The 55823-nt window shown below is 70.2% G+C and carries 55 protein-coding genes and 3 pseudogenes (1 of these 58 running past the window's edge); 38 read left to right on the top strand and 20 right to left on the bottom strand.

Annotated elements, in window-relative coordinates; translation table 11 throughout:
* The 8 genes from ACIBJH_RS38750 to ACIBJH_RS38715 form a co-directional block, all read left to right on the top strand.
* A protein-coding gene (locus ACIBJH_RS38750; protein WP_399121623.1) for an amino acid adenylation domain-containing protein crosses the window boundary here: on the top strand, positions 1-2005 show its end. It extends 2243 nt beyond the left edge of the window; 2005 of the gene's 4248 nt are visible here — the last part of the coding sequence; its start codon lies beyond the left edge, outside the window; its stop codon occupies positions 2003-2005.
* Between the two features lie 93 nt (positions 2006-2098).
* Entirely contained in the window at positions 2099-3142 is a 1044-nt protein-coding gene (locus ACIBJH_RS38745) for an ABC transporter substrate-binding protein (RefSeq protein ID WP_399121622.1), read from the top strand.
* A 56-nt stretch (positions 3143-3198) separates the two neighbouring features.
* Positions 3199-4164 carry a FecCD family ABC transporter permease gene (locus tag ACIBJH_RS38740; RefSeq protein WP_399121740.1) on the top strand — a complete coding sequence of 322 codons (966 nt, stop codon included), beginning with the start codon at positions 3199-3201 and terminating at the stop codon, positions 4162-4164.
* 10 nt (positions 4165-4174) lie between these two features.
* The gene (locus ACIBJH_RS38735) at positions 4175-4990 is read left to right on the top strand and encodes an ABC transporter ATP-binding protein (protein WP_399121621.1); all 816 of its coding nucleotides are present in this window, start codon (positions 4175-4177) and stop codon (positions 4988-4990) included.
* A gap of 150 nt (positions 4991-5140) precedes the next feature.
* Positions 5141-5758 carry a hypothetical protein gene (locus tag ACIBJH_RS38730; RefSeq protein ID WP_399121620.1) on the top strand — a complete coding sequence of 206 codons (618 nt, stop codon included), beginning with the start codon at positions 5141-5143 and terminating at the stop codon, positions 5756-5758.
* Positions 5759-5911: 153 nt separating this feature from the next.
* Entirely contained in the window at positions 5912-6529 is a 618-nt protein-coding gene (locus ACIBJH_RS38725) for a sigma-70 family RNA polymerase sigma factor (RefSeq protein ID WP_399121619.1), read from the top strand.
* 266 nt (positions 6530-6795) lie between these two features.
* Entirely contained in the window at positions 6796-9693 is a 2898-nt protein-coding gene (locus tag ACIBJH_RS38720; protein ID WP_399121618.1) for an NACHT domain-containing protein, read from the top strand.
* Positions 9674-10573 (top strand): aminoglycoside phosphotransferase family protein, encoded by a 900-nt coding sequence (locus tag ACIBJH_RS38715; protein ID WP_399121617.1) that lies wholly within the window; start codon positions 9674-9676, stop codon positions 10571-10573. The genes ACIBJH_RS38720 and ACIBJH_RS38715 overlap by 20 nt, the downstream gene beginning before the upstream one ends.
* Before the next feature lie 81 nt (positions 10574-10654).
* Here the strand turns inward: ACIBJH_RS38715 and ACIBJH_RS38710 are convergent, their stop codons facing one another.
* Positions 10655-11485 (bottom strand): HpcH/HpaI aldolase/citrate lyase family protein, encoded by an 831-nt coding sequence (locus tag ACIBJH_RS38710; RefSeq protein ID WP_399121616.1) that lies wholly within the window; start codon positions 11483-11485, stop codon positions 10655-10657.
* Positions 11482-12501 (bottom strand): alpha/beta hydrolase, encoded by a 1020-nt coding sequence (locus ACIBJH_RS38705; RefSeq protein ID WP_399121615.1) that lies wholly within the window; start codon positions 12499-12501, stop codon positions 11482-11484. Before ACIBJH_RS38705 ends, ACIBJH_RS38710 begins: the two co-directional genes overlap by 4 nt.
* Positions 12502-12680: 179 nt before the next feature.
* On the opposite strand from ACIBJH_RS38705, the gene ACIBJH_RS38700 reads away from it, so the two are divergent.
* Genes ACIBJH_RS38700 through ACIBJH_RS38665 form a run of 8 tightly spaced genes read left to right on the top strand, consistent with a single transcriptional unit; the run spans position 12681 to position 20743 of the window.
* A complete protein-coding gene (locus ACIBJH_RS38700; RefSeq protein ID WP_399121614.1) occupies positions 12681-13238 on the top strand; it encodes a MaoC family dehydratase in 558 nt (185 codons plus the stop codon).
* Positions 13235-14461, top strand: coding sequence for a CaiB/BaiF CoA transferase family protein (locus tag ACIBJH_RS38695; protein WP_399121613.1), 1227 nt, complete (start codon positions 13235-13237; stop codon positions 14459-14461). The genes ACIBJH_RS38700 and ACIBJH_RS38695 overlap by 4 nt, the downstream gene beginning before the upstream one ends.
* 7 nt (positions 14462-14468) lie before the next feature.
* Positions 14469-15632 (top strand): acyl-CoA dehydrogenase family protein, encoded by a 1164-nt coding sequence (locus tag ACIBJH_RS38690; protein ID WP_399121612.1) that lies wholly within the window; start codon positions 14469-14471, stop codon positions 15630-15632.
* A gap of 48 nt (positions 15633-15680) precedes the next feature.
* Positions 15681-16889 (top strand): CaiB/BaiF CoA transferase family protein, encoded by a 1209-nt coding sequence (locus ACIBJH_RS38685; RefSeq protein ID WP_399121611.1) that lies wholly within the window; start codon positions 15681-15683, stop codon positions 16887-16889.
* The gene (locus ACIBJH_RS38680; protein ID WP_399121610.1) at positions 16886-17689 is read left to right on the top strand and encodes a citryl-CoA lyase; all 804 of its coding nucleotides are present in this window, start codon (positions 16886-16888) and stop codon (positions 17687-17689) included. Before ACIBJH_RS38685 ends, ACIBJH_RS38680 begins: the two co-directional genes overlap by 4 nt.
* Before the next feature lie 24 nt (positions 17690-17713).
* Positions 17714-18601 carry an extradiol ring-cleavage dioxygenase gene (locus ACIBJH_RS38675; RefSeq protein WP_399121609.1) on the top strand — a complete coding sequence of 296 codons (888 nt, stop codon included), beginning with the start codon at positions 17714-17716 and terminating at the stop codon, positions 18599-18601.
* Positions 18598-18960: a hypothetical protein gene (locus ACIBJH_RS38670; RefSeq protein ID WP_399121608.1), complete on the top strand. Its 363-nt coding sequence runs from the start codon at positions 18598-18600 to the stop codon at positions 18958-18960. The genes ACIBJH_RS38675 and ACIBJH_RS38670 overlap by 4 nt, the downstream gene beginning before the upstream one ends.
* 31 nt (positions 18961-18991) lie before the next feature.
* Positions 18992-20743: an FAD-dependent oxidoreductase gene (locus tag ACIBJH_RS38665; protein WP_399121607.1), complete on the top strand. Its 1752-nt coding sequence runs from the start codon at positions 18992-18994 to the stop codon at positions 20741-20743.
* Positions 20744-20759: 16 nt separating this feature from the next.
* Here the strand turns inward: ACIBJH_RS38665 and ACIBJH_RS38660 are convergent, their stop codons facing one another.
* Positions 20760-21572: an IclR family transcriptional regulator C-terminal domain-containing protein gene (locus tag ACIBJH_RS38660; protein WP_399121606.1), complete on the bottom strand. Its 813-nt coding sequence runs from the start codon at positions 21570-21572 to the stop codon at positions 20760-20762.
* 164 nt (positions 21573-21736) lie between these two features.
* Here ACIBJH_RS38660 and ACIBJH_RS38655 point away from each other — a divergent pair, with 164 nt between their 5' ends.
* Both ACIBJH_RS38655 and ACIBJH_RS38650 read left to right on the top strand, forming a co-directional pair.
* A complete protein-coding gene (locus ACIBJH_RS38655; protein WP_399121605.1) occupies positions 21737-22921 on the top strand; it encodes an FAD-dependent oxidoreductase in 1185 nt (394 codons plus the stop codon).
* 14 nt (positions 22922-22935) lie between these two features.
* Positions 22936-24132: an FAD-dependent oxidoreductase gene (locus ACIBJH_RS38650; RefSeq protein ID WP_399121604.1), complete on the top strand. Its 1197-nt coding sequence runs from the start codon at positions 22936-22938 to the stop codon at positions 24130-24132.
* Here the strand turns inward: ACIBJH_RS38650 and ACIBJH_RS38645 are convergent, their stop codons facing one another.
* Positions 24133-25269, bottom strand: a complete 1137-nt coding sequence (locus ACIBJH_RS38645) for an FAD-binding oxidoreductase (RefSeq protein ID WP_399121603.1) — start codon at positions 25267-25269, stop codon at positions 24133-24135.
* 278 nt (positions 25270-25547) lie between these two features.
* Between ACIBJH_RS38645 and ACIBJH_RS38640 the strand changes: the two genes are divergently transcribed.
* Positions 25548-27857, top strand: a complete 2310-nt coding sequence (locus tag ACIBJH_RS38640; protein ID WP_399121602.1) for an ATP-binding protein — start codon at positions 25548-25550, stop codon at positions 27855-27857.
* Positions 27858-27875: 18 nt separating this feature from the next.
* On the opposite strand, the gene ACIBJH_RS38635 is transcribed toward ACIBJH_RS38640, so the two are convergent.
* Together ACIBJH_RS38635 and ACIBJH_RS38630 are read right to left on the bottom strand one after the other, a co-directional pair.
* Entirely contained in the window at positions 27876-28679 is an 804-nt protein-coding gene (locus tag ACIBJH_RS38635; RefSeq protein WP_399121601.1) for an SAM-dependent methyltransferase, read from the bottom strand.
* A gap of 88 nt (positions 28680-28767) precedes the next feature.
* Positions 28768-29547: an SDR family NAD(P)-dependent oxidoreductase gene (locus tag ACIBJH_RS38630; protein ID WP_399121600.1), complete on the bottom strand. Its 780-nt coding sequence runs from the start codon at positions 29545-29547 to the stop codon at positions 28768-28770.
* A gap of 89 nt (positions 29548-29636) precedes the next feature.
* Between ACIBJH_RS38630 and ACIBJH_RS38625 the strand changes: the two genes are divergently transcribed.
* The 5 genes from ACIBJH_RS38625 to ACIBJH_RS38605 all read left to right on the top strand — a co-directional run bounded on the left by ACIBJH_RS38625 (position 29637) and on the right by ACIBJH_RS38605 (position 33518).
* Positions 29637-29873: a hypothetical protein gene (locus tag ACIBJH_RS38625; RefSeq protein WP_026179556.1), complete on the top strand. Its 237-nt coding sequence runs from the start codon at positions 29637-29639 to the stop codon at positions 29871-29873.
* Complete coding sequence (locus tag ACIBJH_RS38620) at positions 29873-30250, top strand: toxin Doc (protein ID WP_399121599.1); 378 nt, start codon at positions 29873-29875, stop codon at positions 30248-30250. The genes ACIBJH_RS38625 and ACIBJH_RS38620 overlap by 1 nt, the downstream gene beginning before the upstream one ends.
* A 58-nt stretch (positions 30251-30308) precedes the next feature.
* Complete coding sequence (locus tag ACIBJH_RS38615) at positions 30309-31265, top strand: GlxA family transcriptional regulator (RefSeq protein WP_399121598.1); 957 nt, start codon at positions 30309-30311, stop codon at positions 31263-31265.
* A gap of 120 nt (positions 31266-31385) precedes the next feature.
* Positions 31386-32384: a type I glyceraldehyde-3-phosphate dehydrogenase gene (gene gap / locus ACIBJH_RS38610; RefSeq protein ID WP_399121597.1), complete on the top strand. Its 999-nt coding sequence runs from the start codon at positions 31386-31388 to the stop codon at positions 32382-32384.
* 66 nt (positions 32385-32450) lie between these two features.
* A complete protein-coding gene (locus tag ACIBJH_RS38605; RefSeq protein WP_399121596.1) occupies positions 32451-33518 on the top strand; it encodes a P1 family peptidase in 1068 nt (355 codons plus the stop codon).
* Here ACIBJH_RS38605 and ACIBJH_RS38600 read toward each other — a convergent pair.
* Positions 33502-34005: a GNAT family N-acetyltransferase gene (locus ACIBJH_RS38600; RefSeq protein WP_399121595.1), complete on the bottom strand. Its 504-nt coding sequence runs from the start codon at positions 34003-34005 to the stop codon at positions 33502-33504. The genes ACIBJH_RS38605 and ACIBJH_RS38600 overlap by 17 nt on opposite strands.
* A 173-nt stretch (positions 34006-34178) precedes the next feature.
* Positions 34179-34946, bottom strand: coding sequence for a pirin family protein (locus ACIBJH_RS38595; protein ID WP_399121594.1), 768 nt, complete (start codon positions 34944-34946; stop codon positions 34179-34181).
* A 111-nt stretch (positions 34947-35057) separates the two neighbouring features.
* Here ACIBJH_RS38595 and ACIBJH_RS38590 point away from each other — a divergent pair, with 111 nt between their 5' ends.
* Entirely contained in the window at positions 35058-35555 is a 498-nt protein-coding gene (locus tag ACIBJH_RS38590; RefSeq protein WP_399121593.1) for a MarR family winged helix-turn-helix transcriptional regulator, read from the top strand.
* A 27-nt stretch (positions 35556-35582) separates the two neighbouring features.
* Here the strand turns inward: ACIBJH_RS38590 and ACIBJH_RS38585 are convergent, their stop codons facing one another.
* The 5 genes from ACIBJH_RS38585 to ACIBJH_RS38565 all read right to left on the bottom strand — a co-directional run bounded on the left by ACIBJH_RS38585 (position 35583) and on the right by ACIBJH_RS38565 (position 40003).
* Entirely contained in the window at positions 35583-35774 is a 192-nt protein-coding gene (locus tag ACIBJH_RS38585) for a hypothetical protein (RefSeq protein ID WP_399121592.1), read from the bottom strand.
* Positions 35761-36417 carry a response regulator gene (locus ACIBJH_RS38580; protein ID WP_399121591.1) on the bottom strand — a complete coding sequence of 219 codons (657 nt, stop codon included), beginning with the start codon at positions 36415-36417 and terminating at the stop codon, positions 35761-35763. The genes ACIBJH_RS38585 and ACIBJH_RS38580 overlap by 14 nt, the downstream gene beginning before the upstream one ends.
* Positions 36418-36448: 31 nt before the next feature.
* Positions 36449-38203, bottom strand: a complete 1755-nt coding sequence (locus ACIBJH_RS38575; protein ID WP_399121590.1) for a sensor histidine kinase — start codon at positions 38201-38203, stop codon at positions 36449-36451.
* Positions 38204-38331: 128 nt separating this feature from the next.
* Positions 38332-38877, bottom strand: coding sequence for a hypothetical protein (locus ACIBJH_RS38570; protein WP_399121589.1), 546 nt, complete (start codon positions 38875-38877; stop codon positions 38332-38334).
* 469 nt (positions 38878-39346) lie between these two features.
* Positions 39347-40003 carry a class I SAM-dependent methyltransferase gene (locus ACIBJH_RS38565; RefSeq protein ID WP_399121588.1) on the bottom strand — a complete coding sequence of 219 codons (657 nt, stop codon included), beginning with the start codon at positions 40001-40003 and terminating at the stop codon, positions 39347-39349.
* Positions 40004-40415: 412 nt separating this feature from the next.
* On the opposite strand from ACIBJH_RS38565, the gene ACIBJH_RS38560 reads away from it, so the two are divergent.
* The 5 genes from ACIBJH_RS38560 (at position 40416) to ACIBJH_RS38540 (ending at position 45802) form a co-directional block, all read left to right on the top strand.
* Positions 40416-43052 carry an alpha-L-rhamnosidase C-terminal domain-containing protein gene (locus tag ACIBJH_RS38560; RefSeq protein WP_399121587.1) on the top strand — a complete coding sequence of 879 codons (2637 nt, stop codon included), beginning with the start codon at positions 40416-40418 and terminating at the stop codon, positions 43050-43052.
* 149 nt (positions 43053-43201) lie between these two features.
* A complete protein-coding gene (locus ACIBJH_RS38555; RefSeq protein WP_399121586.1) occupies positions 43202-43444 on the top strand; it encodes a hypothetical protein in 243 nt (80 codons plus the stop codon).
* Entirely contained in the window at positions 43441-43752 is a 312-nt protein-coding gene (locus tag ACIBJH_RS38550) for a hypothetical protein (protein WP_399121585.1), read from the top strand. Before ACIBJH_RS38555 ends, ACIBJH_RS38550 begins: the two co-directional genes overlap by 4 nt.
* Before the next feature lie 249 nt (positions 43753-44001).
* Positions 44002-44706 carry a class I SAM-dependent methyltransferase gene (locus ACIBJH_RS38545; RefSeq protein ID WP_399121584.1) on the top strand — a complete coding sequence of 235 codons (705 nt, stop codon included), beginning with the start codon at positions 44002-44004 and terminating at the stop codon, positions 44704-44706.
* 202 nt (positions 44707-44908) lie between these two features.
* Complete coding sequence (locus ACIBJH_RS38540; protein ID WP_399121583.1) at positions 44909-45802, top strand: DUF1963 domain-containing protein; 894 nt, start codon at positions 44909-44911, stop codon at positions 45800-45802.
* A gap of 16 nt (positions 45803-45818) precedes the next feature.
* Here ACIBJH_RS38540 and ACIBJH_RS38535 read toward each other — a convergent pair whose 3' ends face one another.
* Positions 45819-46427: a transposase gene (locus ACIBJH_RS38535; protein ID WP_399121582.1), complete on the bottom strand. Its 609-nt coding sequence runs from the start codon at positions 46425-46427 to the stop codon at positions 45819-45821.
* Positions 46337-46804: a winged helix-turn-helix domain-containing protein gene (locus ACIBJH_RS38530; RefSeq protein ID WP_399121581.1), complete on the bottom strand. Its 468-nt coding sequence runs from the start codon at positions 46802-46804 to the stop codon at positions 46337-46339. Before ACIBJH_RS38530 ends, ACIBJH_RS38535 begins: the two co-directional genes overlap by 91 nt.
* Before the next feature lie 2 nt (positions 46805-46806).
* On the opposite strand from ACIBJH_RS38530, the pseudogene ACIBJH_RS38525 reads away from it, so the two are divergent.
* Positions 46807-47160: pseudogene (locus ACIBJH_RS38525) on the top strand (transposase family protein); the annotation flags it as partial.
* Between the two features lie 21 nt (positions 47161-47181).
* Here the strand turns inward: ACIBJH_RS38525 and ACIBJH_RS38520 are convergent.
* Both ACIBJH_RS38520 and ACIBJH_RS38515 read right to left on the bottom strand, forming a co-directional pair.
* Complete coding sequence (locus tag ACIBJH_RS38520) at positions 47182-48033, bottom strand: methyltransferase domain-containing protein (RefSeq protein ID WP_399121580.1); 852 nt, start codon at positions 48031-48033, stop codon at positions 47182-47184.
* Between the two features lie 474 nt (positions 48034-48507).
* Positions 48508-48876 (bottom strand): hypothetical protein, encoded by a 369-nt coding sequence (locus ACIBJH_RS38515; protein ID WP_399121739.1) that lies wholly within the window; start codon positions 48874-48876, stop codon positions 48508-48510.
* A 235-nt stretch (positions 48877-49111) separates the two neighbouring features.
* Here ACIBJH_RS38515 and ACIBJH_RS38510 point away from each other — a divergent pair.
* A pseudogene (locus ACIBJH_RS38510) lies at positions 49112-49192 on the top strand (transposase); the annotation flags it as partial.
* A gap of 55 nt (positions 49193-49247) precedes the next feature.
* Entirely contained in the window at positions 49248-49451 is a 204-nt protein-coding gene (locus tag ACIBJH_RS38505) for a hypothetical protein (protein WP_399121579.1), read from the top strand.
* Positions 49452-49462: 11 nt separating this feature from the next.
* Here ACIBJH_RS38505 and ACIBJH_RS38500 read toward each other — a convergent pair whose 3' ends face one another.
* From ACIBJH_RS38500 to ACIBJH_RS38490, 3 genes are all read right to left on the bottom strand, one after another.
* The gene (locus ACIBJH_RS38500; RefSeq protein ID WP_399121578.1) at positions 49463-50281 is read right to left on the bottom strand and encodes a hypothetical protein; all 819 of its coding nucleotides are present in this window, start codon (positions 50279-50281) and stop codon (positions 49463-49465) included.
* A gap of 337 nt (positions 50282-50618) precedes the next feature.
* A complete protein-coding gene (locus ACIBJH_RS38495) occupies positions 50619-51200 on the bottom strand; it encodes a hypothetical protein (protein ID WP_399121577.1) in 582 nt (193 codons plus the stop codon).
* 126 nt (positions 51201-51326) lie between these two features.
* Positions 51327-51722: an STAS domain-containing protein gene (locus ACIBJH_RS38490; RefSeq protein ID WP_399121576.1), complete on the bottom strand. Its 396-nt coding sequence runs from the start codon at positions 51720-51722 to the stop codon at positions 51327-51329.
* Between the two features lie 211 nt (positions 51723-51933).
* Between ACIBJH_RS38490 and ACIBJH_RS38485 the strand changes: the two genes are divergently transcribed.
* From ACIBJH_RS38485 to ACIBJH_RS38465, 5 genes and pseudogenes are all read left to right on the top strand, one after another.
* The gene (locus tag ACIBJH_RS38485; protein WP_399121575.1) at positions 51934-53034 is read left to right on the top strand and encodes a zinc-dependent alcohol dehydrogenase family protein; all 1101 of its coding nucleotides are present in this window, start codon (positions 51934-51936) and stop codon (positions 53032-53034) included.
* The gene (locus ACIBJH_RS38480) at positions 53027-53776 is read left to right on the top strand and encodes a helix-turn-helix domain-containing protein (RefSeq protein ID WP_399121574.1); all 750 of its coding nucleotides are present in this window, start codon (positions 53027-53029) and stop codon (positions 53774-53776) included. The genes ACIBJH_RS38485 and ACIBJH_RS38480 overlap by 8 nt, the downstream gene beginning before the upstream one ends.
* Positions 53777-53825: 49 nt before the next feature.
* Positions 53826-54272, top strand: coding sequence for a pyridoxamine 5'-phosphate oxidase family protein (locus tag ACIBJH_RS38475; RefSeq protein ID WP_399121573.1), 447 nt, complete (start codon positions 53826-53828; stop codon positions 54270-54272).
* A gap of 349 nt (positions 54273-54621) precedes the next feature.
* Positions 54622-55455, top strand: a complete 834-nt coding sequence (locus ACIBJH_RS38470) for a universal stress protein (RefSeq protein ID WP_399121572.1) — start codon at positions 54622-54624, stop codon at positions 55453-55455.
* Positions 55456-55593: 138 nt separating this feature from the next.
* Positions 55594-55823, top strand: a pseudogene (locus ACIBJH_RS38465) (hypothetical protein); the annotation flags it as partial.

Genomic DNA, 55823 nt, shown 5'->3' with positions numbered 1-55823 from the left:
CGCCACGATCGCCGACCTGCACGACCCCGCCCTCGACCACGGTGACGTTCCGATCGGCCTGCCGCTGCCCGGCACCCGGGCCGCCGTCGTCGACGGCGAGCTGTACCTGCTCGGCGACGCCCTGGCCCGTGGCTACCGGGGCCATGTACCGGACAGCTCCCGCTTCGCACCCCTGGCCGCGCTTCCCGGCGCCCCTCGCGCCTACCGCACCGGCGACCTGGTCGACGTCGGCGAGGACGGTCAACTCCGGTTCCTGGGACGGGCGGACGACGAGTTCAAGATCAGCGGCCACCGTGTCCAACCCGCCGAGGTCGAGAGCGCCCTGCTCACCCACGCGGGTATCAGGGAGGCAGCCGTCGTGGGACAGACCCTCCCGGACGGCACCCGGCGCCTGGCCGCCCACGTGGTCGCCGAGACACCGGCGCCGTCCGCGGCCGAGGTCAGGGACCACCTGCGGACCAGGCTGCCCGCCGCGGTGATCCCCTCCGCGGTGGAACTCCTCGACCGGCTGCCCCGTACGGGCTCCGGCAAGATCGACCGAGCCGCTCTGGCCCGGACATCCGCGCCCCGACTCCCCACCACCGGCAGCCCACTTGAGCGAACCGTCACCGCCGTCTGGCGACAACTCCTCGGCACGGACACCCTCGCCGCGGACGACGACGTCTTCGACCTGGGCGCCCAGTCCCTCCAGGCCATCCAGGCGGCCAACCGCCTCGGTGTCGAACTCGGCCGCGACATAAGGGTCGCGTGGCTCTTCCAGTACCCGACCGCCGCCGCACTGGCCGACTTCCTCGGCGAGAACACCCAACCACCCGCACCGGCGGGACTCCCGCCGGCCCTCCTCGCCGACACCGCCCTGGACCCGGGCATCCGCCCCGGCATCAGCCGCGCCCCGTACGAGGCCCCCCGCCGCATCCTCCTCACCGGCGCGACCGGCTTCGTAGGCACGCACCTGCTCGCCCAACTCCTCACCGACACGTCGGCCGAGATCGTCTGCACGGTGCGAGCCCACGACCAGGCCGAGGCAACTGCCCGTATCCGCAAGGCTTTTGACCGCCACGGCACGGTCCTCGACGAGCGGGCGCGTCACCGCGTCACCGCCCTCCCCGCCGACCTCGCCCGCCCCGACCTCGGCCTGACCCGCGGCGCGCTCGCCGACCTCGCCACGACCTGTGACGCGATCTTCCACAATGCGGCGACCGTCAGCATCATGCGCGACTACGCCACCCTGCGCGCCGCCAACACGGAGTCCACCCACCACCTGCTGCGTCTGGCCGCCGTCCGCACGACCCCCCTCCACTACGTCTCCACGCTCTCCGTCGCCCCGCCCGCGAGCCACAGCCCCGAGGTGCCGGAGGCATTCCTGCCGCCGCACGAGGGACTGCGCTACGGCTACCAGCGGTCGAAGTGGGCATCGGAACGGCTCCTCGAACGGGCGGCCGAACGCGGCCTCCCCGTGACTGTGCACCGCCTGGGCCGGGTCGTCGGTCCGTCCGGCACGGGATACGTCAACGAGCGGGACTTCCTGTGGAGCGTGCTGCGGGCCGGTATCCCCGCCGGGATCGTCCCCGACCTGTTCGAGGACGAGGTCTGGACGCCCGTGGACTACGTGGCCCGGTCCCTGGTCCACCTCTGCCTCACCCCCGGCCGTGCGGCCGGTCCGGTCTTCCACCACGCGACCCTGCCCCGGGTTCGGCTCGACGAGGTCTACGACTGGGTGGGGGAGTACGGCTATCCGGTACGGCGACTGCCGCTGGCGCGCTGGCGGGAACAGCTGCCCCGCTCCGCCGATGTCGCCGCCACGACGCTGGCCTTCTTCGACTCCGCCGAGCAGGCCGCGCCCACAGACCTGCGCCTCGGCCATGTCCGTACCGACAACGTCCGCGCCGGACTGGAGGGCAGCGGCATCACCTGCCCGCCTGTCGACCGGGCCCTGGTCTTCGGATACCTGGACCACTGCGTCGCCGCGGGTGTGCTGCCCGCCCCGTCAACACCCGTGAAATGAACGGGACTTACCGGGAACTCGCGGTCGCCTCGCCCCGACTACTGCAACAGAACCCCTCAGCCCCTGAGCAGACCCCGCACACAAGGAGCCCGCATGTCGATCAACCGGCCGGTCGCCACCGCCCTGGCCGCAGCCCTCTGTCTGCTGACGGCAGCATGCGGTGACTCCTCGGACAGTGACACAGCGAGCGGCACCACGACCGAGGCCGCCGCGTCGCGGACCGGCTACCCGGTGACCCTGAAGAACTGCGGTCGGAGCGAGACGTTCAGGAAGGCCCCCAGCCGGGTCGTCCTCATGAACGGCGCCTCCGTCGCCGAGGTCTCCACGCTCCTCGCCCTCGGCCTCCAGGACAGGATCGTCGCCAACCAGCAGACCTACGGCATGTCCGATGTCACGGGCCGCGCCGCCGCCATCAAGGCCCTGCCCACCGGGGACGTGAAACTCAACGACGCCTACGACATCCCCCGCGAGGCCATGCTCGGCCTGCGCCCCGATCTCGTCCTGTCGACCACCTCGTACGGCTTCGACGAGAAGAACGGCTTCGCCACCAGGGACCAGTTGAAGGCCGTCGGCGCCAACAGCTATGTCTCTCCGCAGGGTTGCGACCAGGACACCTCGAAGATGACCGTCGCCGACAGCTACACGCTGCTGCGCGACATGGGCAAGGTCTTCAACGTCACTGAAAAAGCGGAGAAGTTGATCGCCGCGTCCGAGAAGAACATCGCGGCCGTCTCGGCGAAGATCAAGACGGAGACGAAGACCCCCAAGGTCATGGTGCTGTTCTCCAACATGTCCATGGGCGGCAACGACTTCAGCTCGGTCGTCGCCAAGGGCATATACAACGACATCCTCGCCAAGGCCGGCGGCTCCAACGCCTTCGAGAACGCCTCCAAGACCTCCTTCGCGGACCTGAGCAAGGAGAAGGTGGCCGCCACCGACGTCGACGCGCTCGTCGTCATCGGCTACAACGACCCGAACCCGGCGGCCTACGCCAAGAAACTGCTGAAGGAGTTCCCCCAGTGGCCGGCCGCCAGGAACAACACGTACGTGACGCTGTCCGACTCGATGTACCTCGGCCCCAGCAACGATCTGGCCGTGGAGAAGATCGCCAAGGCGCTGCACCCCGACGCGTTCTGAGCCGGATCAAGGTTCAGTTGGCCTTCACGCTCCTCCCCGTCGCGCTGCTCGCGACCATGATCGTGGCGATCAGCATCGGCGCGGTGAATGTCCCGCTCGGAGACGTGTGGGCGATCGTCCTCCATCACGTCACCGGCGTGGGGGCGGCACCCTCCGACCCCGCGCTCGACCAGATCGTGTGGAACTTCCGCACCCCGCGCGTGGTGTTGGCCGCCCTGGTCGGCGCGGCTCTGGCCGTATCGGGCGCGGTACTGCAGACCGTGGTCTCCAACCCGCTGGCCGACCCCATCGTGCTGGGCTTCTCCTACGGTGCCACGCTCGGCGCGGTGCTCGTCATCACCCTGGGCGGTGGCGCCGCGCTCGCCGGGCTCGGGGTGTCGGCGGCGGCCTTCATCGGCGCGATGGCCGCGGGCGCGCTGGTCTTCGCGCTCGGACAGCGGCGGGGGCGACTCGCGCCGACCCGGCTGGTGTTGGCGGGGGTCGCCGTCGGCTATGTCTTCCTCTCGGCGACCAGCTTCGTCCAACTCCAGGCGACGCCGACCGAGTTGCGCACGGTCATGTTCTGGATGCTGGGCAGCGTGGCAGGCGCCCAGTGGGACCGACTCCCCACGGTCACCGTGGTCGTGCTGGTCACCACCGCGCTCCTGACGCTCTTCGGGCGGCGGCTCAACGTCCTGCTGGCCGGCGACGAGTCCGCCACCGCGCTCGGCGTCGACGTCAACCGGCTGCGCGCCGTACTCCTGGTGCTCAGCGCGCTGCTGACCGGAACCGTCATCGCCGTCGCCGGCAGCATCGGCTTCGTCGGCCTGATGATCCCGCACCTCGTCCGCCTCACCACCGGCGCCGACCACCGCCGACTCCTGCCCCTGACCGCCCTGTTGGGCTCGGTCTACCTGGTCCTTGTCGACCTGCTCTCCCGCACTCTCAACCGCCCCAACGAACTGCCGCTCGGCATCCTCACCGCGCTCCTCGGCGCCCCCTTCTTCCTGTGGCTGCTGCGCCACAACAGGGGTCTGGACTGAAGGGAGTTCCATGGAACTCACCGTCGATCGACTCCACATCACCCTGGACCGCAGCCCGATCCTGCACGGCGTGAGCCTTGAGGCCCGTAAGGGCGACATCGTCGGCCTCGTCGGCCCCAACGGCAGCGGTAAATCAACCCTGTTGCGTGCCGTCTACCGCTCGCTGCGCCCGGCGGACGGTGTCGTCAGGGTCGGCGAGGACGACGTATGGGCGCTGTCCGCCCGCGCCGCGGCGCGCCGTACCGCCGCGGTCCTCCAGGACGCCACGGGCAACACCACCGGCCTGACCGTGGCGGAGATCGTCGCCCTGGGCCGCGCCCCGCACCACGGCCTGCTCGGACGGGACGGCGCCGAGGACCACCGGTCCGTGCAGGAGGCCATCGACCGCTGCGGCGTACGACCGTACGCGGACCGCGACTACGCCTCACTCTCGGGCGGTGAACGTCAACGCGTCCTGCTGGCAAGGGCGTTGGCGCAGAGCGCCGAACTTCTCGTCCTGGACGAACTCACCAACCACCTCGACATCCGCGCCCGGTTCGAGCTCCTTGACCTGATCCGCGCCACCGGCATCACCACGCTCGCGGTCCTGCACGACCTCGACCTGGCCGCCCGACTCTGCGACCGCCTCGCCGTCCTGCGCGAGGGAGCGGTGGTGGCCGCAGGACCGGTCCTGGAGGTACTGACCCCACAGGTCCTCAGAGACGTCTTCGGCGTACGGGCGAGCGCCGAGCGGCACGCCGACGGCGTCATCCGCATCACCTACGACGCCCAGCCGCTCGCCCGCGACGAGGGGCCGACGGCCGAGGCCGAGCCCGCCGTGCGGTGAGCCCTTCTCCAAGAGAAGTCGGACGGGATTCCCGCCGAGTTCCGGGATTTTGCTGTGTCCTGGGTCACATGCTGTGGGTTGAGTGTGGTGCGCTGTGGGTTCGCCGACCCGCACGTGACAGCCGGTGTCCTGATGCCAGGATGAGGCGCCATGAGACCAGGACGGTGTTCCCGCGCGATACGGGCCGCGATGTTCGCGGCCGTCTGCGTGGTGCTCGCCTCCCTGGCGCACGTCATGATGTCCGGGAGCCACGTGGCCGCGTGGGCACTGTCCGCCGGAGTGGTCGTCACCGGCGTCGCGGGCTGGTGCCTGGCAGGCCGTGAACGCGGCCTCTCGCTGATCGTGACGGTCGTGGTCGTCGCCCAGACGGTGCTGCACTCGGCGTTCTCGCTCGCCCAGTCGGCGTCCGGTGAATCGGTCTCCGTGAACACGGACATGTCCATGGGCTCGATGCGGCCGGACTCCATGGACATGGGGCCGACGTCGGCCGGGACCACGCCCTCGACCGGCATGCTCGTCGCCCACCTGATCGCCGCCGTGCTCTGCGGGCTCTGGCTGGCCCACGGCGAGAAGGCCGCGTTCCGCATCCTGCGCGTCGTCGTCGGCCGACTGGCGGCTCCGCTACGACTGCTGCTGGCACTGCCCGCGCCCATGGACCGCCCGCGCCTCCGCGGGCGTCGCCTCGACTCGGACCGGGCACCGCACTCCCTCCTTCTCGCCCATGCGATCACCTCTCGGGGCCCGCCCGCGCGGACCGCTGTCGTCTGAGACAGCCGGTACCCGAGGCCGCCCGTACGGCGTGCCTCCGGCCTCGGCCGTACGGCCGCGCAAGCGCCGTAGGGCCGTTCCTCCCCGCTCACAGGACCGCGCGTGCTTCCGCGTGCCCAGGTCCGGTTCACGGATGACCGAGAAGGACACCAGGTGATCACTCCTGCCCTGCCCGCTCCGCGCGGCACAGGTGAGAAGAAGTCGGCATCTCTCGACGAGTCGATAACGGCGTGGGCGCTCGCCGCCCGCCACGGCGACGCCGACGCGGTCGAGCACTTCGTCCGGGCCTTACAGCGAGACGTCCAGCGGTACGTCGCTCATCTCTGCGGCGATCCGCAGGCCGCCGACGACCTGGTGCAGGACACGTTCCTGCGGGCACTCGGCAGCCTGCACCGCTTCGAGGGGCGTTCCTCGGCGCGCTCCTGGCTGCTGGCGATCGCCCGCAGGGCCGTCATCGACAGCTACCGGTACGCCGCCGCGAGACCCCGCCTGTCCGACGTAGCGGACTGGCGGCTGGCGATCGAACTGGCCCAGCCGATCGACCTGCCCGGCTTCGAGGACGGTGTCGCGCTCCTCGACCTCCTGGCGTCGCTGCCGGACGAACGCCGCGAGGCCTTCGTCCTCACGCAGATGCTCGGCCTGCCGTACGCGGAGGCCGCCGAGGCGAGCGACTGCCCGATCGGCACGGTCCGCTCCCGCGTGGCGCGGGCCCGGGCGACCTTGACGGATCTGCTGACCGAGGCCGACGAACCGGCCGGGGCGACGGTCTGAGCACTGCGCCAACACACCTTGCCGGAGAGGGTGTTGGCGCCGTCCTGCCCGGGCCTCGGCACGGTGACGGAGTCCGCCGTGACATCGACGACGACTTCACCCTCCTCAGGAGGAGCATGCGCCGTCGCACAAGTGCCTCCGGCATGCTCCTTTGCGCCCACCCGGCATCCGTACGTGTCGACCGGAGCCGTCGTTCCCCATACGGGAAGTGAGCGGAGTGCGGACAGGGGAGTCGGGTTGTGCGGGCGTCACTGCGGGAGCCACGGATGCAACGGCGGGTCGCGCTGGGCGTGGTCGTCGCCGCCCTGACCGCCCTGACCGCCGTACTGGCGAGCAGGCACCAGAGCACCGAAACGATGTCGATGTGGCTCTCCGCGATCTCCGCGTTCGTGTCGGTCTGTGCCTTCGCGGCCGACCTGCTGCGTGAGCCGGCGGACGCCCCGGCCGGCTCCGACCGGCGGCGGAGGGCGGCGGACGACCTCGCTTCGGCGGTCCAGGTCCAGTGGGCGGCGGAGGCCCGGCTGCGTCGACTCCAGGACCCGGCGCCGCTGAACGTCCCATGGACTCCGGTGAGTTCACCGCTCATCGACCACCAGGGCAACATCCCGCGTGTGACCCTGCCCGCGCCCCGCGACGGCGGTCAGCGGCTCGACCGGATCGTCGAGACGTTCCGGGAGATCCCCTCGGGCCGACTCGTCGTGCTCGGCGAACCGGGCGCGGGCAAGACCATTCTCGCCGTACGGTTCGTACTGGCCGCACTCGACGCCCGCCGGCCCGGAGGCCCGGTCCCCGTCCTCTTCGCCCTGGCGAGCTGGGATCCCGGCGCCGTCGGCCTTCGCGAATGGCTGGCCGAACGACTGGCCGCGGAATACCCGCCGTTGGCGGCCGTCCAGGGCGAGCGCACGCTGGCCCGTGAACTGCTGGACGAAGGTCTCGTCCTGCCCGTGCTCGACGGCTTCGACGAGCTTGCCAAGGAGACGCACGCCCAGGCACTGCGCCGTCTGAACGGCGAACTCGACGACCGGCTGCCAGTCCTGCTCACCTGCCGTGACGCGGACTGGAACCACGCTCTGCGAGAACTGGGCGGAGATGTGCTGACGGCCGCCCAGGTGGTGAAACTGAGCCCGCTCGACCTGGCCACCGCCCAGCGATATCTGGAGAACACGGCGCGCCCGACCGGCCGAACCAGCCCGGACGGCACGCAGATGACCGTCTGGACGCGGGTCTTCGACCAGCCCTCCGCCGAGTTGGCCGCCGTACTGAAGTCACCGCTGATGGTGGCGCTCGCCCGCACGGTGTACGAGGACACCTCCCGCGATCCGTCCGAACTCACGGACGCCGCACGCTTCCCCTCGTCGAAGGCCATCAAGGAACACCTGTTGGACGCCTTCGTCCCGGCGGCCTTCGCCGACGCGGACAGCACCTGGCGCCCGGAGGCGGTGCACCACTGGCTGAAGTGCCTGGCGCGGCACCCCTCCCGGTCCAACGGCACCTGGCGGCTGGGCTGGTGGGAGTTGCCGGCCGCGATGCCACCCGTGCTGCGGGTGCTGGGCCCCGCTCTGCTGGCGCTCCTCGCCACGGCAAGTGTCCTTGTCCCGCTGGCCAGATACGGGGCTGGCGTGGTCGCGAACTGGGACAGCGTGCCGTCGACCGTGATCAACTTCGCGGGCATTCTGGTCGGCCTGAGCTTCGGGCTCGCCCGGCTGTTGCCTGCCACTCCCGAAACTCCCCAAGGACCACGGCAGTTGGCGCGCATGGGGCTGACGCTGACGGCTGCCGTCACAGTCGTCGCCGTGGCCATCGGCTGGTTCGTGCCGCCTCTGGTCAGCTCGCGACTCGGCGCCGTGATCACCCCGAGGCCCAGCTGGTTCCTCAACGGATGCTGCTTCGGACTGCTCCTGTCCATGATGTTCGCCGTCGGCGGCCTGCCCCGGCGGCCCCTTCCGCTCAGCCTGCCGTGGGCAGGCAGCCCGAGCGGCCCCCGGGCAGTGCGCACGCTGGGCGGCGTGATCGTCTTCGCCGGTCTCGCGAGCTACGGCTACTTCGCGGAGGCCGTCCCCGCCGTCACCTGCCTCGTCGCCGGACTGCTGCTCGTGGTCGCCGGGCGGCTACGGCGCGGAGACCGAGCGGCGGGTCAGTACCTCGGACCGGGCGCTGTACTGCGCGGCTTCGGACGGGGCCTGGTACGCGGCTTCCTCGCCTGCACGCTGATCAGCGTCTGCGCCGGTGTCGTCGCCGGCTGCGTCACCGGTGCTTTCGCCGCGTACGAGATCCAGCACCCGGCCGGGCCGCGCGTGTCGAAGGGCGACGAGGTCCACGGCTGGCTGCTCCGGGAGAGCGACGACGGACACCGCTCCATCACCTCGACGCGGCCACGGCAGGTCGACCTCGTGAGCCGCAGGGCGCTCGCCGAGCCGTTCGCGGTGTACAAGGACGCCCGGATCTCGTGGAACGACCTGCGCGACTCGTACCAGGGAACCGTGCGCATCCAGAAGCCGGGCGAGCAGTGGGTACTCGTGTGGCAGGGGCGGAAGGAGAAGTTCAGAGGCGACCTCGTGGACGCCCACAACCTGGTGGTCGCACTGCCCCGCGAAGTCGAACTCTGGCTCGTCCAGCGGGACGCCGGCGCCGTCGTCCTCGACGCGGTGTGCCCCTTCGTGGGCTTCGGCGTGCTCCTCGGCGCCATCTGCGGCTGTGCCTCCGGTGTGTACCGCGCCCTCGACACCCCCTGCGACACGATCCGCGCCGCCGGCCCGCGGAGCACCCTGCGCACCGACCGGGCCGCCGCCCTCGCGCGCAGCGCCATCGCGGCCCTCCTCGCGGGCGGGGTCTGCCTGGTGCTGATCTCGGTGACCGGACACGGCAGCACGCTGGGCACCATGCACACCGAAGTGTGGGTACAGGTCGGCACCAACGCGCTCGCGCTGAGCGCCTGGGGACGGATGGGCGCGGCCCGGATCTGGCTGGCGGTGACGGGGCGGGCGCCGTGGCGGCTGATGAAGTTCCTGGACGAGGCCCACCGCCGGGGCGTGCTGCGGCAGTCGGGGGCACACTACGAGTTCCGCCACCGTCGGCTCCAGGAACGACTGGCGACCACGGAGCCGGCCGACGGTGCCCCGCCTGCCTCAAGTACTGTGACTTTGCGTGATCGAATCCGAGATTGAGATCAGCGAGGATCTGGTCCGCGACCTGCTGCGGGAGCAGCATCCGGACCTGGCCGAGTTGCCCATCCGCGAGGTTGAGGGCGGCTGGGGCAATCAGATGTGGCGCCTCGGGGACACGTTGGCCGTCCGGATGCAGCGGATGGACAAGGACCCCGATCCACAGCTGAAGGAGCGTCGCTGGCTGCCGGCGCTGGCCCCACGCCTGCCGCTGCCGATCCCGACCCCGGTCCGGAGCGGGGCACCCTCTGAGCGTTTCCCCAAAATCTGGACCGTCATGACATGGGTCGACGGCACGCCGTTGGACCACGGCTCGATCACCCGCGGCGACCACGCGGCCGACACGCTGGCGTCCTTCCTCAAGGCGCTGCACGCGGAGGCGCCCACCGACGCGCCGGGCGCCTCGGATTTCGGCGCTCACCCCAGCAAGTGCACAGACGGGTTCGAGCACTTCCTGCGGGCCGTGGACCTCGGGCGCTTCGCCGAGGACGACATCCGGGCCGTGTGGGACGACGCGGTGGCGGCTCCCGAGTGGGAAGGGCCGCGGATGTGGGTGCACGGCGACCTGCATCCCGCGAACGTCGTGGTCGCGGACGGGACACTGGCGGGCATCGTCGACTTCGGCGCACTCTTCGCAGGCGACCCGGCGTGGGACCTTGTCGCCGCCTGGCTGCTGCTTCCCGCGGGCGGCGCCACACGGTTCTTCGACAGCTACGCACAGGCGGACGAGGCGACGGTACGACGGGCGCGCGGGCTGGCCGTGATGAAGAGCCTGTTCCTGATGCTGATGGGCCAGAACGGAGACCGAGGTCTGCCCGGCGGCAAGCCGAACTGGGGTCCCGCAGGCCGTTCGGCACTTGATCGGGTCCTGAAGGGCCTTTGAGTTCGGTGACGCCACGGCGGGTGCGGGAACCTGCGGGGGTGTGTGGCCTGTTCGCCGTCTTCGAACCCTGTCGGGTCACCACTACAGCCGGTTCAGCAGGCGCCGCGCCCGTTCGAGGACCGGGCGGTCGACCATGCGGCCGTTCACCACGGTGACCGCTCCGTCGGCCGCCCGGTCGGTCGCGGCGCGGACGATCTCGCGGGCCTGCTCGCGTTCCTCGTCCGACGGCGTGAACACACCGTTCACCGGCGCCACTTGACGGGGGTGGACGCAGAGTTTGCCGGTGAACCCGAGGGCCGCCGCCCGTTCGGCGTCGGCCACCGGCGCACCCTCGTCGTCCAGCGCTGTGGTGACCCCGTCGAGCGGGGGCGCCACCCCGGCCGCGGCCGACGCCAGCACCAGATGGGAGCGGGTGTACGCCAGCGCCGTCGGATCGTCGGGGTCGACGCCGAGTTCGGCCGCGAGGTCGACGCTGCCGAAACCGGCCCGGATCACACCGGGCACCGCGCAGACGGCACGGGCGTCGAGCACTCCGGCCGCCGTCTCCAGCAACGGGACGACCGCCGAGCCCGGGGGCAGCCGGGCCAGCAAGTCGCTTATCTGGTGCGGCCGTTCGGCCTTGGGCAGCATCACCGTGCGCGGGTGTTCGGCGAGGACGGCCACGTCGCGGTCGTACCACGGGGTGGCGGGGCCGTTGATCCGTACGATGCCGGTGCCCCCGTCGGAGAGCCAGGCGAGGACGTGGTCGCGGGCCGCGTCCTTGCTGTCGGGCGCCACGGCGTCCTCCAGGTCGAGGACGATCCCGTCGGCGCCCGCCGCGGCGGCTTTCGCGAACCGGTCGGGGCGGTGCCCCGGCACGAACAGCAGGGTCCGCGCGGAGGCGATCCGCGCTCGGTCGTCGGGTGCGGTCACCGGATGTCCCGCTTCTCCAGCCAGTCCAGGACGACCTGGAGCACCTCGCGGTTGTTCCGTTCCAGCATCATGCCGTGCCCGTTGCCGTGGACTCCGTGCTCGGCGAGCCGCACCAACTCGACGTCGCAGCCCGCCTGTTCGAGGTAGGCCACCAGATGTCCGTCGAAGAGGACGAACGGTGACGCCTCGGCGGTCACCACGGCGATCGGCATCCGGGACAGATGCGCCAGCCCGCGCGCCGGTTCTTCCTGCAGCGTCATCGGGATGCCGCTGTCCGACTCCCGTGTGACCAGGCGCAGTTCGCCGGGGTCGGCCGCGGGAGGGTCGTACGTCAGCGGAGCGGCTGCCAGGCCCCAGTCCAGTGAGAAGACGCCGGGGCGTACGGCGAAGGGCGGGCCCACGGTCTCGATCGCGACCAGTGCTCGGACCAGGTCGGGGCGGGCGTCGGCGGCGAGATATCCGGCGGGTCCGCCGGCCGAGTGGCAGACGACGACGGCCGGGCCGATCCGGTCCAACAGCTCAGCCATGCGGCGCTGTTCGAGTGCGTGCATCGCCGCCGTGTCGGCGAGCATCGGACCCGATCCCGCCATGGCCTGGCCGACCACCGGGTCGTCGGTCGTCCGGCCGCCGGGCCACTGTGTGTGGCCCTCCGCGAAGGCCTCCGGGGCGAAGACACCGAGGTACGCCTCGGTGGGCATCATCGGTCCCATCTCCCCGAGCACGTCCGGGTGGTGCGGCGATCTGCCGTGTCCGGGGCGGTCCACCACGTAGACGGTGTAGCCCTCCCGCACCAGGTGCGCGGCCCATCCGGGGCGGCCGTCCGGGGTGCCCAGGTAGTCGAGCCCCTGGCCGCCACCGCCGTGCACGAGCACCACCGGGTACGGCCGGCTCTCCTCGGCGGGCGACTCCCACTCGACGTACATCTGCCCGCGGGGGACGGTTCCGCCGCCGTCCTGCGTGGTCGGCTCCGCCCCCACCCAGAAGAACCCTCTGCGTGAAGTGATCGGTTCACTCACTGCGCACACCGCCCTATCGTTCGCTGACCGAACATCTCGTAGGGTGAGGCTAGGGGTGCGGTGATGTCGAGTCAATGAAATGGAAACGAAAGTGTTCGGTGAGCGCACAAACGTGCGCTACAGTGACACTCCGCGGTTTCGGGATTCCTCCACTCCGCGTTGACCGGAAGGCATCAGCCATGACCGATCAAGCTCATCGATCCCATCGGGCCCATCGCCAGGGGCGCTTCTACGAGGACTTCACGGCCGGTGACGTCTACCGGCACCCGCTGGGGCGCACCATCAGCGAGGCCGACAACACCTGGTTCACCTTGCTGACGATGAACACCCACCAGGCGCACTTCAACGCCCACTACGCCGAGGGCACCCCGTACAAGAAGATCCTGGTCAACTCGGGTTTCACCATCGCGCTGGTGCTCGGCCAGACCGTCTCGGACATCAGTCAGAACGCGGTCGCCAACCTGGAGATGACCGACGTCCGGCTGCTCCACCCGGTCTTCGTCGGCGACACCCTCTACGCGGAGTCGATCTGCACCGCCGTACGCCCGTCGACGTCCCGCCCCTCGGTGGGCATCGTCACCACCCACACCCGGGCCCTGAACCAGGACGGCGAGGTCTGCCTCTCCTTCACCCGCTCGGTGATGGTCAACCGGCGCGACTCCCCGCACGCCGGCACTCCTTTCCCGGAGGCGAGGAGCGGCCCGCTGACCCTGCCGGAGACCGGAGGGGAGGCATGACCGGGACGCCGCTGCCCCTCGCAGGCCTGCGGATCCTCGCCGTCGAGCAGTACGGCGCCGGACCGTTCGGCTCGCTGCACCTGGCCGACCTCGGGGCCGAGGTGATCAAGATCGAGGACCCGTCCGCCGGCGGCGACGTGGGCCGCGGTGTCCCGCCCTTCGCCCGCGACGCCGACTCCCTCTTCTTCCAGTCCCTCAACCGCAACAAGCGCTCGATCACCCTGGACCTGGCCAACCCCGCGGGCCGGAAGGTCTTCGAGGACCTCGTCCGCCACAGCGACGCCGTCTTCTCCAACCTCCGCGGCGACGTCCCGGCGAAGATCCGGATCACCTACGACGACCTTAAGCACCTCAACCCGCGCATCGTCTGCTGCTCGCTCAGCGGCTTCGGCACCCACGGCCCGCGCCGCGATCAGCCCGGCTACGACTACGTGCTCCAGGGACTGGCCGGCTGGATGACGATGACCGGCGATCCCGAGGGCCCGCCCACCAAGTCCGGCCTCTCCCTCGTCGACTTCTCCGGCGGAATGGCCGCCGCGCTCGCCCTGCTCGCCGGAGTGCACGGCGCCCGCACGACCGGCACCGGCATGGACTGCGACGTCAGCCTCTACGACACCGCGATGTCGATGCTCAACTACCTGGCCGCCTGGCATCTCAACGCCGGGTACGAGCCCCGCCGCAGAGCACAGTCCGCGCACCCGAGCCTGGTGCCGTTCCAGAACTTCCGGACCGCCGACGGCTGGATCGTCATCGCCTGCCCGAAGGAGAAGTTCTGGCAGCGGCTGCTGCACGTCCTCGGCGAGCCGTCCTGGGCGGGAGATGCTCGGTTCACGTCGTTCGAGACCCGCCTTGAGCACGCCCCCGAACTCGTCCCGCTCATCGAGAAGGAACTGTCCCGGCACGGCACCGACACCTGGGTGCGGCTGCTGGAGGCCGACGGCGTCCCGTGCGCCCGCGTCAACACGGTCGCGGAGGCGCTGGCCGAAGAGCACACGCTGGCCCGGGAGTTGATCGTGACGACCGACCACCCGGAGTGGGGCGAGGTGCGGCAGGTGCTCACGGCCTCGCGGGCGGGCCCGGCGCGCACCACACACACCCGGGCTCCCCGGCTGGGCGAGGACACCGGCGACGTACTGGCCGAACTCTGCGGCTACGACCTGACGACACGTCAGGAGCTGGGCCTGGCAGGCGCGTTCGGCACCGCCACGGCAACGAAGGAATGAGAAGCACATGGACTTCACGCTCAACGACGAGCAGCGGCAGTTCCGCCGCACCCTGCGCGACTTCGTCGACAAGGACATCGTCCCCGTCGCCCGCGAATGGGAGCAGAGCGGACGCTACCCGGCGGAGATCGTCGAGACGATGAAGGAGATGGGCCTGTTCGGCCTGCTGGTCCCCGAGGAGTACGGCGGACTCGCGGTCGACCTGGTCTCCTTCGCCCTCGTCTTCGAGGAGATAGCCCGCGGCTGGATGGGCGTGGCCGGCATCCTCGGCAGCCACTCCCTCGCCACCTGGATGATCGCCCGGCACGGCACCGAGGACCAACGCACCCGGTATCTCCCGGAGTTGGCCACCGGCGAGCGCCGCACCGGCATCGCCCTCACCGAGCCCGACGCGGGCAGCGACCTCCAGGGCATCACCACCCGCGCCCGCCTCGACGGCGACCACTACGTCGTCGACGGCACCAAGATGTGGATCACCAACGCCCGTTACGCCGACCCCATGCCGGTCCTGGTCAAGACCGACCCCACCGCCTCCCCGGCCCACCGGGGCATGAGCATCCTGCTCGTCGACGCCGCCACCCCCGGCTACGAGATCACCCGCGACCTGCCCAAGCTCGGCTACAACGGCCCCGAGACCTGCGAGATCGTCCTGACCGGCGTCCGGGTGCCGAAGGAGAACCTCCTCGGCGGCGTCGAGGGCCGCGGACTCCAACAGGCCCTGTCCGCACTGGAAGTGGGCCGGATCAACGTCGCGGCCCGCAGCGTCGGCATCGCCCAGCGCGCCTACGAGGAGGCCCTGGACTACTCCCGGCAGCGGCGCGCCTTCGGCCGGCCCATCGCCGACTTCCAGGCCATCCAGCTGAAGATCGCCGACATGGCCACCGGCGTCCAGAGCGCCCGGCTGCTCACCTACTGGGCCGCGAGCCGCAAGGACGAGACCGAACGGGCCGACCTGGAGACCGGGATGGCCAAGCTGCACGCCTCCGAGGTCGCCGTCAGCGCCGCCCAGGAGGCCATGCGTGTGCACGGCGCCTACGGCTACTCCAAGGAGTACGAGGTCGAGCGGCTGTTCCGCGACTCGATGCTGATGAGCATCGGCGAGGGCACCAGCGACATCCTGCGCACGGTGATCGCGAAGAAGCTCGTCGCGGGCCAGGGACGCGTCGGCTGACCTCTCCCGTACCGCCTCGATCACACCACCCAGAAACGAGGTGAGGGCATGCCCACGCCCCCTCAGCAGAACCCCGTCCCCGGCCCCCTGACCGGACTCCTCGTCGCCGACTTCTCCCGCATCCTCGCCGGCCCCTACGCCACCATGCTCCTGGCCGACCTGGGCGCGGAGGTCATCAAGGTCGAGAGCCCCGGCGGCGACGACACCCGGACCTGGATGCCACCGGTCCGGGACGACATCTCCACGTACTACCTCGCCGTCAACCGCAACAAACGGTCCATCGCCCTGGACCTGCGCAAGCCCGAGGACCTCGAAGCGGCCCGCGAACTCGCCGCCCGCGCCGACGTGTTGATCGAGAACTTCAAGCCCGGCGGCCTGGGGCGGTTCGGCCTCGACCACGAGACGGTGAGTGCCGGGAACCCCGGTGTCGTCTACGCCTCGATCAGCGGCTTCGGTCCCGGCGCAGGGGCCGGACTCCCCGGCTACGACCTGATGGTCCAGGCGATGTCGGGGCTGATGAGCCTCACCGGGGACCCGGACGGCTCGCCGTTCCGCGCGGGCATCTCGGTGTTCGACGTGATGACCGGACTGCACACGACCATCGGCATCCTCGCCGCGCTGCGCCACCGGGAGGCGACCGGTCAGGGCCAGCACATCGAGCTGAACCTGCTCTCCTCCGCGCTGTCCGGCCTGGTCAACCACACGGGCGCGTACGCCGCCGCGGGCGTCGTCCCGTACCGCATGGGCAACGCGCACCCCAGCCTCTTCCCGTACGAACCGCTGCCCACCGCCGACGGCGAACTCATCGTCATCGCGGGCAACGACGGCCAGTTCCGCAAGCTGTGCGAAGTGCTAGGCCTGCCCGAACTGGTCGACGACCCGCGCTTCGCGCACAACCAGGACCGCACCGCGCACCGCGAGGAGTTGCGCCCACTGCTGGTGGACCGGCTGTCGAAGCGGACGAAGGACGAGTGGTTCCGCGAACTGACCGCGGCCGGAGTCCCGTCCGCGCCGATCAACACGATCGACGGAGGGGTCGCGCTCGCCGACGAGTTGGGCCTGCGACCGCTCGTCGACGCGGGCGAGGGCGAGGCCGCCGTGCCCGGCATCCGCAACCCCATCACCTTCTCCGCCACCCCGCCGCGCTACGACCTGCCACCGCCCGGCCTGGACGAGCACGGCGAGGAGATCCGCGCCTGGCTGCGGGCGGAGCGACCGCGAACGCAGGACCGCAGGCGAACGGAGCAGAACGGATGACCACTCCCCACGGCAGTTACCCCACCTCCCTGGGCACCTCCGACACCGACACCATCCGGCTGCTCGGCCAGGACCTCACCGAGGACCTGATGGGCAAGGTCGGTTTCGGTGAACTGGCCCTCTGGCTGGTCACGTTGCGCAGGCCCACCCCGTCCGAGGTGCGGGTCTTCGAAGCGGTCCTGGTCGCCCTCGCCGACCACGGTTTCACCCCGACGGCGATCGCCGCCCGGCTGACGTACCTCAGCGCCCCCGAGTCGATCCAGGGCGCGCTCGCCTCCGGACTGCTCGGCGGCGGCTCCCGCTTCCTCGGGGTCACCGAGGACTGCGGCCGCTTCCTGGCCGACACTTTGGCCACCGTCGACGGCCAACTGCCCGACGCCGACGCGGACTTCGACGCCCTCGCCCTGACCGCCGTCACCAAGGCCCGCGCCGAACGCCGACTCGTGCCCGGCCTCGGGCACCCGGTGCACAAGAAGGGCGACCCGCGCACACCGGTCCTCCTGCGCATCGCAGAGGAGGAAGGCCTGCGCGGTCCGCACCTGCGGCTGTTCGAGGCGATCGGCCGCGTCCACCCCCAAGTCCTGGGCCGCAGCCTGCCGTTGAACGGCGCCGGCGTCTGCGGCGCCGCCCTGGCCGACCTGGGCCTGCCCGTCGACCTGCTCCGCGGCTTCGCCCTGCTCGCCCGCACCGCCGGGCTGCTCGGCCACCTCGCTGAGGAACGCCGGCAACCCGTCGCCTACGACGTGTACATGAGCGTCGACCGCAACGCCGCGTACGTCTCGCCCGACGCCCCCGCCTGAAACACCCGAACGAGAGGAGCCGCCATGGCCACCCTGGCCGCGGTCATCGCCTCCACCCACCACCCCTTCTACTACAAGGCCAGCACGGCCACCGGCGCGGACCGACCGCCGTACGCCGACGCCTGGGTCGCCAAGATCGAGGCGTTCCGCGAGACACTCACCCGGGCCCGGCCCGACGTCCTCGTCATGGTGGGCTCCGACCACTTCCACCAGCTGTGGCTCGACAACATGCCCCAGTTCCTGGTCGGCAAGGCACCCTTCTACGACGCCAACTGGTACAACGAGGAACGGGAGTTCGGCCTCCCGCGGATGCTGCTGCGCGGTCAGGAGGACCTCTCCGCGCACATCCTGCGGCACGGTCTCGACGCGGGCTTCGACCTCGCGTTCAGCAACGAGCTGCGGATCGACCACAGCATCACCTGCCCGATCGTCACGCTCCGCCCCGAGGCGGACCTGCCGATCGTGCCGATCTACACCAACATCTTCGCCCCGCCCCTGCCGCAGCCCTCTCGCTTCGTCCAACTCGGCAAGGCCATACGGGAGTTGATCGAGTCCTGGCCCAGCCACCTAAGGGTCGCCGTGATCGGGACCGGCCATCTCTCGCTCGAACTCGGCGGACCGCGCCAGTTCGGACCGCACGGCCCCGACCCCGAGTTCGACCACAAGGCGGTGCGCTGGATCGCCGACGGCGACATCGAGGGCTGTCTGTCCGAGGTGACGCTCGACAGCCTGTGGACGCCGGGCAACGCCACCCACGGGTTCATGGACTTCATGCTGATGATGGGCGTCGCGGGCGAGGGCGTGAAGGCCGACCACGCCGACACCCTCGACCTGTTCCACACCATGGAGGCGTACTTCACCTGGTACCCGAACGGGCTCCCGGCGGACCTGACTTCGGGGGTCCGGGCATGAGCAAGTACCTGCTGAACAAGTTCCTCTACACCGTCGACCGCGATCCCGAACTGGTCGAGCGCTACCGGGAGTCGCCCCGCGAGACGGTGTCGTGGTGGGAGACCGAGCGCGCGGGCGAACTGCTCAACGCGATCCCCGCCGAGGCGACGACCTGGCTGCGGTTCACCGACGAGGAGCGCGAGGCGCTGGCCGCGCACGACTACGTGAAGCTCTTCGAACTCGGCGCGCACCCGTTCCTGACCCTCACCCTCTTCATCGCGCTCTTCGAGCGCGATCACGCCGAACCCCTCGCGTTCCAGCGGCAGTACGCGGCCGAGCTGGCCCATTTCTCCCTGCCCTACCCCGACATAACGACCTGAGACGAGGCCAGAGTTGAGCACCGAAACCGACATGGAAAGCTTCGACACCGACGTCCTCGTCGTCGGCTCGGGACCGGCCGGCGCCTCCGCCGCCCTGTTCCTGGCGACGTACGGCATCCGCGTCCGGCTGATCACCAAGTACGGCGCGCCCGCGGACACCCCGCGCGCCCACATCACCAACCAGCGGACCGTCGAGGCGCTGCGGGACATGGGCGTCGAGGAACGCCTGATGCGCGAGGCCACGCCCTGGGAGCTGATGAGCAACACCACGTTCTGCACCAGCCTGGCCGGGGAGGAGCTGGGCCGGGTCCCGTCGTGGGGCACCGCGCCGGACCGGCACGCCGACTATGTGCTGCAGAGCCCCTGTTCGATGGTCGACGCCCCGCAGACCATCGTCGAGCCGATCCTCATCCAGGAGGCGCAGAAGCGCGGCGCGAAGATACGGTTCGACAGCGAATACCTCTCCCACGAGCAGGACGCCGACGGCGTCACCAGCCGGGTGCGCGACCGGCTCTCCGGGCACGAACACACGGTTCGCTCCCGCTACTTGATCGGCGCGGACGGTGCCCGAAGCAAGGTCGCCGAGCACCTGGACCTGCCCTTCGAGGGGCCCGGGCCGGTCTCCGGAGCTCTCGGTATCATCTTCGAGGCCGACCTCTCGCGCTTCGTCGAGCACCGTCCCTCGGTCCTTTACTGGATGCTCCAGCCGGGCGCGGACAAGCAGGGCGTGGGCCTCGGCGTACTGCGCATGGTCAAGCCGTGGCACGAGTGGATGCTGATGTGGGGCTACGACCCGGCCGAGGGCCCGCCGGAGCTGACCGAGGAGTTCATCCGCGAACTCGCCGTACAGCTCGTGGGCACCGACGACTTCGAGATGAAGGTCAAGTCGTCCTCGCCGTGGACCGTCAACCACCACTTCGCCACGACGATCGCCAAGGGCCGGGTGTTCTGCGCGGGCGACGCGATCCACCGCCACCCGCCGACCAACGGACTCGGCTCCAACACCTCCGTCCAGGACTCCTACAACCTGTGCTGGAAGCTCGCCCATGTCATCCGCGGCACCGCGCGGCCGTCGCTGCTCGACAGCTACGACGCCGAACGGGCCCCGATAGCACGGCAGATCGTGGAGCGCGCCAACCAGTCGATCGCCGACACCGGCCGCATCGTCGAGGCGCTGGAGCTGACCGACACCTCCGACGCGTCGGTGCTGGAGGAGCACCTCGCGGCGCGCAAGGAGCCGGGGGAGAAGGGCGAGCGGATCCGGCGCGCGCTGCGCGAGGCCATCGCGTACAAGTCGTTCGAGTTCAACGCGCACGGCGTCGAGCACAACCAGCGCTACGCCTCCGGCGCGGTCGTCCCCGACGGCTCGGGCCCGGAGGAGTTCGCCCGCGACCCGCAGTTGTACGCGCAGCCGACCACCCGGCCCGGCGCCAAACTGCCGCACACCTGGCTGACGCACCGGGGCCACAAGGTGTCCACCCTCGATCTGGGCGGGAAGGGCGAGTTCAGCGTCGTCACCGGCATCGGCGGCGAACCCTGGCTCAAGGCCGCCGCCGCCCTCTCGGCGGAACGCGGACTGACCCTGCGCCCGGTGTCGATCGGCCCCGGCGAGGAGTACGAGGACACCTACGGCACCTGGTCCGAGCTGGCCCAAGTCGCCGACGGGGGAGTCCTGTTGGTCCGTCCGGACCTGTACGTCGCCTACCGGCACGCGAGCGCGCCGGCCTCCCCGGAGGAGGCGCACCTGCTGCTGTCCGAGGCGCTGGAGGCCGTACTCGGATAGGGCTCCGGCGGCACCCTCAGACGAGGGTGCCCCGGGTGTCTCCGTGGGCGAGTGCGGTGGAGATGGCCTCCGCCGTCTTGCGCAGCGGCGGAAGGCAGCGCTCGCTCAGGTCCTCGGCCGTGGTGCGGGCGGAGTTGGAGGACACGCTCAGCGCGGCCGTCGTACGGCCCGCCCTGCCGGTGACCGGTACCGCGACCGCCACCAGCCCGATCTCCAACTCTTGGTCCACCAGCGCCCATCCGCGCTCGCGCACTTCGGCCAGCTCCGCGCGGAACCGGCCGGTGTCGACGACCGTGCCCGGAGTGTGCGCGACCAGCGGGCCGGCGGCGATATAGGCGTCGAGTTCGGCGTCGTCGAGGGCGGCGAGCAGCACGCGGCCGGAGGCGGTGGCGTGGGCCGGCAGCCGGGTGCCGATGCCGCCGCCGATGGTCATGACCCGCCGGGTGTGCACGCGGGCCACGTACACGATGTCCGGCAGGTCCAGGGTGGCCATCGAGCAGGACTCGTCGATCTCGCGCACCAGGTCGGCCATCAGTTCGCGGGCGATCTCGTCGGTGCCCAGCGAGGCGAAGTAGTTCCAGCCGAGGTTCAGCACCTTCGGCGTCAGGGAGAACGTCCGGCCGCTTGCGCTGACGTAGCCCAGTGCCTTCAGGGTCAGCAGGATGCGCCGGGCGCTCGCGCGGGCGATGCCCGTGAGCTGCGCGACCTCGCTCAGCGTCAGCGCGGGGCGGTCGTGGCCGAAGGTCTCCAGCACGGCCATCGCGCGTTCGAGCTGCTCCAGCCGTTCGACCGGTGCGGGGCCGTCGCCAGGGGTCTCCGTGTTCGCCATGGCGGCAGCCTACTGGCTCACCGGACCTCGATCCCGCATTTGTGCGGTCAGCGAACGCCCGGCTATAGACGCGAACAAGTGCAAGTTGTACGGTCAGCGAACATTAGGTCGTTCAGTGAACAAGGTCAGACGGTGCCGGGACGCGCCGGACGAAGGGATCACCGATGAACCAGACCGACGTAGTCGTCGTGGGCGCAGGCCCGGTCGGCGTGCTCAACGCCCTGGGACTGGCCCGGGCGGGCGTCTCGGTGACGCTGCTGGAGGCCGAGCCCGGGATCGTTCAGTCACCGCGGGCCGTGGTCTACCACTGGTCCGTCCTGGAGGGCATCGAACGGCTCGGCATCCTCGACGAGGCCGTCCGGGCCGGATTCACCAAGGGGGACTACACCTACCTCGTCCTGGCCACCGGCGAGCGCATCAACTTCACGATGGACGTCCTGAAGGGGCACGTCCGCCACCCCCACAACCTCCACCTCGGCCAGCACCGCCTCGCCGAGATCGCCCTCGAACACCTCCGCCGCCTCGGCGCCACGGTCCGCTTCGGCACCCGCCTCACCGGACTCGCCCAGGACGACGACGGGGTCACCGTGACCACCGAAACCCCGGACGGGCCCGAGGAGTTCAGGGCCGGCTGGGTGATCGGCGCGGACGGCGCCCGCAGCGCGGTACGCGGACTGCTCGGCCTGGACTTCGAGGGCACGACCTGGCCCGAACGGTTCGTGGCCACCAACATCCGCTACGACTTCGAGGCCCACGGCTACGGCCGCTCCACCCTCCAGATCGACGCGCGCGACGGCGCGATCATCGCCAAGATCGACGACACCGGCCTGTGGCGGTGCACGTACTGCGAGCCCCTGGACCTGCCCGAGGACCAGGTCCTGGAACGGATGCCGGCCGTCTTCGACCGCATCCTGCCCGGCACCAAGGAGTACGAACTCGTCCAGTACTCGCCGTACCGCATGCACCAGCGCGCCGCCACCCGCTTCCGCGCCGGACGCGTCCTGCTCGCCGGGGACGCCGCCCACGCGACCAACCCCGCCGGCGGACTCGGCCTCACCTCCGGCCTGTTCGACACCTTCGTGCTCTACGACGCCCTCGCCGCCGTGCTCCAAGGACGCGCGGGCGACGACGTACTCGACCGCTACGCGCACGAACGCCGACGGGTCTTCCTCGACATCGCCTCACCCGCAGCCCGCGAGAACAAACGCCTGATCTACCACTCCGCGGACCCGACCCGCCTGGCACAGGACCTCGACCGGCTGCGCCGCATGGCCAAGGACGAGCAACTCCTGCTGGAGCGCTTCCGGTTCAGCAAGACGATCGAAACACCGGCACTGGTCCAGAGCTAGAAGGAGACGGACGCATGGACAGCAACAGCAAAGTCGTCGTCGTGGGCGCGGGCCCCGTCGGACTCATCACCGCGCTCGGCCTCGCCAGAGCCGGGGTCGAAGTCGTGGTCCTGGAACGGGAGTCGGGCCTGGTGGCGTCCCCCCGAGCCATCGTCTACTACGGCGGGGTTCTCGGCGGACTGGAGCGACTCGGTCTGCTCGACGACACGTTGAAGGCAGGAGTCCGGTCCACCACGGTGCAGTTCCTGGTCCACCGCACCGGAGAACGCATCCGCTTCGACCATGACGTGCTCGAAGGACGCGTGCCCTACCCGTACAACGTCAACCTCGGCCAGGACCGCATGGCGGAGATCGCCCTGCGCCACCTGCTCCGACTGCCCGGCACCGAGGTGCGCTTCGGCACCACCGTGACCGGCCTGGAGCAGGACGCAGACGGCGTCACGGTCATCGGCGACGCGAACGGCGTGCCCCTGCGGCTGCGCGCCGGCTGGGTGGTCGGCGCGGACGGCGCGAGCAGCCGCGTCCGCGAACTCCTCGGGCTGGACTTCGAGGGCACGACCTGGCCGGAGCGCTTCGTCGCCACCAACGTGCGCTTCCCGTACGACCGTTACGGCTTCGCCGACGCCAACATGGTCATCGACCCGCAGTACGGCGCCGTCATCGCGAAGATCGACGACAGCGGCCTGTGGCGGTGCACGTACTCCGAGGACGCCGCCCTGCCCGTGGAGACGGTGCACGAACGCATCCCGGAGTACTTCGCCGCCACCCTGCCCGGCGACCGGCGCTACGAACTCGTGCGGTACTCCCCGTACAAGATGCACCAACGGGCCGCGTCGGCCTTCCGCAGCGGACGGGTCGTCCTGGCGGGGGACGCCGCCCACGTGACCAACCCGACCGGCGGACTCGGCCTCACCTCCGGCCTGTTCGACTCCTTCGTACTGTCCGAGGCCCTGGCCGCCGTGGTGCGCGGCGAGACCGACGCCGAAGTGCTCGACCGCTACGCGCACGACCGCCGCCGGGCGTTCCAGGAGTACGCCTCGCCCGTGGCCAGCGCGCTCAAGCACCTCGTCTTCAACTGCGCGGACGAGAACGTGCTGGAGGAGGCCCTCGCCGGACTGCGCCGGGCGACGACCGATCCCCAACTCCGGGCCGGCCGGCTGATGATCAGCCAGCCGCTCCAGACGCCCTCGCTGCTGATCCCGGCTGGTTGATCAGCGTGCGTGCCCCCACGCATCGATGTTGGTGCGGTACGGGGCGTGGCGGATCGCCGCCAAGTCCTCGACAAGACCGGCGTAGCAGTCGTGAAGGGAGCGGACCTGCCGCCGGTCGCGAGGGTTGAAGAAGACGGTGGTGATGTGGTGGTGCGTGCCGCGCGGCCGGACCACCACGGTGCTCACACAGCTCCGCCCGTGCGCGGCGCAACGCGAGCGCGCCACCTCGTCCGCACGTACCACGGCGGCACCGGAGACCGGGGAGAGCGGCGTGAAGTCGACATGCGCGGTGCCCTCGCCGTGCGGCAGTACGGCCGGCTCGCGCAGGTCCATGTCGGGAACGGCGCCCCGCAGCCGCTCGTCGAGCCGGGCCGCGTCCGCGACGTCGTCGCCCTCGAACGTCCGCCGGGACAGTCGTACGCCCGCCGCGCGCAACAGGATCTCCGCGGCCTTCGCGTACCCGGCGTCCACCGCTGTCGCCGTACCGCACATCCGGAACCGGGCCACCCAGCCGTCGCCGTCGGGATCGACGCCGCCCACACCGTTCTCGTCGAAGTCGAAACCGCGGGTCAGCACCACCGGGCCGTCCACCGCGCGGCGCAGCAGGGGTTCCCGCAGTGCGTCGAGGACCCGCGCGAGGGCCCGGGGGCCGGTGAAGCCCGCCCGGCACTCCGTGTACACCTCGGGACGCCGCGCCAGCCGCCAGGTGATGCGGGTGACCACGCCGGACGTCCGGCGTGTCCCGTACAGGCCGGCCAGGTGGTGCCGGTCCGGGGAGTAGCCGACACCGGGCGCGAGGCCGTCGCCGATGACGCCGTCCCAGCCCAGGTCGGGCACCGGGATCCAGAGATCGTCGGCGAGCGCGTCGTAGAGGTCGGACCAGCGTGCGCCGGGTTCCACGACGGCACGGGCGCGGACCGGGTCGACGTCCAGGACACAGTTCATCCGGCGCGGGTCCACGGTGACGTGGTGGTCGCCGGCGAGGCGTACGGCGACGCGGATCTCCTCGGTGTTCCTGGGGGTCACGGTGAGGGTCGGTGCGGTGCGGACCGCCTCGTCGCCCAGCTCCGCGCGGAGGGCGCGGACCACCCGGTCGTAGGCACTGATGTCGGTCCCGCGAAGCACAGTGCTTTCCATGTCGTCATCGTCTCCTCGCTCTGGCCGACGGCCGCGGGGCGGCCGTGCGGCGGGTGAGCCATACGCTCCGGGCGGCTCCGGCGCGGCTTCACCAGGTACGACCCACCGATGCTCGTCCGCCGGGCGCCACGTGCCCAAGCGGGGGACTACGCGTTTCACTACGTGCTTCCGTACGTGCCTTCGTACGCGCTTCCATGTGTGCTCCCGTACGTGCCTGCCGGTGGATCACGGCCGCTCCGAGCCTTGTCGGAGATCGCGGATCGACCTAAGGTCGGGGCGTGGGTCAGTTGCGACGTGGCAATCTGCCGGCCGAGCTGGCCAGCTTCGTCGGCCGCGGCGCCGAGCTCAGACAGCTGCGGCGGTCGCTGGAGAACCATGCGGCCGTGACCCTGACCGGTACCGGCGGTGTCGGCAAGAGCAGGCTCGCGCGACGGGCGGCCGCCGAGATGGGCCGGGCCTTCCCCGATGGTGTGTGGTTCGTCGAACTGGACGACGTGACGGACGGTGCGCTGCTGCCCGCCACCGTGCTGCAGGCCCTGGGCCTGCGCGACGACGGCGCGCCCGCCGAGGAAAGACTCGTCGAACAGCTCCGCCCCCTGCGGGCACTGCTCCTGCTCGACGGCTGCGAACAGGTCGCCGAGCCCTGCGCGGCCCTGGTGAGCCGCCTCCTGGCCAAAGTACCGGGACTGAGGGTTCTCAGCACCAGCAGACGGCCGCTGCGCATCACCGGCGAGGCCGTCCTGCCGGTGGCGCCGCTGCCGGTGCCCGATCCCGACGCCGACGACCTCCGCCCGGCGGCACTGGCCCGCTGCGACGCGGTCTCGCTGTTCGTCGACCGGGCCGCGGCGGTCCGTCCCGGCTTCGCGCTGACCGACGCCAACGCCGCGTCCGTGGCCCGGATCTGCCACCGCCTCGACGGCCTGCCGATGGCCATCGAGTTCGCGGCCGACCGCCTGGACGTCCTCTCCGAGGAGCAGCTCGCCGAACGGCTCGACGACGCCGAACGGCTGCTGGTCACCGGCAAGCGCGGTGCCCCCGAACGCCAGCGGACCCTGCACGCCCTGATCGCCTCCAGCCACCGGCTCTGCTCACCCGGGGAACAGACGCTGTGGGCGCGGCTCGCGGTGTTCACCGGCCGCTTCGAACTCGGCGCCGTCGAACAGGTCTGCGCCGGGGGACCGGTCGCGGAGAGCGAGGTGTTCGACCTGGTGGCCGGACTCGTCGACAAGTCGGTCCTCAGCCGGGACGAACACCCGGGAGGCACCTGGTACCGGCTGCCCCGCCTGCTGCGCGACCACGCCCGCGGCAGCCTCGTCGGGCCCGAGGAGTGGCTGCGCCTCAACGAGCGGCACGCCGACTGGTGCCGGCGGCTCGCCGAGGAAGCCACACCCGGACTGCTCACCCCCCGGACCGACAACTGGGCGGCCAAGATCCGCGGCAACCACGCCAACATCCACCACGCGCTCGCCTTCTGCCTGACGGACGGCGACAACCCGCGCGGAGCCCTGGGGCTGGCCTCGTCGCTCTGGTACTACTGGCTCATCACCGGCCATGTCGGCGAAGGGCGCGCCTGGTTGGAGCGTGGGCTCAGGGCGAGCACGGACCCCTCACCCGAGCGGGCCCGGGCCCTGGCCGTGGCGGCCGACCTGGCGATCAACGACCGCGACAGCGCGGCGGCGACCGAACTCGAAGCCCAACTCGTCGCCGCGCAACGGGAGGAGCAGCCCGCCCTCGCCGGCCATCTCGACTTCGCCGGCGGCGTGTTCGCCACCCAACGCGGTGATCTCGTCGGCGCCCGGGCCCTGTTCGAGAACGCTCTCGGGGAGTTCCGCGCCTCGGACGACCTGATGGGCACGTCGAAAACCCTGTGGAACCTGTCCCTGGCCTGCATCTGGAACGGGGACACGGCACAAGGGCTGCGCTACACCGACGAGTTCACCCGCACCTTCGGTGGGCAGGGCGACAACTGGGGCACTTCGGCGGTCCATTGGGCCCAGGCCCACGCCCGCCTCCACGACGGGGACGCCCAGGGCGCGCTGGCCGCGCTCACTGCGGGCGTGACCCTGACCCGGCGCCTCGACGACCACTTCGGGATGGGCTGGTGGCTGCAACTGGGCGCGCCGGTCCTCGCCGCGAACGGCCGCCACGCCGACGCCGCCCTCGTCCTCGGCGCGACCCGCTCCCACCAGGTCTTCGCCCTCCCGGTCCTCGACACCCTGCGCACCCGCTGCGCGGACGACGTACGGACCCTGCTCGGCGACCGCCGCTACGACGAACTGGCCGCCCGCGGCGCCAGGTTGTCCCTGGAGGAAGCGGTCGACGTGGTCGTGGAGCGACTCCCGTCGGACGACCTGGATCCGGCCCGCCCGGCCGAGGACACGGCACTGTCGAAACGCGAGGAGGAAGTGGCCGAACTCGTCGCCAAAGGGCACACCAACAAGGAGATCGCCGCGTCCCTCGTCATCTCGACCCGCACCGCCGAAGGCCATGTGCGCCGCATCCTCGACAAACTCGGTCTGCAGTCGCGCGCGCAGATCGCCGCCTGGACGACCGGGAGACGCCAGGCGAATACCCTGCGCCGTTCTTGAAGCGACGAACCCGGTCCGTCACACCGTGCGGGCCACTCCGACGTACAACGGGATCTGTTCGGTCCCGCTCCGTGGTTCCCCGGCTTCGGGATGCCAGCGCGCCGCGAGTTCTATGCCCGGGTCGACAAGCTCAAGTCCCGTGAAGAACGCGGTGAATTCATCGCGCGACCGTACCTGCGCGGGCGTGCCGCCCCTGCGGTACACCTCGACGACCCGCTCCCAGGTCTCGGGATCGAAGTCACCGGTCGCGTGGGAAAGGGCCAGGTAGCTGCCGGGCGCCAGTGCCGCGACCAGTTCGCCGACGATGCCATGGGGATCGTCCTCGTCGGCCACCAGATGCAGAAGTGCCACCAGAGACAGGGCGACAGGCTGCTCGAAGTCCAGCGTCTCCTTCGCGGCCGCGAGGATCTTCGCGGGCTCTCTCACATCGGCCTGGATGTACGTCGTACTTCCCTCGGGCGTGCTGTGCAGAAGCGCCTCGGCATGTCTGAGGACGATCGGGTCGTTGTCCGCGTACACCACACGGGCGCCGGGCTCGACGGCCTGGACGACCTGGTGGAGGTTCGGCCGGGTGGGTATCCCGGTACCGATGTCGAGGAACTGACGGATGCCCCGCCTCGCCAACAGCCGGGATGCCCGGTGCATGAAATCACGGTTCACCCGGGCCATGCGCCTGACGTCGGGGAACAGGGCGATGACCTTCTCCGCGGCTTCCCAGTCGACGGGGTAGTTGTCCTTGCCGCCGAGGAAGTAGTCGTACATGCGGGCCGATTGGGGCTTGCTCGTGTCTATGCCGTCCGCACCTAATCCGGCAGGTGTCATTCCGGTCCTCCCGTGATCCGTCGGCCAGCAGTGTGCCACGACGCCCGCGGCTCGATCCTCAACTGGTCGACATCCACAGGGTGTTGGACTAGTGCACGGAGAACCCGCCGTCGACGAAGACCGACTGCCCGGTGACATAGGCGGAGGCGGGGCTCGCCAGGAACACCGCGGCGCCCGCGAAATCCTCGGCAAGTCCGTTGCGCCCGACCATCGTTCGGGCGGCCAGCGCCGCCACCTTCTCCGGGTCGTCCGACAGCCGCGCGTTGAGCGGCGTCATCACGAACCCCGGCACCAGCGTGTTGCAGGTGACGCCGTACGGCGACCACGCCTCGGCCTGCGACCGGGCCAGCGACTCCAACGCCCCCTTGGACACCCCGTAGGCGCCGCTCTGTACGAACGCGCGATGCGCCTGCTGGGAGGTGATGTGGATGATCCGCCCGAAGCCCCGCTCGGCCATACCGGGACCGAAGCGCTGTCCCAGGAGGTAGGGCGCCTCCAGGTTGACCGCCATCGTGGTGTCCCACACGTCCTCGCCCAACTCGCCCATCGGCGGCCGGAGGTTGATCCCGGCACTGTTCACGAGAATGTCCGGCTCGCCGAAGATTCCGGCCGCGGCCTCCGCCGCCGTCCGCACTCCGTCACGGGTCCCCAGATCGTCGCTCACCCACGCGGCCCGGCACCCCTCCGCCACCAACTCCTCGACGGTGGCGGTCAGTTCAGCCTCCTTGCGGGCCACTACGACGACCTGGGCCCCCGCCCGCGCGAGCGCCCCGGCGACCGCCCGACCGATGCCGGAGCTGCCACCCGTCACCACGGCCACCCGGCCGTCCAGCGAGAACATGTCGAAGAGGTAATCGCGAGAGATCATTCCCGCAGCCTAGGTGCCCGCCGTGCGATCCGGTCCCGGAGGGGGGCGGGTCTCTCGCGTCCGTGGCACCAACTAGGTACCATCGACGCATGCCATCACTGAACGTGTCCTTCACCGAAGAGGAACTCGACGGAGTGCGCGCCGCCGCCGCGGCCGAGGGCAAGAGTCTCAAGCAGTACCTGCACGACCTCGGCGTCCGCGAGATGCAGCGCGGCCGGTTCGTCGCCGGCGCGTCCGCGTGGGCCGAGCGGCTGCGCGGCGAGTTCGACGACGCCTTCCCCGAAGAGGTGCCGCCCTCCGAGCGCGGTGGGGCCGCGGCCGCCTGATGCACCTGTACATCGACGTCTCCTGGCTGCTCGACGTCCAGGAGGCCGCCCTCTCCGACGAGGACATGTCGGTCTCGGACTACTCCGCGCTCGTGGCCGCCGTAGCACGCCACAAGACCAAGCTGCCGACCCTCGCCGCCGCCGACCCGGACGCCGCCTGGCGGGCCGCCGCGCTCATGCACACCATCGTGCGCCTGGAGCCGCTGCCGCACCGCAACAGCCTCTACGCCGCGTTCGTCGCCGCCCAGTACATGGGCCAGTCCGGCGAGGGCATCGACCCGCCCTACGGAGCGCTCTCCGAGCTCGTCCGCAAGATCCGCGACACCGGCGTCGGTGTCGTGGCCGTCGCCGACCAGCTGCGCTCCTGGAAGGTCTGACCTGGTCCTTCCCGGGTCCTCGCGACCGGGTGGCCGTACCTCTGCGTACGCTGTTGGCGTGTCAGCCGCCCGCCTCCGCCGTGTCGCCGTCCTCGTCCTCGAGGGCGCCAAGCCGCTCGACGTCGGGATCCCCGCGCAGGTCTTCACGACCCGGGCGAGCATGCCGTACGAGGTGCGGCTGTGCGGCGCGGCTCCCGGTCTGGTGACCGGCGGTGACGGCCTGTCGTACCACGTCGCCGACGGCCTCGACGCGCTGACCTGGGCCGACATCGTCTTCGTCCCCGGCTATCGGTTCCCGGACCGTGAGGATCCGCCGCAGGCCGTCCTCGACGCGCTGATCACCGCCCACGACCGGGGCGCTCGGCTCGCCGCGATCTCCACGGGGGCCTTCGCGCTCGCCGCCACCGGCCTCCTCGACGGCAAGCGGGCGACGACCCACTGGCACTACACGCGGGCACTCGCGGCCAAGTACCCGCTCGTCAAAGTTGACGAGAACGTCCTGTTCGTCGACGAGGGCAGCATGCTGACCTCGGCGGGCGCCGCCTCCGGTATCGACCTGTGCCTGCACATCCTGCGCGGCGACCTCGGAGTGGCCGCGTCCAACCACGCGGCCCGGCGCCTGGTCGCGGCCCCCTACCGCAGCGGCGGCCAGGCGCAGTACGTGCCGCGCAGTGTGCCCGAGCCGCTCGGCGAACGGTTCGCCGCCACCCGCGAGTGGGCGCTGCACCGGCTCGGCGAGCCCCTCACCCTGGAAACACTGGCCCGGCAGGCGGCGGTCTCGCCGCGCACGTTCTCCCGGCGCTTCGTCGACGAGACCGGCTACACGCCGATGCAGTGGGTCATGCGCGCCCGCGTCGACATGGCCCGCGAACTGCTCGAACGGTCCGAGCGCAGCGTCGAGCAGATCGCCGCCGAGGTAGGCCTCGGCACCGGCGCGAACCTCCGGCTGCACTTCCACCGCCTGCTCGGCACCACACCGAGCGAATACCGGCGCACGTTCGCACAGGGGGAGTAGGGGAGTAGCGGAAGGCCCTGCGACCGCCTTGGCGAAATCCTTTTGAACCGTGGCGATCGCGCCACTGTCACCGACGGTCGCCGCGCGCGAGCCTGGAGTGGAACCGAAGGGACATCACTTATGACTCGCATCGCCATCAATGGATTCGGCCGCATCGGACGCAATGTGCTGCGCGCGCTGCTCGAACGCGACAGCTCTCTCGAAGTCGTCGCCGTCAACGACCTGACGGAGCCCGCCACTTTGGCCCGGCTGCTCGCCTTCGACACGACGTCCGGCCGGCTCGGCCGCCCCGTCTCCGTGGACGGGGACACCCTTGTCGTCGACGGCCGGCGCATCAAGGTGCTCGCCGAGCGTGAGCCCGCGGACCTGCCCTGGGCCGAGTTGAATGTCGACCTCGTCCTTGAGTCCACCGGCCGTTTCACGTCCGCCAAGGCCGCCCGCGTCCACCTCGACGCGGGCGCGCGCAAGGTGCTCGTCAGCGCGCCCTCGGACGGCGCCGACGTCACGCTCGCGTTCGGGGTGAACAACGACGCCTACGACCCGGCCACGCACACGGTCGTCTCCAACGCCTCCTGCACGACCAACGCGCTGGCACCACTGGCCGCGGTGCTCGACGAACTCGCCGGTATCGAGCACGGTTTCATGACCACGGTGCACGCCTACACGCAGGAGCAGAACCTCCAGGACGGCCCGCACCGGGACGCCCGCCGTGCCCGTGCCGCCGCGGTCAACATCGTGCCGACCACGACGGGTGCCGCCAAGGCGATCGGTCACGTCCTGCCGAACCTCGACGGCAAGCTGTCGGGCGACTCGATCCGGGTGCCCGTGCCGGTGGGCTCGATCGTCGAGCTCAACACCACGGTGTCCCGCGACGTGACCCGCGAGGACGTGCTGGCCGCCTACCGCACCGCGGCCGAGGGCCCCCTCGCGGGCGTCCTCGAATACTCCGAGGACGCGCTGGTCTCCTCCGACATCACCGGCAACCCGGCCTCGTCGATCTTCGACTCGGCCCTCACCCGCGTCGACGGCCGCCATGTGAAGGTCGTCGCCTGGTACGACAACGAGTGGGGCTTCTCCAACCGGGTGATCGACACCCTGGAACTGCTCGCCGCCGGCTGACACCGACAAAGCGGGGCGGGTGACCTTCGTCCGCCGGTGTGATCGGTGCTGCCGTAGTGTCTGGCCATGCCCGAGTCGCCCCGCCCCGTTCCCTTCGCGCCCGCCGTGCCCCGCCGGGCCCGTGAACTCGGGCTCGGCACAGGTGAGTTGCCCACGGGGACGCACAACGCGATCACGGACGTGCCCGGTATCAGGGTCGGGCACACCACACTGATCCGTCCGCCGCACATGCACAGCGGCGTCACCGCGATCCTGCCCGAAGGAGTGGGCCCCGCAAGCCCGTTGCCCGCCGGGGTGTTCGCGGGCAACGGCTACGGCAAGCTCCTCGGCACCACGCAGATCGCCGAACTCGGCGCGCTGGAAACCCCGGTGGTGCTCACCTCGACGCTGTCGGCCTTCCGGGTCGCGGACGCCCTGGTCGGCTGGATCCTGGAACGGCCCGAGGGGGCGGCCGCCACGAGCGTGAACCCCGTGGTGGGGGAGTGCAACGACGGTCTCCTGTCCGACATCCGGTCGCGTCCGGTCCGCGAGGAACACGTCCGCGCCGCACTCGACACCGCGTCCGCCGGGCCGGTCGCCGAGGGCTCCGTCGGTGCGGGCACCGGGACGACCGCGCTCGGCTTCAAGGCCGGCATCGGCACCTCGTCACGACGCGTACCGCTCGGGGGCCGGGAGTCGACGCTCGGTGTTCTGGTGCAGGCCAACTTCGCCGGCACTCTGCGGGTACGCGGCCGTACGGTCACTCCCGCCGACGTGGGTGTCCCCGCCGAGGAGTCCGATTCCGGTCCGGAGACCGGATCCTGCATGGTCGTGGTCGCGACCGACGCGCCCCTGGACGCCCGCCAACTCACCCGGCTCGCCCGCCGCGCCGTCTACGCGCTGGCCCGGGTCGGTGCGGGTTACGGCCACGGCAGCGGGGACTACGGCCTCGCGTTCGGCACCCGTCCTCCGGGCATGCCCGCCGGACCGGCGGTGGTGCCCGACGCCGGGCTGGATGTCCTCTTCGGCGCGGTGCTGGACGCCGTGGAAGAGGCGGTGCTGAACTCACTGCTCACCGCGACCCGGGTGACGGGGCCGCGCGGGCACACCCGTTGGCCGTTGCCCGCGACAGCGCTGCTCAGTCTGCTGGGGTGAGGGCGCGCTCGTACCACGTGCCCTGCCTGCCACCGATCTCGGACGGGAGCGCGCGGCCGACCGGGACGAACCCGGCCTTGGCCAGCACCTTCTGGGACGCGATGTTCGCGTCCGAGGTGGCCGCCCGGAGCGTACGCAGACCGTGCCGTGTCGCGGCCAGCCGGCACAGCTCCTCGACGGCCGCGGTGGCCAGACCCTGCCCGGCTACGTGCTCTGCCACCCGGTAGCCGAGGTCGGCGCTGCCGCCCTCGACGAGGTCGAACAGATTGAACCTGCCGAGGACCGAGCCGTCCTCGTCGACGAGCACATGGAAGGCGCAGATTCCCGCCGCCTGCTCGGCCAGCAGGGCCTCGTACCGGTCGGTGAAGCGCTCGAAGTAGCCGTCGCCGCGGTCGGTGACGGAGGCGGCGAAGTAGGCGCGGTTCGCCAACTCGAAGGCCAGGACCGCCGGGGCGTGATCGGCGCGCAGCCGCTGCAACTCGGGCACCGCCCGACTCTACCCAGGCGGCCCACCAGCGGGGCAAGTCACTTTCTGACGAGGAAACAGGTCCCGTCCGCGTCCCGTGTCTCGGGCACACCCAGCTAGGCGAGGTCCTGGCCCCATGGGAGCCGCATCGGCCTCAAGTCGTAAGGGGTGTCCCGTACATGGGCCTCGGGGCGTCACAGTTCGAAGGTGGCGTGCATCTCCCAGACGAGGATCTCCGCGGGCTCGGTCGCGGCGACCCGGTGTCCGCCCGTGGCCGTGAAGCGCACGGCGTCGCCCTCGTCGAGCCTGCCGGTTCCTTCCAGGTCCAGCGAGCCGCGGGCGACGAACAGGTGCAGATACGGCGCCTCGGGAAGGATCACCTGCTGCCCGGGCCGCAGCCGCGCCGCGTGCAGCGCCGCATGCCGGTTCCGGATCCGGATGGCGCTGATGTCCTTGTCCCGGTCCATGCCGGACGCCACCGTCACCAGCCCGCCGGACAGCAACTCGCCGTCGATCTCCAGCTGTTCGTAGCCCGGAGCGATGCCGGCCTCGTCGGGCAGGACCCACATCTGGACGAAGTGCACGGGATCGGTGGGGCGTTCGGCGGTCGACCCGTAGGGGTCGTTCTTCTCCGAGTGCAGGATGCCGGTGCCCGCGCTCATCCGCTGGGCCAGCCCGGGGTAGATCACGCCGGAGTGGCCGCCGGAGTCCTGATGGACCAGCGAGCCCTGGAGCACCCAGGTGACGATCTCCATGTCCTGGTGCGGATGCGTGTCGAAGCCCGTGCCCGGCTGCACCAGGTCCTCGTTGTGGACCAGCAGCAGACCGTGGTGCGTGTTGTCCGGATCCGGCCGGTGCGTGCCCAGGGAGAACGAGTGCTTGGAGTCGAGCCAGGACAGCCGACTCGCAAGCCGCCCGCCGGCCCGCCGCACGTCCACCGTGGGTGTCAGCAGTGCGCTCATGGTGTGCTTCCTTCGCAAGCGGGGATTCCATGAAAGTTCAATGTTCAACCGCTACGGTACGCTTGCATCACATGAATGTTCAAGTCATTGGCCGACTGGTACCCTCGCGAAATGACCTCCCCGGACGAGTCCCAGCAGATGGACGAGCACGCCGATCTGTGGCTCGCGCCGGCCGAGCTGGCGTCGTGGATGTCCTTGGTCCGGCTGGCCGTCAGGCTGCCGTGGGCCCTCGACACCCAGTTGCAGCGTGATGCCGGGCTGAGCATGGTCGAGTACATGAGCCTGGCCATGCTGGCCGAAGCTCCCGAGTGGACCCTGCGCATGAGTGTGCTGGCCGAGCACACCAACTCGTCGCTGTCCCGGCTGTCGCACCTGGTGAAACGGCTGGAGAGCCGCGGTTACGTCCGCCGAGAACCGGATCCGAGCGACGGGCGCTTCACCAACGCCGTCCTCCTGCCCGAGGGCATGCGGAAGCTTGAGTCCGCGGCGCCCGCGCACGTGGCCCACGTACGTCGTCTCGTGGTCGACAACCTGTCCGGCGAGCGCCTGCGCCGCCTCGGTCAGGACGCCGAGCGGATCCTGGACCGCATCGACTCACCCGTACGCTGACGGTTGCCCATCACTTGAACATTGAAGTCACTGGGCGTACCTGCCGTCGTCAGGAGACCCGGCCCGGCCGGTGCCCTGGAGTTCTACAAGGTGCTGCGGGCCGCCTTTGCCGACTTCCGCGGGGGTGATCCACTGGAGCAGCTGGGAGCCCCGCCGGGCGGTCGCCGACCGCCCGTGACCGCCGATGACCGCGGGGGCCGGAGCCTCAGCCGGGCTCAAGCCCCGCGTCCCGCGCCAGCAGCGCCGCCTGTACCCGGTTCTCGCACCGCAACTTCGCCAGGATCCGGCTGACGTACGTCTTCACCGTCGCCTCGCTCACATGGATCCGCTCGCCCGCGTCGGCGTTCGACAAGCCCTCGCCGAGCAGTGCGAGCACCTCCAGTTCGCGGGTGCTCAGTGTCTCCAGCCGTCGTCGTGCCTCCTCGCCGCGCGCCGCGGACTGCCCCGAGGCGAGCGAGTCGACCACATGGCGGGTGGCGGCCGGCGACAGATACGCGTTCCCGGCCGCGGCCGCCCGCACCGCCTGGATCAGCTCGGCCGGCGCCGAGTCCTTCAGCAGGAACCCGGCGCCTCCCTGGCTCAACGCACGCAGTACGTTCTCCCGCTCGCCGAACGTCGTCAGGATCAGCGGACGTACGGCCGGTGCCACTCGCCGCAGCTCGGCCAGTGCGGACAACCCGTCCAGCACGGGCATCTGGATGTCCAGCAGCGCCACGTCGACGGAGTGGGCGCGGACCAGGTCGACCGCCTCACGACCGTTGGCCGCCTCCGCCACGACGTCGATGTCGTCGGCGGAGGTGAGGATCATCCTGATGCCCGCCCGGATGAGCGGTTCGTCATCCGCGACGAGGACTCTGATCACAACTCTCCTGCATGACGTGCGGCGATGGCTGCTACTTGACCAAGTAGGCCCTTTTCTCGATCAGTTTGCCGTCCTTGAAGCAGAAGCGGTAGGCGGGCATCTTGTCCCCCTCGTTCGGCCGGTCCTCCGTCGACAGGTAGGTCGCGCAGGTCGACCCCGGCGGCTCGGTGGGCCCCTTGCCGACCATGGCCTTGGCTATGAACGACTTACCGTGCGGCAACTTGTCCCGCACCGCCGTCTCGGTGTCTCCGACCTTCACGGAGTTGTAGACGGACGGCTGGAGCATGAGTTTGTCGGACTCCTTCTCCACCAGGTTGACGACCAGCACGACGGCCAGCACTCCGAGAACCAGGAAGGCCACCACCGCGGCACTGCAACCGATCACAATGCCTTTCCCCTTGCGTCCCATGGCGATGTCGAACTCCTTCTGCCTGTCCGGCGCACCGGACCAGTCGATGTCCGCACCACCGTCGCCGGGCACCACCCCTTCGCTCTGCCCCCGGAAGTCGTTCGCCCCATCGACGAACGTCGTTCCCTTCCGCGCCGAGTCCGCCTGCCGCTGGTCCCCGCCCGGCGTGCGCGGTGGAGGGCCGTACGGCAGAACACCCGCGACCCGGAACCCGCCCTCGGCCGTGGAGCCCGTATGCACCATGCCGCCGACCAGCCGGGCCCGCTCCTGAAGGCCCGTGAGGCCCTGCCCGCCGCTGACCACGGTGTGCCGGCCGCCGCCGGTCGTCACGGGTATCGGCCCATTGGCGACCTCGACCACCAGGGAGTCCGGCTCGTACCGCAACTCCACGGCGATCGAGGCGCCCGGCGCGTGCTTCAGGGCATTGGTGAGTGCCTCCTGCACGATCCGGTACGCCGCGTGATCGGCGGCCGGGGACAGCGGCCGTGCCTCGCCCGCGCGTCGTAGCTCCACGGCGGAATGCGCGCCTCGCGACGCCGCCACAAGGTCGGCTATCCCCGCCACACCCCTGGCCGCGGGCTCCGGGTCGGGCTCGTGTTCCCGCGCCCGGTCCGGTGTGCCGTCGTGCAGGATGCCGACGGCTTCGCGCAGCTCGTGCATCGCGGCCACGGACGCCTCCCGGAGGACGCCTACCACCTCGCGCTGCCCGTCCGTCAGGTCCCGGTCCACCTCCAGCGCGCCCGTGTGGACGGCGATCAGCGCCAATTGGTGGCCGAGGCTGTCGTGCATGTCCTGCGCGATGCGCTGCCGCTCGCGCAGGCGCGCGTGGGACGCGATGATCTCGCGCTCGCGCAGCAGTTGGGCGTTGTGCTCGTGCAGCGCGTGCACCAGCCTGCGCCGCTGGGCGCGGTAGCGACTGGTGAGACCGGGCACGACCGTCGTCGCCAGGAACGCGAGCGCGGTGAACACCAGTGTCTGCGCCGCGAGCAGGTTGAAGGGCGCCTGGCTGACGGACAGTGCCGTGAAGAGGACGAAGGTGGTCCCGAACAGTGCGAGTGCCCGTCGAGGCGCCTCGATCCGGGCCCCCGCCGACCAGCTCGCGGCCATCAGCACGACCCCGAAGGTGCCGAGCGCACCGGCGATCGCGCCCGTCACGATCAGCACGGTCGCGGGGAAGGACCGTCGCAGCAGCGAGAGCGCCACGGCGGTCACCGCCGCGGCGATCATCCGCGGCACATCCTCCTCGGCGAAGCTCAGCATCGCGAACAGGCCCAGCAGGACGGCCAGCACCGCCTCGCCGACGATCTGCCGCCGGGACCACAAGTGTGCCGCCCCCAACTGCTTCCGGACCTCGCGCGCCTTCGTCTTCACGTCCACGCGCCAACGGTAGACATCACCGCCCGCGCGCACAGCCTCCGTTCGTCGCGACCACGGGCGACCAAAGTCGTACCGCGGTCCGGCGAGCTGGTCGGCCGGCTCGGGCAGGTGTGTTGTCGACGGGTCCGTCAGCCGTTGTCGCTGAAGGACTTCACCTGGCACTCGATCTTGTACTTGCCGAAGTCGGGCAGGTTCATGCTGTCACCGCTGGCCAGCCCCCAATTCCCGTCGGAGACCACGCTCTTGATCCCGTGACCGTTCATGCACTTGACCATGGCCCGCACACCGTCGCTGTAGCGGGGATTCTTCGCCGGATCCATTTCCACCGGCTGAAGAGGGTATTTCAACTCGCAGGCCTTGAGCGCCGGGCTGTCGGGGGTGGGTTTCCGGCCGGTCGGCACACCGTGATCGTGGAGGCAGTCCGTCCAGGCGTCCCAGAGCCTGTTGACGTCCTGCTCGTTGTCGTCGAGCCGGATCCGCACGTGTCCGGCGTCCGGATCCGCCGTCTGTCTGGCCCTGGCGGAAGGAGTGGCGATGGAGGCGACACCCTCGTCGCGGGTGCCTTTCCCACCGCTGCCGCAGGAGGTGAGCATGACGAGGGTCGTGGCGGCTGCGAGAACTGTCAGGCCGGGACCGACGATGCCGTAGCGCACGGGATGGATGAAGGAGGACATGGCGCCAACATCCCGGCAGGGTATGAAGATCCTGTCAGCGACCGATCAGCGTCCTGTTTGCGCGGGATCGGTGATGCGTGTGGGGCACTCGACGCCCGCACGGCGTCTTCGACGGTCCCACCGAGCAGGCCGGAGACCGGCGTCGATCTGCCGCTCCGGGCCGCCTCGGAGTTCGGCGAGCGGTGGGCTGCCGGAGTCCTCGCAGCACCTGCGGGCGCGTGACGTAGGTGGAACGGGTCGTCGAGGAACTGAGGAATTGAGGAACTGTCGGGGCGGAGGGTGGCCGACTCCGCACGACACCCGTACCCCATCGGCCGGTCGTCTGCCTGTGTGTCACGGCGACAGGAGGTCCTGTCGGCGCCCGCCAAGTGCTCCCCACCACGACCGAGTCGTTCGCTCGCCGCGCCCCCTGCCCCCTGACCGGCAGGAGCCTCTGCACCGACACTCGGTCGAAGGGGCCGCGGGCCGCTCAGGACTGATTCCACACGAGCGTATAGCGCCAGAACAATCGTCGCCGGAGCCGGGCGCCGGGGAGGATGTCTCCGGCTTCACGGACGATGTCGTCGAAGGTCATGTCCGCCGAGCGAGTAGGTGCCGTCATGGAGACGGGCCGTTGCGAGGGGCGCCCCTTGTTCTTCAGCCAGCCCGTGGCGGCGTTGGCCGGAATGGCGACGGCACCGAGCAGGTGGTCTGCCGGGGTCTGCGCGCGGGACAGGCCGACGATCACCAGGGTCCCTCCCGGCGCCAGATGACGGCGGAAACAGGTGAGTGCCTGGGCGAACGGCAGGTGGTGGATCGTGGCGACGCACGTGATGACGTCGTACGGGCCGGCCGGGAATTCGGCCAGGGCATCGGCGACGGTGAAGGTGACGGGGAGCCCGGGCGGAGTCAGCTTCTGGGCCTGAGCGGTGATCACCGGATCGGAATCGACGGCCTGCACGGTGTCGGCTCGTCCGGCCAAGAGCCTTGCAAGGTCACCGCTGCCGGAACCGACGTCCAGTGCGCGGTGGAAGCGCCTCGGCAACTGCCGCAGGATCCAGCGATGGTAGTGGGCGTTGTGGTCCCAGGGGTATGCGGCGTTGAAGCGTTCAAGAGCCCGCAGCACACGAGGCGACAAGATCTTCATTGCCCCAGTCCATCAAGTCCCCGCGGCATGCGCACCCCTGTTCCGAAGAGAGTTCAACCGCTCCCGGGCTGCCGGACGCGGCCACAGGAACCGGGTTGAGGAACAACCTACTGACGGGCGGACGACCACTGACCATGGTCCGTCCATGGTCGGTGCGGTGCACGGCGCGACTCGTGCGGCGATGTCAATGACCGGAAGGCGACGGCCAGTTGGCCGAGTTCCGCCCCCGTCCGACCGTGCGCGGGGCGCCGTGGATGCCACCTCTGACCGGATTCCCCGCACGACCTGACCGACGCCGGACGCGTCGAACAACTTCTGTCCCATCGCTGTACGGGAATCCGGTGTTCGAGATAGCGTCACCACGCAGCTGCCGAGTGAAACGATTCAATCCACTGCCGCACAAGGGGACAGCATGGCGTCGAACAGCACACCGGACAAAGGCATTTCCCGTCGCGCAGCTCTGGCCGCAGCAGGCACCGTCGGACTCACCGCAGTGTCCCTCTCGACCGGACTTCCCACCGCGGAGGCGCTCCCCGCCGCGGAAGCCTCCGCTTCGTTCTCCGGCAGTCCGTCGCGCCGCGCCGGCGGCTGGCACCGATACGTCCAGGGGCCGTCCTCGCGCACGGTCCGGCCGGTACGGATCGTCGCGTCGACCGGAGACGTGAAGAACCCCGACGCGCTGCTCAAGCCCGGCGGTTCCAGATCCGTCCTCCGCCGCCCGCAGCCCGCGGCGGCGCCCGCCTGGCCCGCCGGCACCACGGCCGAGGCCTCGTCGGCACACGCGGGCAACAACGGCAACGACGGTCAGCCGCGCACCTACGACGCCTCCAACGCGATCGACGGAAACCCGGACACCTTCTGGAACGACGACACGCTCGGTGTGTTCCCCGACGTCCTCACCATCACCGCGCCCCAGGTCGCGACCCTGCAGGGCATCACGGTGATCTCCAACAGCGACGGCGTGCCCACCGATTACACCGTCGACGTGTGGCGCGACGGCGACTGGCACACCGCCGCGACGGTCGCGGGCAACGACGCGGTGCAGAGGGCAGTTCCGTTCACGGAGCCGGTCGGCACCGACCGTGTGCGCATCACCGTGACCCACGCACAGGACACCTCGCACGGCAACTTCACCCGGATCAACGAGGTCTGGCCCGCACCGGTCGAGCCGATCCCCGTTCCGAGCGTCACGGTGGACTTCGGCAAGGTCGTGGTCGGATATCCGCAGATCAGGTTCACCTCCGCCTCCACCAACTCCCCAGGTGTACGCGTCGCGTTCTCCGAGACCCGCCAATTCCTCACCGACCGCTCGGACTTCACCCGCTCCGACCAGGCGGGCGGCGCCGGACAGGGCACGGACCAGTTCGCCGTACCCGCGAAGGGCGCCAACTGGACCGACCACAAAGGCTTCCAGGCCGGCGACAAGGTCTTCGCGGACGGACTGCACGGATTCCGCTACCTCAAGATCAGCCTCGACGCACTCGTCACGGACAGCCCCGCCGCACAGCCCTGGGGGACGGTCGAAATCGACTCCGTGGCCCTGCAGTTCACCGCGTACGTGGGCACACCGAGCACTTACCGGGGCTGGTTCCTGTGCTCCGACGACGAGTTGAATCGTTACTGGTACGGCGCCGCGTACACCAACGAACTGGTCACCGACACCTTCCGCCAGGACGACGTCGATCCGCGCAACGCCTGGAGTGCCACGCTGGAGGGGAAGTCGGTCCTCCAGGACGGTGCCAAGCGCGACCGCGACCCGTACGTCGGCGACCTCGCCGTCTCCGCGCGCACCCTCTACCTCACCCACGACGACGCGGCGACCGCGGCCCGCAACGTCCTGGCCGACCTCGCTGACCACCAGCGCGCCGACGGCTGGATACCGCCCGCCTCCATCGGCAACTACACCCTGCCGCTCTTCGACTATCCGCTGTACTGGGTCACTTGCAGCTGGGATTACGTCCTCTACACCGGGGACCGCCAGTACGCGACGCGCTACTACCCGACCCTGCTGAAGGTCCTCGACACCTGGTACCCCAGCGTCACGGACGACGCGGGCCTGCTGAGCAAGGGCCTCAACGGCACCGGTGGCTACGGCGACTACGCGTTCCTCGGCCGCACCGGCCGGGTCACCTACTACAACGCGCTCTACGTCCAAGCCCTCCAGAACGCCGCCCAGTTGGCGACTCTGCTGGGCCAGAAGGCCGACGCCACGCGCTGGAGCGAGCGGGCGGACAAGGTCGCGCAGGCCGTCAACTCGCTGCTCTGGGACGCGGATGCGGGTGCCTACCTGGACTCTTCGACGGGTGCGGTGCGCCACGCGCAGGACGGCAACTCCCTCGCCGTCGTCACCGGCATCGCCGACGCGGACCGTGCCACCTCGGCGCTCGCCCATCTCGACGCGACGACGAAACGACCGTACGGCAACGCCTTCATGGACAACGACACCATCTTCGACCAGGCCTCCCAGCGGGTCTACGCCTTCACCTCGTACCCGGAGATCGAGGCCCGCTTCCTGACCGGTCAGGTCGACTCCGCGCTCGACCAGATCCGCCGTATGTACGGCTGGATGGACAAGAACGACCCCGGCATCACCAACTGGGAGGGCATCGGCCCGAACGGGTCCCTTTACGAGGACGCGTACACCAGCATGGCGCACGGCTGGTCCACCGGAGTCCTGCCCGCGCTCACCAACAACCTCCTCGGCGCCCGACCGACCTCACCCGGCTACGCCACCTGGGAAGTACGGCCGCAGCCCGGCGCCGTCGACTGGGCGACGGGACAACTCCCCACCCCGCATGGCCCGTTGGGCGTCGAGTGGGAGAACAGCACCCGCGTCTTCCGCCTCACCGTCCGCGTACCCAAGCACACCCAGGGTTCCGTCGCCCTGCCTGGTGACGCGCGCGGGCAACGCGTGTCCGTCGGCCGGCGAACCCTCTGGGACGGGAAGCGGGCCTCGACCCGTGACGCCACCGTGACCGACGGCACGGTCACGGTGTCGGGCCTCGGCCCGGGCGAGCACAGCCTCGTGAGCGAGACGCGCGACAACTGACGCCATTCTGGGCCTCGTTGGCCCGCCATCGCAGTGAACCGCTCCGGGACAGGCCAACGCGGGTCTGCCTGTCCCGGAGCGGTTCACTGCGAACGAGGCGTACGGCCCGGCTCGTGTGTCGGCGGGGCTCTGGCCCGGCGGTGGTCTCGATGACTGATGACACCGAAGCCGGCCAGAAGGCCTCGCAGAAGAGCGGCTTTGATCCGGAAGCATGGGTCCGGCCGCTGTCCGTGGACGGGCTTCTGCTCCTGGGCGCGGTCGGCTTGCTGAAGCTGCACCGCCGGCTAGTGCGCGACTACGAGCACCTGCCCCGCAGTTCGGAGTCGTGGGTGTACTGGGCGATGACCGCGGTGATATTGCGCCGGCTGACCTCGGCAGCCGTGCCCGCATGACCGACGGGGGGCTGAGCCTCGGCGCGGTGCCGGCACGGCTGGAGGAGCGGGAACGTGAGATCACCGCTGGCGCTGCCCGACCGCAACCGGCCGCGCCGCCGACACCGAAACTGCCGGAACATCCGGCCTGCCAGCAGATCATTGCGGTGTTCACCGCAACCGACCAGCCGCTGCGGGCCCGGCAGGTGTGCGAGGCGTTGGACCTGCCGGTCGCGCCCAACAACATCAACAACACCCGCCTCAAGTTCAAGCGGCTGGCCGACCGCGGAATCCTGATCGAAACCGAGCCGGGCTTGCCCAGGCGATAGCCGACCGACGCTGCCACGACCTGCCCGCCTGTCTCAAACGAAACGAAGAATCGGGCAGAGGGTGCCATTCCGCGTATGGGTTTGCGCCGCGAAGTTGCCACCACCTTCGCGGCACTTCCTATCTTTAACGCAGCTTTTGTGATGGTGGCGATAGGGTACTCACGGCCCGCGCGGGTCGTTCGTAACCAAGATCGTCACGCAAGTTTCCGATTAGATCTAATAGCTTGAGGATCTGAAGGGTTGAGGCTCGTGGGTAAGCAAGGTCAACGTCACTCACACGTAGTTGGGCGCGGTCCTGGCGCAATCACGCCGGATGGTTGTGCAGTGGAGTTATGGGCCACCCTGCCGCCCGGCGATATACCTGCAATCATCGAGCCTGCACTCCCGCCGAATGCCCGCATTCTCGATCTTGGAGCGGGTGCCGGTCGCTTGACGCATCCGCTTGCGGCTGCCGGACATCATATGACGGCAGTCGACGAGTCGACAGAAATGCTGTCCCGTATTCAGCAGGCCGAGACGATATGCTCAACAATTGAGAGCCTGCGCCTCGATCGCAAATTTGATGTCGTGCTACTTGCGTCGCACCTGGTCAACGTGCCTGATGTCGCGGAACGGAATGGCATACTTGCCACCTGCCGTCACCACGTTGCCGAGGACGGAGTGGTGCTCATACAGCGTTTCACGCGCAGATGGGCGCAAGAGGCCGGCGGGTCTAGATATTTGGGTGCGGGCATCGAATGCGAGACAACAGTGGAACCAAGGAACTCTGCAGGGTGCGACTTAGTGTCAGTAGTCGCCAGATATTCCATCGGAGATCGGCACTGGGAGCAGGAATACGTAGCGTGCCTTCTCGATGACAGCGATTTGAGCACAGACTTGAACCGGGCCCGGCTGCAGCTCGATCGCTGGCTCAGTGAAGATGGGAGATGGGTGGTCGCGAAGCCTGAGGGCTGACTATCTCACCTCTTTGCCACTCTCGGCTGAGTCAGCCGAACTTGAAATCGTGATGTCGGGTGTTGTCAGGGCCGACCGCGCGCTGTCCGGTGACCGAGAACGGGGGCCTGCTGCTGGATCCGACGGACCGTGCGGCTACTCTCAGCCCACCGCGGCCTCGGCCGTGGCCAAGCCAACGCTTTGGTCTGTGAGGAGCACTCCGATGGCTCGCACCACCCCGCCACGTCCGCTCGATGTCGAGACGCTGTTCCCTGAGGTGGCCGGCTATCGGAAGACGGCCGTTCGCCTGCATCCGCGCCTCGGCGATCCGAGCGCGCGGGAAAGCTCGCTCGGCGGACCCGTGCTCTGGCCGCTCTCGGAGTCCTGGCCCCACTGCGAGGACGACCACCCGCGCACGGCGTTCTCCCCTCCCGCCCAGGGACCGATCCCGCTCGTCCCGGTACTCCAGCTCTTCGCGGCCGACGTGCCTGACCTGGCCTTCCCCAGCGCCACCGATCTGCTGCAGGTGCTGTGGTGCCCCTTCGATCACGAGGACGGTTACGTTCCCCGCCCCGAGATCTACTGGCGAGACGGCTCCCTGAGCGACCTGCAGCCGGCCGACCGACCCCGCCCGACCGGCGCTGACAACGACTACCTTCCGGACCCGTGCGTCGTGCACCCTGAGCGTGTCACCGACTACCCCAACTGGGACCTCCCGGACGAGGTCGCCGACGCGCTCGAAGCCAGGTTCGAACAGCTGGAGGAGGAAACCGGCTGGTCTTACTGGTCCCACCTCTCCGTGTCGGACGGCGTCAAGGTCGGCGGGTATCCGACGTGGACGCAGGAGCCCAACTGGCCGACGTGCCCGACATGCCGTGTGCGCATGGAGCATCTCCTGACGATCAACAGCAACGAGTTCGATGGCAAGAGTTGGCGCAGGTGGCTGCCCATCGAGGACACCCCGGCCAGGGGAACCATCTGGGACCTTCCATACGAACAACGCACCGAGATCCAATGCCCCCCTGGGCTCATGCTCGGCGACATGGGCGGCATCTACCTGTTCGAATGCACCAGCTGCTCCGACAGGCCCTTCGCCTACCGCTCAGATTGTTCTTGACTGCGCGCTGCTTCGATCAACGGGCCGTACTGGTGCCCGCGAGGCAGCCGTCGATCACTTCGGGGCGATACTGCAGCGTCTTGAGCTTGCGCTTCACGGCCCGGGTGATCTGACCGAGGTCGGCGGCGGCGAGATCGCCGATGTCGCGCTTGACCAGCGACCACACGCCTTCCCGCGGGCTGAGGTCCGGGGCACAGGTGGGCAGCTGGAACACGGTGAGCCACTCGGCGTTCGCGGCGATGAACGCACGCACGCCAGCCGTCAGGTGCAGGCGGACGTTGTCCCGGACCAGCACGATCGGGCCGCCGAGTTGGATACGGGCGCGGACGATCAGGTCGCGGAACTCGCGCCGGCCGAAGCCCTTCGGCTCGCCCCTGCGGCCCCGGTACTCGCGAAACGCGTAGATCAGCCGGGACCGCTCGCCCGGCTTGTAGCAGGCCATGCCCGCCATCGACACCCGCCCGGAGCCACGGCCCCTCACCCTCACGACCGGGGTCTGGCCGATCCGGCCCCAGGTCCTGGCACGCGGCGGAGTTATCGACTGCCCGGCCTCGTCCTCGAAGACGACCCAGGCCCCGCGCTCCGCCGCGGTGCTCTTACCCGCGGCCAGGTCTCCTTCCTCCACACCTCGACCGCGTCGTCATCGCGCTCGATCGCCCGCCGGGCGGGCTGCTGCCAGCTCCAGCGGCGCTGCTTCAGCAGCCGCCAGGTGCCCTCGACCGTGGAGGAGACATGGAACAGTCGGCCGATCAACGTCTTGATCCGTGCCGGCGTCCACCGCTGGTCCGCCCAGCCGTGAGCCAGTGGACCGCGCTCCAACTCCCGCTCCAGCCAGGCGACCTGGACTTCACCGAGCCGAGGTCTTCCCGGCGACCCCTTCGACAGAACTCCCGCCTCGCCAAGCTCGCGCCAGGCCCGGTGCCACCGCTCCACCGATCGCACGCTGACACGCAGGGCAGTGGCAATCTCCGCGTTCTTCCGGCCGCCCTCGAAACGTTCCACGGTCTGGCCGGCCGCTGTGGATCTCGCCCGCACTGCCCGGCCGCGCGCACGACCCGACCGCGGCCCGCACCCACCGGATCATCAGGATCTGTGCGCGCCAGGGCGTCCCGGTGCCCGCCGACCGTGCCTAGATGGGAGCCGGCCCATGGGTGACGACGGCCCTCAGACGCCCACCGGGCCGTGACCTCACACCCACCCAGCAAACCGTCAACCGTGCGCTGTCCGCAGCCCGGGCACCGGTCGAGCGGGGCATCGCACGACTGAAGTCCTGGCGGATCTTCCGCAGATCCCGGTGCAGCCCGAATCGAATGACGTCAATCGCCGCCGCAGTCCTCACCCTGGAGCGTCAACGCTGAAACGCACGCGCTCGCTCGTGGTCATCGACGCTGGTAGGCGGTGGCCAGCACGGAGACGGTGACCTCATCGGGCAGGAGTCCGTCATTGTTCAGACTTGCTGGGCTCACGTGGCGTGCGCTCGGTGTCATCGCCACCAGATCCAGGGCTTCCGGCCTGGTCAAGGGTGCGGTGTATTCCACTTGTTCGGTGACGGTGCTCTCGAAGAACGGGTCCAGTGTCCGGTGCAGTCGCTGTTCCTTGGCCGGGTCGATCGTGACCATCGTCGGCAGCCGGTCGCGCAGCTCGGCCAGGTGCCGCCCGGTGGGACGGACCACGATCAACCGGCCGGTCGGGCGCAGCACGCGGTGGAACTCGGCCGGGTTGCGCGGGGCGAACACGTCCAGCACGACATCGGCCACCCCGTCGGCCAGAGGGAAGGGACGGAAGACGTCCCAGGCCACCGCCGCGGCCCGGTCGTGGGCCCGGGCTGCCGAGCGCAGTGCGTGCACCGACGTGTCCAGCCCCAGACCTCGGGCGCCGGGCAATCGGTCGAGTACGCCGGCCAGGTAGTAGCCCGTGCCGCAGCCCGCGTCCACGACCGTGGCCCGCTCAGCGACGGCGTCGGCTGCCAGGCGGGCCCCGACGTCGCGGATGGGCGCGTAGGTACCGGTGGACAGGAACCGGTTCCGGGCTTGGATCATGGCCGCGTCGTCGCCGCTGGTGACGCGGGTGCCCGTCAGCAGGCCGGCGTAGCCGTGACGGGCGATGTCGAAGGTGTGGCCCACCGGGCAGCGCAAAGCGCCGCAGCCCGGGTGCAGGTGACGCGTGCGGCACGTTGGGCAGCGCAGCAGGTCGAGGGAGAGTTCGAGGGCAGGGGGAAGCGACACGGGCATAAGGCACTCCTGGCAACGGTGAAGGGAAGAGACCGTGCCTGCGCGTGCTCGGAGCATCACTGCCTCAGAAGGAACGGGCAGCGTCGGGAGAGTGGTTCACACAGCAGGCACACCAAGGAGGGCGACGCCGTCCGGCATCGCCCTCAATGTCTTCCGATCACAGGAAGCAGCAGTGCGGGGTGCTCATGAATGCCACGTCATGAGTCTACGAGCATCGGCGAAGCCCCTCATGCCCCAACGAAGTCGAGAGACACGCCCTGGTGCTCCCATGCGACTTCGCGATCCGGCTAGGGCCTGTCCGGCCGATCATGCCGCAGACGCGGGATCTGGCACGCGCATCTGCCGCGTTGTCGTCGGTTGCCGACGCTCCGCGTCGCCGCCCTCCTCCGCCTTGCAGCTGCACGCACCAGATCCCGCTCACCGGCGCCCATCAGGCACCGCTGGTTTCCTGCGACTTGATCGGCCGGACAGGCCCTAGGCGTCGAGGTAGCGGTAATCCCCATCCGGGAGGCCGATCTCCAGGCCGCCGCTGTGGATCCTCCACTCGCTCATGCCGTCGACGTCGTGGCTGATCAGAAACAGCCCCCGGGGCCTCTCGTCGTACTCGTCATCCTGGTAGGAGGCCGGGATCCGGGCGATCTGACGCAACCTCTCCTCGAACCAGTCGAGCGACACCGCGCGGATGTTGCCCCCGTAGAAGGCCCACTTGACGTCGTTGTACTGCCGAGCGGGGAAGGCCCAGCCCCCGCTGTAGGTGCGCTCCGGATCGTCTGCTTCCACGATCGCCCTGATCTGGGCCAGCTGTCCGTCGTCACACTCCAGCCAGCCCCTGACCGAGACCATGGTTCCCACGGTGGTCGCTCCTCATTCGTGTGGTGCGCTGCCCGGGCGCACGGTTCCTATGCGCTTGCACGCTAGGGGCGACCTGCTCGGTCGCGCAAAGGGATTGCCAGGTGGGCGGGGGGAGAGAGGGTGGCCGGCCGGGCCCGGGACGTCGCGTTGCAGTAGGCCACGACGGCGATTAGTGCCCTGACCGCATAGGTTCACCGGGTTGAGGGTTGAGGGTTCCGGCGGTTGGATCGGCCGCGAGGCGTTACCGTGCCTGCCCGCCCGCCGCGGCGTCACCTTCCAGCCCACCAGGACCTGGAAGGGGTCACCCGGACCGTAGCGCCGAGCTCGACCGCATCGAGTGCGTCCTGGTGCCTTCTCCGATCGTGTCTTCGCGTTCGGCGAGTTGTGGTCGGCAACGTCGTACGGCGGGGCAGGTCGCCGACGCTCGCGGCACCTCGCCGGACGTGGTGGGCAGCCGGGCCGTGGTCGAACTGGTCGGCAGCCACGCGAGGTTGACCGGCGCGGCGTTGCAGACGGTGGGCGGCAAGGGCGACGGCGGCTTCGCGCGGGCGCGCGTGTCGGCGTAGTCCTCGGCCGTTCAGCTCTTCGGGGTGAGGTCGAAGGCGGGGTAGGACGGCGTGGACAGCCCGAAGCCGGACGACGGGTAGCCGGACGGTGCGGGGGATGCCGTGGGGGTGCCGTTGTCGTCGCAGAGCTGGGGCGCGGACGGCGCGAACACGTGGTAGTCGACCACGCGTTTGGTCGGGAAGGTGACGTCGTCGCCGACGATCGTGTTGCCCGTGCTGATCTTGGTCGGCAGTTCGCGGTTCTTGAGCGGTGTGCCGACGTAGATCGCCTCCAGGAAGCCGTCGCAGGGGCCGGCCTTGGCCGAGGCGAAGCCCTTCGGAGGTTTCACGTCGTGGACCTTGCGGCCGTCGATCTGCAGTTGGGTGCGCTTGAGGGACTGCAGGGCGTAGTCGTAGTTCACCTCCCTCGAAAGCGGGTCGGCGGCCGAAGTGGCGCTGGACGGCCGGTAGTTGACGCGCCAGTACTGGACCTGGACGGTCACCCGGTCGCACAGGGGTCCGTCGAAGCCGGGCATGGACTTGGGGAACCGGACCTCTCCCGGGCCCAGGGCGGGTGTGCCGATCTGCCCCCAGTCGACCCAGTCCACCGCCTTCGCCGTACTCCACTTCGCGTTCGGATGGCAGCCGGCCGCGTTCGTGGGGTAGGCGTCCGACGGTTTGACCGCGGGGGTGGGTGAGGCCGTCGAAGGGGTGGTGGCCGGGGCCGCCGCGGTCGTCGTCGCGGAGGGGCTGGAAGCGGTGTCGTCATCGCCCCCGCCGGAACAGCCGGCGGCCGCCAGCACCGCCGCAACGATCATGGCCGCACGGACCCGTCTGTGCGCAGTGGTCATCCCGCTTTCCCCCCGTCCACCCGATGGACAGTCATGCTCCCAGGTGAAGTCGCCCGTCGGCCATGACGGAAAACTCACGTTTCGCGGGGTTCGAAGCGGGCGGCGGGTCCTCGTGGTGCGTTTTCTTCCGATGTCTCGTCCTGAGATGCGGCTTTGGTGAGGCGTGAGAACCCTCGCCGGATCGGGGCGGATTCTCTGGTGAGTCGGCGGGCCATCAGGCTGATTACCACGGCGTCGGACCTGCCCGGCTGCCGGTTCCTCCCACCGTCGCCCGTTGGGTCTCTCTCCGCGTGCATCGGTATCGGCGAGTCCGCCGCCGGCGTGCCGTGTGCCTGGGTCAGCTCGTCTTGCGGCCCCAGCTCGGTCCCACCAGTTTCCACTCCGTGTCCCAGGAGTCGATACGGCGCTGATCCAGCCGGTATCGCGCGGCGGCTCCGGTGCCGATCGCCAGACCGGTGAAGGCGACCGTCGCGATCAGGCCCAGGACTGCGGATTCGAGAGTCGCGTCGGTCCGGCTCGGGGGTTCGTAGGTGAGATTGCCCGCGGCGTTCACCCAGACCACGACCTTGGATCCGGCCTTCTTCCCCGTCTCCACCAGCGTGCTGCCCGTACGGCGGGTGCCGTCGGCGGTGGTCCAGCGGACCTCCGCCTTGATCAGGTCCCGGGCTCCGCCGACCGTCGAGCTGGGAGACGGGGTGTCCGCGAGGAGCACCGCTTGTACCGAGTGGCGCTCGGTGCGCTGCGCGGAGAACACCTCGTCGGCGGCGTGGAACGTCACCAGGCCGGAGAGTGCGCCGCCCACCAGGACCACCGTCCACATCACCAGGACGATCCAGGCCTCGACGATGTCGTCGTGCCGGCGCAACGGGTTGCTCCGCAATCGCCACAGCCGCTTCTTCAGACGCCTGTTCCTGCCCATGAGTCCGCACCTCCTCGTCGTGGCCTCCTTATACGAAGCTGTCAGTCCGGAATGCGGGCCGGCATGGGCCGAAGAGGGGCTGTCGGGTACCCCATCGGCACCTCGACCCGGGCCCGGATGGGCCGTTCAGCCCGCCGTGGCGGCTGCGCCGCCGGAGTCCGGCCCGGTGGCCAGGGCGGTCGACAGTCGCGCGTGGATCTCGAAGACATCGTCGAGTTGGGCGTGGCGAAGGATCCGCAGGAAACCCTTCCTGCCGGTGACGAGGCGGAGCCGTCCGCCCCGGACCGCGGTCCGGTTCTGTGCCCGGCACAGGACGCCAAGACCGGCACAGTCGATGAACGACAGGGCGCGCAGGTCCAGTACGAGATCGGGGGAGGGGGCCGCGGTCAGCGTGTCCAGACGCGTCGACAACGGCCGACCCGTGAGGAGGTCGATCTCGCCGTGCAGTTCCACGACGGTCGTCCCGGCGATCACCCGTTCCGAGGAGCGCAGTGCGGTGGCGGGGGTGCGGATCTCGGTCATGGTGTGAGCCAACCGGCCAGGTGGTCCCGCCCGGAAGGGCCGACTGGACCTGTCCAACTGTTCGACCTGGGCCGTTCGGCCCCCCGGTGGCCACTCGGCACGGACGACCCCGTTCGTCCCGGCCGATGGGGCCGACCGGCCCAAGCGCGGACCGACGGACCCGGAGACGCTGGACAGACGGGGGCAGTCGACCGAGTGGGGAAGGAACGTCATGAAGGGTTACGTCTTCCACGGCCCGGGTCGGTCCTCCTGGGACACCGTCCCGGATCCCGGCATCAAGGACGCCACCGACGTGATCGTGCGCGTCGACGCCGTCACCATCTGCGGGACGGACCTGCACATCCTCAAGGGCGATGTGCCCGAGGTGCGCCCCGGCACGGTCCTCGGCCACGAGGCGGTCGGCGAGGTCGTGGAAGCGGGCTCCGACGTGCGGACCGTACGGCCCGGGGACCGGGTCCTGGTCTCCTGCATCACCGCCTGCGGGCGCTGCGCCTACTGCCGCAAGGCCATGTACGGCCAGTGCCGTGGTGGCGGAGGCTGGATTCTCGGCCACCTCATCGACGGCACCCAGGCCGAGTACGTGCGGGTCCCGCACGCCGACCTCTCCGTCCACCCGCTGCCCAGCACGCTCGACGCCAAGGACGCCGTCCTGCTGGCGGACATCTTCCCCACCGGGTACGAGGTGGGTGTACTCAACGGGCAGGTGCGCCCCGGCGACACCGTCGCCGTCGTCGGCGCCGGTCCGGTCGGTCTGGCGGCGATCGCCACGGCCCGGCTGTTCTCGCCCGAGCGGGTCGTGGCCGTGGACCTGGCCGCCGCCCGGCTGGACGCGGCGAAGCGGTTCGGTGCGGATGCGGTGGTGGATGCCGGTGAAGCCCCCGAGCAGCTGGTCGCCGATCTCACCGACGGGATGGGGGCGGACGTCGTCATCGAGGCGGTCGGCGTGCCGGAGACCTTCGAACTGTGCACGCGCATGGTGCGGCCCGGCGGTCATGTCGCCAACGTCGGCGTCCACGGCAGGCCCGCGACCCTGCACCTCGAAGACCTGTGGATCAAGAACATCACCATCACCACCGGCCTGGTCGACACCCACTCCACCCCCACCCTGCTGCGCATGGCTGCCGCCGGACGGCTGCCCACCTCGCAGCTGGTCACCCACACCTTCCCGCTCGACGCGATGCAGGAGGCGTACGACGTCTTCGCCAAGGCCGCCGACACCGGCGCCCTCAAGGTCGTGCTCGGTGGGGCGCGGCACGAGGAAGTCGCCGTTCGCGCAACAGGACAAGAAGAGGACGTGACGAGCCATGCCTGACCCGTTCCCGCTGAGCGTGACGGAGGGATCGCCCACGGGTGATCTCGGGCGCCGGATCGCCGTACGGCGCACGGCACTTGACCTCTCTCGCGAGGAGACGGCCGACCGCGCGGGGGTGGCCGCGAGCTACCTCCAGTACCTGGAGGAGTTTCCCGGTGCCGCTCCGGACCGGAGCGTTCTCCTCAGGCTCGCCGCAGTCTTGGACACCACCGTGACCGACCTCGCCGGGGGCACCAGCGATCTCACACCTGGCCAGGGCCGGGCCGGCTCCGCCCCGATGTTCACCGGGCTGACCGTCCAGGAGTGTCGTGAGCTGCTGTCGACACACGGGGTGGGCAGGGTCGCGGTGCCCACCGCCTCGGGACCCGTCATCGTGCCCGTCAACTACAGCGTGGTCGACGGCGCGATCGTCTACAGGACCGCTCCCGGTGCGTTGCCGTCCCGGGCGGCGGGCTGCCAGGTGACCTTCGAGATCGACCGTATCGACGAAGCGTTCGGCGAGGGCTGGAGTGTGGTGGCGCTCGGCCGGGCGCGGACCGTGACGGATGCCGACGACGTGCGGCGTCTGACGGAACACGCGCACAGTACGCCGTGGGCCGGTGGCTCACGTGAGGAGTGGGTCCGTATCGACGCGCTGAGCCTCACCGGACGTCGGATCACCACGCGTCAAGGGACGTTCTCCGAAGAGAGCGGGACTGATGGCCCCTCACCCGCCGATCCCGCACGGCGAAACATGGACTGACACCCACAGACCCGCAGACCCGCGCACAGGGCGAGAGACGGACTGGCTGATGTATTCCAACGACGGATTCCGCGAACTGGACCGACACGAGTGCCTGCGCCGACTGGGGCAGGCGCCCGTCGGCCGCATCGTGCACACCCGCCAGGCCCTGCCCGCCGTACTTCCCGTGAACTTCTGTCTGGACCACGACAGTGCGGTGCTGCTGCGTACCTCCGCGGACTCGGAGCTGGTGCGCGCGATCGACGGCTCGGTCGTCGCCTTCGAGGCCGACGAGGTCGACGCCGTCGTGCACTCCGGCTGGAGCGTCGTCGTCACCGGGTCGGCCACCGTGGTGACCGACCCGGCCGAGCACGAACGCATGCTCCGATCCGGCCCGAGTTCCTGGGTTCCCTCGTCTCAGGAGGTCTTCGTCCGGATCGAACCCGAGCTGGTGACCGGCCGTGAACTCGTGGGCGGGCGCTCGATGTACGGGGTGGATCTCACCGGCGCAACCTGATGACGGCCTGGGCGATCCGCCCCGAGTGCCCTGCCTCGGGCTCCCTGTCCGTGAACGCACTCCGCCCTCTCACCGAGGCCGGGGCCCGCGCTCGCTCTCGCAGCAGACGGTCGCCGACCGGTACGCGCCGTAGCACTGCGGAGTACCGGCGCCTCTGCCCTCGCATCGGACGACGCCTGGACCGTACGGCCCCTCAAGAAGGGGCCGTACGGCGTGTCATCAGGTTCCTGCGGCCCCTGACTCGGCCCCTCCGCGCAGGACGAGCATCGTCGCCGGAGCCGTTGCGCGCTTTGGCGGCACCTTCCCGTCGAACAGCTTGAGCACACAACAGTCAGAAGGGAAACGGGACATGACTATCCATCATGTGGTCGCAGGAGTGGACGGTTCGCTGATCTCCGTACGGGCGCTGGACTGGGCCGCGGACGAGGCCGCGCGGCGCGGCGTCGAACTGACCGTCGTCTACGCCGTGCCCGACAGCGACGAGGCCGGACCTGTCCTGGCGTCCGCCGTCACGCGCGTCGGAGCACGCCACCCCGAGCTGACGGTGTCGACCAGGGACGCCGTCGGCGGTCCGGTGCGCACGCTCGTGCGCGAGAGCGAGGGCGCGGACCTCACCGTCGTAGGAACCCGGGGCATGGGCGGCATCGCCGGCCTGCTCTTCGGCTCGGTGAGCCTGCGGCTGGCCGCGCAGGTGCACAGCCCGTTGCTAGTCGTCCGCGGCGACCATCCGTGCGACGACGGACGGCCCGTGCTGCTCGGCCTGGAGGGCGACAACGACCAGGACACGGCGCTCTACGCCTTCGAGGAGGCCGAGCGGCGCGGTGTCCCGCTGCACGTCCTGCACTCCTGGACCCACCGGCACGTCACCCCCGAACTGCCCTCACTGGTCACGGCGACGAGCCCCGGCCAGGAGCAACTCGCCCAGCAGGGAAGGGCGGAGGACTCCGTTCCGCGCTTCGCCCTGTCCCGGCTGAGCGAACAACACCCCGGAGTCCGGGTCGAGAGCCGCACGCTCCGCACCAACCCGGCGCACGCCCTGCTGGAGGCCACGCGAGACTGCGCCGTCGTGGTCGTCGGCGCCCACCACCGCACCCACCGGTTCGGCCCGCGGCTGGGCCCGGTGGCGCACACCCTGCTGCACCGCTCCCACAGCCCGGTGATCGTGGTGCCCACCGCCAACTGACCCTGCGGACAGGGACGTTCAGCCCCTCGTTCCGGGCCTTGCAGCCCCTCCGCCGGCGCCCTCCGCCGCGAGACATTGAGGACGCAACGAGAGAGTCCTCTGATCCAACGCATCGTTCCCTCGAAAGGGATGAGCATCATGGCAGTCCACAACCAACCCCAACCTCACCCGCGGTTCCACTTCCCGTCCCTGCACCGGACCGGGACGGCACAGGCCACCATCACCGACACGACGGCGGCGACCGTTACGGCGCGTGCGTACGTTTTCGCGTCGCTGCGTCTGCTGACCGGGTTCGTGTTCCTGTGGGCGTTCCTCGACAAGACCTTCGGCTTCGGTTACGCGACCCCTTCCGGGAAGGGCTGGATCGA

It is taken from the genome of Streptomyces sp. NPDC050548 (assembly GCF_044457385.1).
Lineage (GTDB): Bacteria > Actinomycetota > Actinomycetes > Streptomycetales > Streptomycetaceae > Streptomyces.
The sequence above is the reverse complement of the archived record's forward strand: the minus strand, read 5'-3'. Positions and strand labels throughout refer to the sequence as shown.

Excerpts from the sequence above, each read along its gene's own strand:
- ACIBJH_RS38745 (WP_399121622.1), top strand. The coding sequence starts at position 2,099 with ATGTCGATCAACCGGCCGGTCGCCACCGCCCTGGCCGCAGCCCTCTGT.
- ACIBJH_RS38740 (WP_399121740.1), top strand. The coding sequence starts at position 3,199 with ATGATCGTGGCGATCAGCATCGGCGCGGTGAATGTCCCGCTCGGAGAC.
- ACIBJH_RS38735 (WP_399121621.1), top strand. The coding sequence starts at position 4,175 with ATGGAACTCACCGTCGATCGACTCCACATCACCCTGGACCGCAGCCCG.
- ACIBJH_RS38730 (WP_399121620.1), top strand. The coding sequence starts at position 5,141 with ATGAGACCAGGACGGTGTTCCCGCGCGATACGGGCCGCGATGTTCGCG.
- ACIBJH_RS38720 (WP_399121618.1), top strand. The coding sequence starts at position 6,796 with ATGCAACGGCGGGTCGCGCTGGGCGTGGTCGTCGCCGCCCTGACCGCC.
- ACIBJH_RS38700 (WP_399121614.1), top strand. The coding sequence starts at position 12,681 with ATGACCGATCAAGCTCATCGATCCCATCGGGCCCATCGCCAGGGGCGC.
- ACIBJH_RS38695 (WP_399121613.1), top strand. The coding sequence starts at position 13,235 with ATGACCGGGACGCCGCTGCCCCTCGCAGGCCTGCGGATCCTCGCCGTC.
- ACIBJH_RS38690 (WP_399121612.1), top strand. The coding sequence starts at position 14,469 with ATGGACTTCACGCTCAACGACGAGCAGCGGCAGTTCCGCCGCACCCTG.
- ACIBJH_RS38685 (WP_399121611.1), top strand. The coding sequence starts at position 15,681 with ATGCCCACGCCCCCTCAGCAGAACCCCGTCCCCGGCCCCCTGACCGGA.
- ACIBJH_RS38680 (WP_399121610.1), top strand. The coding sequence starts at position 16,886 with ATGACCACTCCCCACGGCAGTTACCCCACCTCCCTGGGCACCTCCGAC.
- ACIBJH_RS38675 (WP_399121609.1), top strand. The coding sequence starts at position 17,714 with ATGGCCACCCTGGCCGCGGTCATCGCCTCCACCCACCACCCCTTCTAC.
- ACIBJH_RS38670 (WP_399121608.1), top strand. The coding sequence starts at position 18,598 with ATGAGCAAGTACCTGCTGAACAAGTTCCTCTACACCGTCGACCGCGAT.
- ACIBJH_RS38665 (WP_399121607.1), top strand. The coding sequence starts at position 18,992 with ATGGAAAGCTTCGACACCGACGTCCTCGTCGTCGGCTCGGGACCGGCC.
- ACIBJH_RS38660 (WP_399121606.1), bottom strand. The coding sequence starts at position 21,572 with ATGGCGAACACGGAGACCCCTGGCGACGGCCCCGCACCGGTCGAACGG.
- ACIBJH_RS38655 (WP_399121605.1), top strand. The coding sequence starts at position 21,737 with ATGAACCAGACCGACGTAGTCGTCGTGGGCGCAGGCCCGGTCGGCGTG.
- ACIBJH_RS38650 (WP_399121604.1), top strand. The coding sequence starts at position 22,936 with ATGGACAGCAACAGCAAAGTCGTCGTCGTGGGCGCGGGCCCCGTCGGA.
- ACIBJH_RS38645 (WP_399121603.1), bottom strand. The coding sequence starts at position 25,269 with ATGGAAAGCACTGTGCTTCGCGGGACCGACATCAGTGCCTACGACCGG.
- ACIBJH_RS38635 (WP_399121601.1), bottom strand. The coding sequence starts at position 28,679 with ATGACACCTGCCGGATTAGGTGCGGACGGCATAGACACGAGCAAGCCC.
- ACIBJH_RS38630 (WP_399121600.1), bottom strand. The coding sequence starts at position 29,547 with ATGATCTCTCGCGATTACCTCTTCGACATGTTCTCGCTGGACGGCCGG.
- ACIBJH_RS38625 (WP_026179556.1), top strand. The coding sequence starts at position 29,637 with ATGCCATCACTGAACGTGTCCTTCACCGAAGAGGAACTCGACGGAGTG.
- ACIBJH_RS38620 (WP_399121599.1), top strand. The coding sequence starts at position 29,873 with ATGCACCTGTACATCGACGTCTCCTGGCTGCTCGACGTCCAGGAGGCC.
- gap (WP_399121597.1), top strand. The coding sequence starts at position 31,386 with ATGACTCGCATCGCCATCAATGGATTCGGCCGCATCGGACGCAATGTG.
- ACIBJH_RS38605 (WP_399121596.1), top strand. The coding sequence starts at position 32,451 with ATGCCCGAGTCGCCCCGCCCCGTTCCCTTCGCGCCCGCCGTGCCCCGC.
- ACIBJH_RS38595 (WP_399121594.1), bottom strand. The coding sequence starts at position 34,946 with ATGAGCGCACTGCTGACACCCACGGTGGACGTGCGGCGGGCCGGCGGG.
- ACIBJH_RS38590 (WP_399121593.1), top strand. The coding sequence starts at position 35,058 with ATGACCTCCCCGGACGAGTCCCAGCAGATGGACGAGCACGCCGATCTG.
- ACIBJH_RS38570 (WP_399121589.1), bottom strand. The coding sequence starts at position 38,877 with ATGTCCTCCTTCATCCATCCCGTGCGCTACGGCATCGTCGGTCCCGGC.
- ACIBJH_RS38565 (WP_399121588.1), bottom strand. The coding sequence starts at position 40,003 with ATGAAGATCTTGTCGCCTCGTGTGCTGCGGGCTCTTGAACGCTTCAAC.
- ACIBJH_RS38560 (WP_399121587.1), top strand. The coding sequence starts at position 40,416 with ATGGCGTCGAACAGCACACCGGACAAAGGCATTTCCCGTCGCGCAGCT.
- ACIBJH_RS38555 (WP_399121586.1), top strand. The coding sequence starts at position 43,202 with ATGACTGATGACACCGAAGCCGGCCAGAAGGCCTCGCAGAAGAGCGGC.
- ACIBJH_RS38550 (WP_399121585.1), top strand. The coding sequence starts at position 43,441 with ATGACCGACGGGGGGCTGAGCCTCGGCGCGGTGCCGGCACGGCTGGAG.
- ACIBJH_RS38540 (WP_399121583.1), top strand. The coding sequence starts at position 44,909 with ATGGCTCGCACCACCCCGCCACGTCCGCTCGATGTCGAGACGCTGTTC.
- ACIBJH_RS38520 (WP_399121580.1), bottom strand. The coding sequence starts at position 48,033 with ATGCCCGTGTCGCTTCCCCCTGCCCTCGAACTCTCCCTCGACCTGCTG.
- ACIBJH_RS38515 (WP_399121739.1), bottom strand. The coding sequence starts at position 48,876 with ATGGTCTCGGTCAGGGGCTGGCTGGAGTGTGACGACGGACAGCTGGCC.
- ACIBJH_RS38500 (WP_399121578.1), bottom strand. The coding sequence starts at position 50,281 with ATGACCACTGCGCACAGACGGGTCCGTGCGGCCATGATCGTTGCGGCG.
- ACIBJH_RS38495 (WP_399121577.1), bottom strand. The coding sequence starts at position 51,200 with ATGGGCAGGAACAGGCGTCTGAAGAAGCGGCTGTGGCGATTGCGGAGC.
- ACIBJH_RS38490 (WP_399121576.1), bottom strand. The coding sequence starts at position 51,722 with ATGACCGAGATCCGCACCCCCGCCACCGCACTGCGCTCCTCGGAACGG.
- ACIBJH_RS38485 (WP_399121575.1), top strand. The coding sequence starts at position 51,934 with ATGAAGGGTTACGTCTTCCACGGCCCGGGTCGGTCCTCCTGGGACACC.
- ACIBJH_RS38480 (WP_399121574.1), top strand. The coding sequence starts at position 53,027 with ATGCCTGACCCGTTCCCGCTGAGCGTGACGGAGGGATCGCCCACGGGT.
- ACIBJH_RS38475 (WP_399121573.1), top strand. The coding sequence starts at position 53,826 with ATGTATTCCAACGACGGATTCCGCGAACTGGACCGACACGAGTGCCTG.
- ACIBJH_RS38470 (WP_399121572.1), top strand. The coding sequence starts at position 54,622 with ATGACTATCCATCATGTGGTCGCAGGAGTGGACGGTTCGCTGATCTCC.